Annotated in this window: 50 protein-coding genes (1 of these 50 only partly in view); 41 read left to right on the top strand and 9 right to left on the bottom strand. The window is 67.8% G+C overall.

Going from position 1 to position 56,604, the window contains the following annotated elements:
• The 9 genes from sbnB to ACW4E8_RS20440 form a co-directional block, all read left to right on the top strand.
• Positions 1–667 carry the 3' portion of a 2,3-diaminopropionate biosynthesis protein SbnB gene (gene sbnB / locus ACW4E8_RS20480; protein WP_456806204.1) on the top strand. 362 nt of this gene lie to the left of the window's left edge, so 667 of the gene's 1,029 nt are visible here — the last part of the coding sequence; its start codon lies beyond the left edge, outside the window; its stop codon occupies positions 665–667.
• Between the two features lie 296 nt (positions 668–963).
• A complete protein-coding gene (locus ACW4E8_RS20475) occupies positions 964–2,451 on the top strand; it encodes an IucA/IucC family protein (protein WP_456806306.1) in 1,488 nt (495 codons plus the stop codon).
• Positions 2,448–3,650, top strand: a complete 1,203-nt coding sequence (locus ACW4E8_RS20470) for an MFS transporter (protein WP_456806203.1) — start codon at positions 2,448–2,450, stop codon at positions 3,648–3,650. The genes ACW4E8_RS20475 and ACW4E8_RS20470 overlap by 4 nt, the downstream gene beginning before the upstream one ends.
• 4 nt (positions 3,651–3,654) lie before the next feature.
• A complete protein-coding gene (locus ACW4E8_RS20465) occupies positions 3,655–5,466 on the top strand; it encodes an IucA/IucC family protein (RefSeq protein ID WP_456806202.1) in 1,812 nt (603 codons plus the stop codon).
• A 7-nt stretch (positions 5,467–5,473) separates the two neighbouring features.
• The gene (locus ACW4E8_RS20460; protein ID WP_456806201.1) at positions 5,474–7,243 is read left to right on the top strand and encodes an IucA/IucC family protein; all 1,770 of its coding nucleotides are present in this window, start codon (positions 5,474–5,476) and stop codon (positions 7,241–7,243) included.
• Positions 7,240–8,022: an HpcH/HpaI aldolase family protein gene (locus ACW4E8_RS20455; RefSeq protein WP_456806200.1), complete on the top strand. Its 783-nt coding sequence runs from the start codon at positions 7,240–7,242 to the stop codon at positions 8,020–8,022. The genes ACW4E8_RS20460 and ACW4E8_RS20455 overlap by 4 nt, the downstream gene beginning before the upstream one ends.
• Positions 8,023–8,043: 21 nt before the next feature.
• Positions 8,044–9,234 (top strand): type III PLP-dependent enzyme, encoded by a 1,191-nt coding sequence (locus ACW4E8_RS20450; RefSeq protein WP_456806199.1) that lies wholly within the window; start codon positions 8,044–8,046, stop codon positions 9,232–9,234.
• 289 nt (positions 9,235–9,523) lie between these two features.
• The gene (locus tag ACW4E8_RS20445) at positions 9,524–10,855 is read left to right on the top strand and encodes a nucleobase:cation symporter-2 family protein (protein WP_456806198.1); all 1,332 of its coding nucleotides are present in this window, start codon (positions 9,524–9,526) and stop codon (positions 10,853–10,855) included.
• Positions 10,856–10,983: 128 nt separating this feature from the next.
• Positions 10,984–11,280 (top strand): TFIIB-type zinc ribbon-containing protein, encoded by a 297-nt coding sequence (locus ACW4E8_RS20440; RefSeq protein WP_456806197.1) that lies wholly within the window; start codon positions 10,984–10,986, stop codon positions 11,278–11,280.
• Positions 11,281–11,394: 114 nt separating this feature from the next.
• On the opposite strand, the gene ACW4E8_RS20435 is transcribed toward ACW4E8_RS20440, so the two are convergent.
• A complete protein-coding gene (locus ACW4E8_RS20435; RefSeq protein WP_456806196.1) occupies positions 11,395–13,035 on the bottom strand; it encodes a hypothetical protein in 1,641 nt (546 codons plus the stop codon).
• A 151-nt stretch (positions 13,036–13,186) separates the two neighbouring features.
• On the opposite strand from ACW4E8_RS20435, the gene blaOXA reads away from it, so the two are divergent.
• From blaOXA to ACW4E8_RS20390, 9 genes are all read left to right on the top strand, one after another.
• Positions 13,187–14,026 carry an OXA-1206 family carbapenem-hydrolyzing class D beta-lactamase gene (blaOXA, locus tag ACW4E8_RS20430; RefSeq protein WP_456806195.1) on the top strand — a complete coding sequence of 280 codons (840 nt, stop codon included), beginning with the start codon at positions 13,187–13,189 and terminating at the stop codon, positions 14,024–14,026.
• 245 nt (positions 14,027–14,271) lie between these two features.
• Complete coding sequence (locus ACW4E8_RS20425; protein ID WP_456806194.1) at positions 14,272–15,183, top strand: hypothetical protein; 912 nt, start codon at positions 14,272–14,274, stop codon at positions 15,181–15,183.
• 202 nt (positions 15,184–15,385) lie between these two features.
• On the top strand, positions 15,386–16,654 hold the full coding sequence (locus tag ACW4E8_RS20420; protein WP_456806193.1) for an ROK family protein: 1,269 nt from the start codon (positions 15,386–15,388) through the stop codon (positions 16,652–16,654).
• The gene (locus ACW4E8_RS20415) at positions 16,641–18,236 is read left to right on the top strand and encodes a sugar ABC transporter ATP-binding protein (protein WP_456806192.1); all 1,596 of its coding nucleotides are present in this window, start codon (positions 16,641–16,643) and stop codon (positions 18,234–18,236) included. The genes ACW4E8_RS20420 and ACW4E8_RS20415 overlap by 14 nt, the downstream gene beginning before the upstream one ends.
• Positions 18,237–18,315: 79 nt before the next feature.
• Positions 18,316–19,347, top strand: coding sequence for an ABC transporter permease subunit (locus ACW4E8_RS20410; RefSeq protein WP_456806191.1), 1,032 nt, complete (start codon positions 18,316–18,318; stop codon positions 19,345–19,347).
• Between the two features lie 91 nt (positions 19,348–19,438).
• A complete protein-coding gene (locus ACW4E8_RS20405) occupies positions 19,439–20,359 on the top strand; it encodes an ABC transporter substrate-binding protein (RefSeq protein WP_456806305.1) in 921 nt (306 codons plus the stop codon).
• Between the two features lie 44 nt (positions 20,360–20,403).
• Positions 20,404–21,900: a glucose-6-phosphate dehydrogenase gene (gene zwf, locus ACW4E8_RS20400; RefSeq protein ID WP_456806190.1), complete on the top strand. Its 1,497-nt coding sequence runs from the start codon at positions 20,404–20,406 to the stop codon at positions 21,898–21,900.
• 24 nt (positions 21,901–21,924) lie between these two features.
• Positions 21,925–23,571, top strand: a complete 1,647-nt coding sequence (gene pgi, locus ACW4E8_RS20395; protein WP_456806189.1) for a glucose-6-phosphate isomerase — start codon at positions 21,925–21,927, stop codon at positions 23,569–23,571.
• Between the two features lie 38 nt (positions 23,572–23,609).
• Positions 23,610–24,557, top strand: a complete 948-nt coding sequence (locus ACW4E8_RS20390) for a carbohydrate kinase family protein (protein WP_456806188.1) — start codon at positions 23,610–23,612, stop codon at positions 24,555–24,557.
• Here the strand turns inward: ACW4E8_RS20390 and ACW4E8_RS20385 are convergent.
• Positions 24,514–24,834 (bottom strand): hypothetical protein, encoded by a 321-nt coding sequence (locus ACW4E8_RS20385; RefSeq protein ID WP_456806187.1) that lies wholly within the window; start codon positions 24,832–24,834, stop codon positions 24,514–24,516. The genes ACW4E8_RS20390 and ACW4E8_RS20385 overlap by 44 nt on opposite strands.
• Before the next feature lie 30 nt (positions 24,835–24,864).
• Positions 24,865–25,227: a hypothetical protein gene (locus ACW4E8_RS20380; RefSeq protein ID WP_456806186.1), complete on the bottom strand. Its 363-nt coding sequence runs from the start codon at positions 25,225–25,227 to the stop codon at positions 24,865–24,867.
• 446 nt (positions 25,228–25,673) lie between these two features.
• On the opposite strand from ACW4E8_RS20380, the gene ACW4E8_RS20375 reads away from it, so the two are divergent.
• From ACW4E8_RS20375 to ACW4E8_RS20365, 3 genes are all read left to right on the top strand, one after another.
• Positions 25,674–26,999 carry an MFS transporter gene (locus ACW4E8_RS20375; protein ID WP_456806185.1) on the top strand — a complete coding sequence of 442 codons (1,326 nt, stop codon included), beginning with the start codon at positions 25,674–25,676 and terminating at the stop codon, positions 26,997–26,999.
• Position 27,000: 1 nt separating this feature from the next.
• The gene (locus ACW4E8_RS20370) at positions 27,001–28,239 is read left to right on the top strand and encodes an amidohydrolase family protein (protein ID WP_456806184.1); all 1,239 of its coding nucleotides are present in this window, start codon (positions 27,001–27,003) and stop codon (positions 28,237–28,239) included.
• Between the two features lie 83 nt (positions 28,240–28,322).
• Positions 28,323–29,228, top strand: a complete 906-nt coding sequence (locus tag ACW4E8_RS20365; protein WP_456806183.1) for a LysR substrate-binding domain-containing protein — start codon at positions 28,323–28,325, stop codon at positions 29,226–29,228.
• 4 nt (positions 29,229–29,232) lie between these two features.
• On the opposite strand, the gene ACW4E8_RS20360 is transcribed toward ACW4E8_RS20365, so the two are convergent.
• From ACW4E8_RS20360 to ACW4E8_RS20350, 3 genes are all read right to left on the bottom strand, one after another.
• Positions 29,233–30,204, bottom strand: coding sequence for a Bug family tripartite tricarboxylate transporter substrate binding protein (locus ACW4E8_RS20360; RefSeq protein ID WP_456806182.1), 972 nt, complete (start codon positions 30,202–30,204; stop codon positions 29,233–29,235).
• A gap of 207 nt (positions 30,205–30,411) precedes the next feature.
• A complete protein-coding gene (locus ACW4E8_RS20355; protein WP_456806181.1) occupies positions 30,412–30,858 on the bottom strand; it encodes a group I truncated hemoglobin in 447 nt (148 codons plus the stop codon).
• Positions 30,859–31,189: 331 nt separating this feature from the next.
• Positions 31,190–31,900: an SDR family oxidoreductase gene (locus ACW4E8_RS20350; protein ID WP_456806180.1), complete on the bottom strand. Its 711-nt coding sequence runs from the start codon at positions 31,898–31,900 to the stop codon at positions 31,190–31,192.
• Between the two features lie 158 nt (positions 31,901–32,058).
• Between ACW4E8_RS20350 and ACW4E8_RS20345 the strand changes: the two genes are divergently transcribed.
• The 10 genes from ACW4E8_RS20345 (at position 32,059) to ACW4E8_RS20300 (ending at position 42,846) form a co-directional block, all read left to right on the top strand.
• Positions 32,059–32,529, top strand: coding sequence for an SUF system Fe-S cluster assembly regulator (locus tag ACW4E8_RS20345; RefSeq protein ID WP_456806304.1), 471 nt, complete (start codon positions 32,059–32,061; stop codon positions 32,527–32,529).
• Positions 32,530–32,560: 31 nt separating this feature from the next.
• Complete coding sequence (gene sufB / locus ACW4E8_RS20340; RefSeq protein WP_456806179.1) at positions 32,561–34,009, top strand: Fe-S cluster assembly protein SufB; 1,449 nt, start codon at positions 32,561–32,563, stop codon at positions 34,007–34,009.
• Between the two features lie 40 nt (positions 34,010–34,049).
• Positions 34,050–34,796: a Fe-S cluster assembly ATPase SufC gene (sufC, locus tag ACW4E8_RS20335; RefSeq protein ID WP_456806178.1), complete on the top strand. Its 747-nt coding sequence runs from the start codon at positions 34,050–34,052 to the stop codon at positions 34,794–34,796.
• Positions 34,793–36,136, top strand: a complete 1,344-nt coding sequence (sufD, locus tag ACW4E8_RS20330; RefSeq protein WP_456806177.1) for a Fe-S cluster assembly protein SufD — start codon at positions 34,793–34,795, stop codon at positions 36,134–36,136. The genes sufC and sufD overlap by 4 nt, the downstream gene beginning before the upstream one ends.
• Entirely contained in the window at positions 36,133–37,401 is a 1,269-nt protein-coding gene (locus ACW4E8_RS20325; RefSeq protein ID WP_456806176.1) for a SufS family cysteine desulfurase, read from the top strand. The genes sufD and ACW4E8_RS20325 overlap by 4 nt, the downstream gene beginning before the upstream one ends.
• Positions 37,401–37,847, top strand: a complete 447-nt coding sequence (sufU, locus tag ACW4E8_RS20320; protein ID WP_456806175.1) for a Fe-S cluster assembly sulfur transfer protein SufU — start codon at positions 37,401–37,403, stop codon at positions 37,845–37,847. The genes ACW4E8_RS20325 and sufU overlap by 1 nt, the downstream gene beginning before the upstream one ends.
• Positions 37,848–37,851: 4 nt before the next feature.
• On the top strand, positions 37,852–38,220 hold the full coding sequence (locus ACW4E8_RS20315; RefSeq protein ID WP_456806174.1) for an SUF system Fe-S cluster assembly protein: 369 nt from the start codon (positions 37,852–37,854) through the stop codon (positions 38,218–38,220).
• Between the two features lies 1 nt (position 38,221).
• Entirely contained in the window at positions 38,222–38,542 is a 321-nt protein-coding gene (locus ACW4E8_RS20310; RefSeq protein ID WP_456806173.1) for a non-heme iron oxygenase ferredoxin subunit, read from the top strand.
• A 189-nt stretch (positions 38,543–38,731) separates the two neighbouring features.
• On the top strand, positions 38,732–42,205 hold the full coding sequence (locus ACW4E8_RS20305; protein ID WP_456806172.1) for an adenylate/guanylate cyclase domain-containing protein: 3,474 nt from the start codon (positions 38,732–38,734) through the stop codon (positions 42,203–42,205).
• Positions 42,202–42,846, top strand: a complete 645-nt coding sequence (locus tag ACW4E8_RS20300; protein ID WP_456806171.1) for an HD domain-containing protein — start codon at positions 42,202–42,204, stop codon at positions 42,844–42,846. Before ACW4E8_RS20305 ends, ACW4E8_RS20300 begins: the two co-directional genes overlap by 4 nt.
• Here the strand turns inward: ACW4E8_RS20300 and ACW4E8_RS20295 are convergent.
• A complete protein-coding gene (locus ACW4E8_RS20295; RefSeq protein ID WP_456806170.1) occupies positions 42,827–43,858 on the bottom strand; it encodes a patatin-like phospholipase family protein in 1,032 nt (343 codons plus the stop codon). The two genes, ACW4E8_RS20300 and ACW4E8_RS20295, sit on opposite strands and share 20 nt — an antisense overlap.
• Before the next feature lie 141 nt (positions 43,859–43,999).
• Here ACW4E8_RS20295 and ACW4E8_RS20290 point away from each other — a divergent pair, with 141 nt between their 5' ends.
• A complete protein-coding gene (locus tag ACW4E8_RS20290) occupies positions 44,000–45,619 on the top strand; it encodes a diguanylate cyclase (RefSeq protein WP_456806303.1) in 1,620 nt (539 codons plus the stop codon).
• A gap of 33 nt (positions 45,620–45,652) precedes the next feature.
• On the opposite strand, the gene ACW4E8_RS20285 is transcribed toward ACW4E8_RS20290, so the two are convergent.
• A complete protein-coding gene (locus tag ACW4E8_RS20285; RefSeq protein WP_456806169.1) occupies positions 45,653–46,195 on the bottom strand; it encodes a MarR family winged helix-turn-helix transcriptional regulator in 543 nt (180 codons plus the stop codon).
• Between the two features lie 95 nt (positions 46,196–46,290).
• Between ACW4E8_RS20285 and ACW4E8_RS20280 the strand changes: the two genes are divergently transcribed.
• From ACW4E8_RS20280 to ACW4E8_RS20270, 3 genes are all read left to right on the top strand, one after another.
• Positions 46,291–47,268, top strand: a complete 978-nt coding sequence (locus ACW4E8_RS20280) for a Bug family tripartite tricarboxylate transporter substrate binding protein (protein WP_456806168.1) — start codon at positions 46,291–46,293, stop codon at positions 47,266–47,268.
• Between the two features lie 17 nt (positions 47,269–47,285).
• On the top strand, positions 47,286–48,854 hold the full coding sequence (locus ACW4E8_RS20275) for a sulfatase-like hydrolase/transferase (protein WP_456806167.1): 1,569 nt from the start codon (positions 47,286–47,288) through the stop codon (positions 48,852–48,854).
• A 73-nt stretch (positions 48,855–48,927) separates the two neighbouring features.
• Entirely contained in the window at positions 48,928–49,449 is a 522-nt protein-coding gene (locus ACW4E8_RS20270) for a host attachment protein (RefSeq protein ID WP_456806166.1), read from the top strand.
• Between the two features lie 46 nt (positions 49,450–49,495).
• On the opposite strand, the gene ACW4E8_RS20265 is transcribed toward ACW4E8_RS20270, so the two are convergent.
• Entirely contained in the window at positions 49,496–50,206 is a 711-nt protein-coding gene (locus tag ACW4E8_RS20265; protein WP_456806165.1) for a GntR family transcriptional regulator, read from the bottom strand.
• A 175-nt stretch (positions 50,207–50,381) separates the two neighbouring features.
• Between ACW4E8_RS20265 and ACW4E8_RS20260 the strand changes: the two genes are divergently transcribed.
• The 6 genes from ACW4E8_RS20260 (at position 50,382) to ACW4E8_RS20235 (ending at position 56,518) form a co-directional block, all read left to right on the top strand.
• Positions 50,382–52,055, top strand: a complete 1,674-nt coding sequence (locus ACW4E8_RS20260) for a GMC family oxidoreductase (protein WP_456806164.1) — start codon at positions 50,382–50,384, stop codon at positions 52,053–52,055.
• 47 nt (positions 52,056–52,102) lie between these two features.
• Positions 52,103–53,014: a TauD/TfdA dioxygenase family protein gene (locus tag ACW4E8_RS20255; protein WP_456806163.1), complete on the top strand. Its 912-nt coding sequence runs from the start codon at positions 52,103–52,105 to the stop codon at positions 53,012–53,014.
• A gap of 34 nt (positions 53,015–53,048) precedes the next feature.
• A complete protein-coding gene (locus tag ACW4E8_RS20250; RefSeq protein ID WP_456806162.1) occupies positions 53,049–54,470 on the top strand; it encodes an aldehyde dehydrogenase family protein in 1,422 nt (473 codons plus the stop codon).
• Positions 54,471–54,664: 194 nt separating this feature from the next.
• Positions 54,665–55,885 carry an AI-2E family transporter gene (locus tag ACW4E8_RS20245; protein WP_456806161.1) on the top strand — a complete coding sequence of 407 codons (1,221 nt, stop codon included), beginning with the start codon at positions 54,665–54,667 and terminating at the stop codon, positions 55,883–55,885.
• 109 nt (positions 55,886–55,994) lie between these two features.
• Complete coding sequence (locus tag ACW4E8_RS20240; protein WP_114130904.1) at positions 55,995–56,210, top strand: hypothetical protein; 216 nt, start codon at positions 55,995–55,997, stop codon at positions 56,208–56,210.
• 92 nt (positions 56,211–56,302) lie between these two features.
• Entirely contained in the window at positions 56,303–56,518 is a 216-nt protein-coding gene (locus ACW4E8_RS20235) for a DUF3079 domain-containing protein (RefSeq protein ID WP_456806160.1), read from the top strand.
• Positions 56,519–56,604: the final 86 nt, after the last annotated feature.

The following is a 56,604-nucleotide window of genomic DNA, read 5'->3' as shown; positions in this document are numbered from 1 at the left end:
CGGGCTGATCAGCGGCATGCGCACCGCGGCCATCACCGCGGTGGCGACGCGCCACCTGGCGCGCGCGGGCTTTACCGACGTGGCCTGCATCGGCTGCGGCCCGATCGCGCGCATGCAGCTGCAGACGCTGCTGGAGCAGTTCCCCGGCATCCGCTGCATCCACCTGTTCGACCTGTCGCGCGATGCCATGCAGGCAATGCGCAGCCAGCTGGGCGCGCGCTTCCCGGCGGTTGGCTGGGAGCTGTCGGCCAGCGCCGAGGCGGCGGTGCGTGCCGCCGACGTGACCGTGACCTGCACGGTTGCGGATGCGCCGTACCTGGAGCATGCCTGGCTCAAGCCCGGCGCCTTTGTCGCCAACGTCTCCATCATGGACGTGCACAAGGACGTCTACGAGAAGGTCGACAAGGTCGTGGTGGACGACTGGGACCAGTCGAACCGCGAGAAGAAGATCATCAACCAGCTGGTGCTGGAAGGCCGCTTCAGCCGCGAGCAGCTGCATGCCGAGCTGGGCGAGATCGTGATCGGCGCGAAGCCGGGACGCGAGCGCGACGACGAGATCATCCTGCTCAACCCGATGGGGATGGCGCTGGACGATATGGTGTGCGCGCGCCATTTCCACCAGCTTGCGCTGCAGCGCGGCGTCGGCGTGCGCCTGCCCCTGCTATGACGGTGCTGCCTCACGACCCCGTACGGGAGCGGATGCTGGCGCAGGACCTGCTGGACGCATTGTGGCAGGAAGACCTGTACGGCATGCGCGCTCACTGCCGCCCGGTGGCCGCCGACGACGCGCCCCTGGCCGCGCTCGCCGTCGACCTGGGCGCGGCCGGCATGCTGCTTTGGCTTGGCCGCCGCCTCGACGGCCCCAGGCCGTTGCAGCTTGGCGCCGGCGACGACAGGCCGCCGATCGTCCTGCAACGCGACGGCAGCGCCATGGCGCTCGGCGCCGCCGCGGCGCTTGATGCCTTGCAGTCGGCGGACTGGTGGCCGGGCCGCAGCGAACGCCTGCAGGCGCTGTTCGCGCTGGCCGAGGCGCAGGCCGCGCATACGCTCGCGCACGAGCCGGCCATCCTGGACCGGCTCGCGGCGGCGCCGCGCGCGCTGCTGTCGTGGGAGGCGGTCTGCTGCCTGCGCGACCGCCCCTTCCATCCGCTTGCCCGCGCCAAGGCCTGGGGCGACGCGGCCGGGCCGCGCGCCGGCTTTGACGCGGAATCCGGGCAACCGGTATGGCTGCACTGGATCGCCGTGCCGACGCACCGGATCCGGACCGGCTCCACGATGGAAACGTCCGCGCAACCGCTGGCCCGCTCGCTGCTGCAGCCCGATGAGCTGGGCCGCCTGGCGGCACGCGCCGAAGCCGCCGGCGTGCCGCGCGGCTACCTGTGGATGCCGGTGCATCCGTGGCAATGGCAGCAGCAGGCCCACGCCGCCGCCGCCAGCGGGCAAGCGCCATGCATCGACCTCGGCAGCGGCATCGGCGCGGCCTACCCGACCGCCTCACTGCGCTCGCTCGTCATCCATGGGCGGCCCGAGCTCCACGTCAAGCTGTCGCTGGGCGTGCAGGCACTGGGGGCCAGGCGCACCCTGCCCGCGCGCTACCTGCATAACGGCGCGCTCGCGCAGCAATGCCTGACCCAGCTGCAGGCGCGCGATCCGTGGCTCGGCCAGCACCTGCTGCTTTGCGACGAGCGCGACTGGTGGGCACTGCGCCAGCACGACTCGCTGATCGCTGAGCCGGGCGACCTTGCCTGCGTGCTCAGGCGCTACCCCGGCGACCTGGCGGCTGGCACGTGGCTGTTGCCCATGGCGGCGTGCGCGGCGCTGACTGCCAGCAACGACCTGCCGGCGCTGCGCCGGCTGTCCTGCACCGATGCCGACGAGGCCTGGGCGGCGTTCCGGTGCATCGCGGCCCTGCTGCTCGAAACCGGCCTGCGTTGCTTTGCCAACGGCGTCATGCCCGAGCTGCATGGGCAGAACGTCGTGCTGGTGGTCGGCGAGGCAGGCCCGCGGGCGCTGCTGCTGCGCGATCACGACACCCTGCGCATCTGCCCGTCCCTGCTCGCGGAGGCCGGCGTGGACGTGCCGGCGTACGCAGTGGACACCTCCACGCCGAATACGCTGATGCTCGATGCGCCGGAGCAACTGCTCGCGTACTTCCAGACGCTGGCGATCGAGGTCAACCTGTACGCCATCGCCGCCGCGATCGCCGTGGCTTTCGACAGCCACGAGCGCACGGGCTGGCAGATCTTGCGCGAGGAGATCGCACGGCTGCTGCCCGCCGGTACCGGCAACCGGCCCGCAGAGATCGCGCGGGCCGCACTGCTGGAAGCGCCGGAATGGCCGTTCAAGCAGTTGCTGACGCCGCTGCTGGCGCGCGAGACCGCCGGCACCGGCATGCCCAGCGCGCTCGGCAGCCTGTGCAACCCGCTGCGTGAGAGCGGAGTCCCGTCATGACGCCGGCGCCGCAAGCCGGCCCGTCGCGCGACATCGCCCTGCTGCTGGCCGGCCAGGCGGTGGTGACGACGGGCCTGATGACGCTGGTGCCGATCATGCCGCTCTACCTGCGCGACCTCGCCGGCCCCGATGCCGCGCACTGGAGCAGCCTGGCGCTTGCCGCGCCCGGCGTCGGCGCGCTGCTGCTGGCGCCGTTCGCCGGCAGCTGGTGCGAACGATGGGGCTACCGCCGGCCCTTGCTGCTGTCGTTGTCCGCCTTCACCGCCAGCCTGCTGCTGATGGGCCTGTCCACGCACGTGGCCGGCTTCATGGCCGGCCGCCTGCTGCAGGGCGCGAGCGCCGTCGGCGTCTTGCTGACCATCTGCATCGGCCGCGTCAGCACGCCTGGCATGCGCGGCCGCGCCTTCGGCATGCAGGAATCGGCCGTGGCCACCGGCGCCTTGCTGGGGCCGGTGCTCGGCGGCGTGCTGCAGGACTGGTGGACGGTGCGGCCGATGCTGCTTGCGGTCGCCGCGGCCAATGCCGTGCTGACGCTGCTGCTCGCATGGCGGCTGCGCGAGCCGGCGCCACAGGCGTCGCCAGGCGCCGGCTCGCCGCGCGGATTCGCCGCGATGCTGGCGGACGCGTCGCTGCGCCGCTGGCTGCTGGCCGGCTGCCTGACGCAGGCGGGCGCGTTCGCGCTGGTGAACGTGTTCGCGCTCTACCTGCAGCAGCGTTACCCGCACGATGCCCTGCTTGGCAGCAAGACTGGCTTCCTGCACGCGCTGGGCTGGCTGGCCGCGATGCTCGCCAGCCCGCTGTGGGGCGCGCTCAGCGACCGCGGCACGACTGCGCGCGCGTTCATGCTGGCCGCCGGCGGCTGCGCAATCGCGCTGGCGTTGCTGCCGCTTGCCGATGCGCTCTGGCAGATCGGCGCGCTCCGGGTCGTGCAGGGCGCGCTGTTCGCCGCGCTCGCGCAATCCATGCTGTCCTATTGCTGCGCCCGACTGCCCGCGAACTTGCACGGCAGCGCCACCGGCATCGCCAAAAGCGCCATGACCGCCGGGCAACTGGTGGGGCCGCTGGCGGTGATGGCATGGCTGCCACGCTCCGACCCGGCGGGTACGTTATGGCTGATCGCCGCCATGTTCGCGCTGGCCGCCGCACTCGTCGTCCCTGATCGCTCATCGTTGTTTGCCACCGTCCCTGATGCGAGGTAACTGCATGCTTTCCACTCTCCTGCCCCCGACCGCCGTGGCACCGCAAGGGCGCCTGCGCGCCCATCGCCCGGACCAGGATACCGCTGCGCCCGACGCCGTCGAGCGCCGCCTGATCGAGCAATTCTTCAACACCTATTGCCGCGAGACCGGCATCGTCGATCCGCGCCTTGCCACGCACCTTCCCGCCCCGGTGCCTGCCGTACTGCAAAGTACCCTGGGCCGCTGGCGTTCCGAAGGGCTGGAACCGGCGGTGCTGGCATTGGCAGACCGTAATGGCGGCCACCGCTGGCTGGCCGCGGCACTCACCTACGTCTCACCGATCGGCTACCACCGGCTCGCGGATGCGCTGCTGTCCGAAGGCAGCGCCTTCCACCCGCTGCGCCGCGTCGAGAAGCTGGCCGAAGCCATCACCGAGGCGCTCGCGCATGCCTACCCGCAGAGCGCCGCCACCGACTGGCCGGAGCGCTTTGCCACGCTGATGAAGAACGGCATCCAGAAGGTGCGCCTGTACCACCGCGAAGCGCCCGCACGGCAAGCGCCCTCGCGCTTTATCGCTGCCGAGCAAGGGCTGCGCTTCGGGCATATCTTCCACGCCACGTCAAAGGCGTCCGAAGGGTTCAGCCACGATGCGCTGCAACGCTATGCGCCGGAGCTCGGAGCCACCTTCCAGCTGCACTACTTCGCAGTCGCCAGCGACCTGCTGGAGAGCAGCGCCATCGACGGCCAGCCGCTGCCGATCGACCCGGCGGCGATGGAGGCCGCGGCGGACCTGCTCAAGGAAGGCGACTACCGCCTGCTGCCCTGCCATCCCTGGCAAGCCGCGCAACTGCTTGCGCGCAGCGAGATCCAGCCGCTACTGGCCAGCCGCGCGATGATTTCCCTCGGGCCGCTGGGAGAGCTGGCCTGGCCGACCTCGTCGGTGCGTACGGTGTGGTTGCCGCAGCAGCAACGCTTCCTCAAGCTGGCGCTCGATATCCGCATCACCAACTTTGTCCGCAACAATCCGCCCGAGCACGTGCGGCGCGCGCTGGATGCCAGCCGCGCCATCGCCATGCTGCCCGAGGCGGCGCGTTCGTCCGCACACTTCACGGTGCTGGCCGAAACCGGCTACGCCGTGCTTGCGCTGCCCGACAACGCGCTGCGCGCCAGCACCGCGGTGATCTTCCGGCAAGGCATGACCGGCCCGCATGGCGACGCCGCGCAAGTGCTCGCCACGGTGCTGGAGGAGCCCGCGCATGGCGCCGGCATCCTGGACGGCCTGCTGCGCGAAGCGCTGGGCCATCAACCTGGCGCGCCGGATATCCGCCGCTGGTGGGCGCGCTATCTCGACGTCACGCTGCTGCCGCTGGCGCGCCTGTTCGCCGAGCACGGCGTCAGCCTGGAGGCGCACCTGCAGAACAGCATGGTCGCGTTCGCGGGCGGCTGGCCGGTGCACGGCTATGTCCGCGACATGGAAGGCGCCAGCATCAGCCGCGCCCGCTTTGCCTGGGCGGCGCAGTTCGATGCCGACAGTCCCGCCCTGTACACGGAGGAAGCCGCGCTGCATCGCTTTGCCTATTACGTGCTGGTCAACCATATCGGCCACTTCATCGCCTGCCTGGCGCGCACGGGCGGCTGCGACGAAGCCACGCTGTGGCAGGACACCGCAGTCGCGCTCGACGCAGGCGGCCCATCGCTGCGCCAGCTGCTGGCGTCGTTGCAGGCCCTACCCACCCTTCCCGCCAAGGCCAACATGCTGAGCTGCTTCGGCCGCCATGGCGAAACGCCTGCGTGGGCAGGCGTCCCGAACTTCCTCGTATCCGCACCGCAAGCCTGAGCCCCCGATGAACACGACCGATTACCAACGACTGATCCAGAGCCCGCAATACCGGCAAGCCGCCCGCCGCGTGCTGCGCCAGCTGCTGGAAGCCCTGTTGTTCGAAGACTGCCTGCGCGACGTGCTTGTCACCGACGCTGGCGTCGAACTGCCCGGCGTGACGGCTGACGGCCAGCCCGTCAGCTATCGCTGCGCCGCGCAGCGCACCGCCAGCTTCGGCCGCATCCGCATCCGTGGGCCCGTGCTCCGTTGCGAAGGCGAGAGCCAGGCTGAAGCCGACGACGTCGCGCAACTGCTGTCCGAGCTTGCCGGCCAGCTCGATGCCGACCCGGTGCGCCTGCAGCAGTTCGGGCTGGAGCTGCTGTCCACGCAGGTCAAGGACGCGCAGTCCCACCATGCCAACGGGCACGCCGGACAACCGTTGCGCGATGCCGGCTACGATGCCATCGAAGCGCGGCTGACGGGTGCCCATCCCTACCACCCGGGCTATAAATCGCGCATGGGTTTCACGCTGGCGGACAACGGACGCTACGCGCCGGAATGCGCCGCGCCGCTGCAGCCCGTGCTGCTGGCAGCGCGCCGCTCGCATTGCCGCTGGAATCTCGGCAACGCCGAGGCATCGCCCGAGAGCCTGCTGCCACCGCCGGCGCGCGCCGCGTTCGAGGCCGCGTTGCGCGAGCATGGCGCCAATCCTGCCGACTACCTGCCGCTGCCCGTCCACCCGTGGCAATGGGACGAGGTCATCGCGCCGGGCTACCACGGCGCGTTCGCGCGCGGCGAGCTGATCGCCGTCGGCGAGATGCCGGGCCGCTACCTGCCCCAGCAGTCGATCCGCACCCTCTCCAATGTCGATCAGGCCGATGCGTTGTCGCTGAAGCTGGCCATGAATCTCGTCAACACCTCCACTTCGCGCGTGCTGGCGCCGCACACGGTATGCAATGCCGCCGTGTTGAGTGACTGGCTGGCGAGCCTGGTGGCGCGCACAGAATGGACCGAGCCGATGGCAGCGCCGGTGTTGCTGCGCGAAGTCGCCGGCGTCAGCCATGTGCCCGCCGCGCCGGTGCAGGGCCAGTACGGCGCGCTTTCCTGCATCTGGCGCGAAAGCATCCACCGCTATCTGGCACCCGGCGAGGCCGCCATCCCCATGACCGCGCTTACCCATATCGATGTCGACGGCCAGCCGCTGATCGAGCCGTGGATCCGCCGTCATGGCGTGCGCGTCTGGCTGCAGCGGCTGGTGGAGCGCGCCTGGCTGCCGGTGCTGCATCTGCTCTGGCAGCACGGCACCGCGCTCGAGTCGCACGCGCAGAACATGCTGCTGCTGCATGTCAACGGCTTGCCGCAGCGCGTGGCGCTCAAGGACTTTCACGATGGCGTGCGCTTCTCGCGCCAGTGGCTGTCCGGCACGGCGCCGCAGCTCACGTCGCCGCCAGCCGAGCATGCGCGCGTCAACCCGAACTCGTTTATCGAAACGGATGATGCCGATGAACTGCGGGACTTCACCTGCGACGCGCTGTTCTTCGTCAACCTGGCTGAACTGGCCCCGCTGCTTGCCGGGCATTACCAGCTTGAGGAAACAGAGTTCTGGACCATCGTGGCAGGCGTGATCCGCAGCTACCAGCGCGCACACCCGCGCCTGGCTGAAAGCTTCCGGCGCTTCGACTGCTTCGCGCCCACCATGTCGATCGAACTGCTGGCCAGCCGCCGCTTCATGCCCGAAATCCGGCTGCGCACGCGGCAGGCGCCGAATCCGCTGGCGCTGGCGGAGGCGGCATGAGATCGCTGAAGGCGCGATTGTCGGATCCGGGCGGCGGCCCGGTGCACGGCCTGTTCTGTTCGACGCCTGCGGCGCTGACCGTCGAACTGATCGCTGCTGCCGGCTATGACTTCGTGGTGATCGACCTGGAACACACGCTGATCGATGGCGCGCAACTCGGCACCATGCTGCTGGCGGCGCGCGCCAGTGACATCGCGGCACTGGTGCGCGTGGCGGCACCGCACCAGGTCGCGCCGGCGCTGGACGCCGGTGCCCAGGGCATCGTCTTCCCGCGCATCAGTGCTGTAGCGCAGGCAAGGCAGGCAGCCCGGCTCTGCCACTACGCACAGCATTTGCCGATGCCCGGCGAGCGGGGGCTGAACGCCACCTGGCATAGCGCGTTCGGCCGCGACGATCTTGCCGCGGCCACTGCCGCAGCCGGCGCCGATACGCTGGTCGTGGCGATGATCGAAGACGGCACCGCGCTCGATGCGCTCGACGACATCGCCGCTATACCCGGGATCGATGTGCTGCTCGAAGGCGCCGCGGATCTCTCGCAGTCGCTGGGCGTGCCATGGCAGACGCGTCATTCGCTGGTGCGCGACGCCGTGGCGCGCATCGCCGATGCCGCGCGCGGGCACGGCAAGCATTTCTGCGCGCTGCCCCGCACCCCGGAAGACGCCGCGCTCTGGCGCCGGCAAGGCACGCGCATGCTGCTGCTCGGCGACGACCGCGGCATCGCGCGCCGGGCCATGGCCGCGCACCTGCAATCCCATTCCCATTCCCAGTCATCAACATAGAGCCGCCCCTCTCGCCACAACATGAACCCGCAAATCATCACCCGTTACCTGGATGGACTCGATCCTCGCAAGGGGCCTGCATGCGCCTATCTCTATGACCTGGACCACCTGCGCACGCGCGCCGCTGGCCTCGTTGCCGCCTTGCCCGAGGACTGCGATCTCTACTACGCAATCAAGGCCAACAGCGATGCGCCGGTGCTGCGCGCGCTGCTGGGCGCAACGGCAGGCTTCGAAGTCGCATCGCTGGGTGAAATCGAACGCGTACGCGCCGTCGACGCCGACGTGCCGGTCGTGTTCGGCGGCCCCGGCAAGACCGATGCCGAGCTTGAGGGCGCGCTGCGCCTCGGCGTCAGGCTGATCCACGTGGAAAGCGCGCTGCAACTGCGCCGGCTGGACCGCATCGCCCAACGCATGGGCCGGTGCGCCGACGTGCTGCTGCGCGTGAATCCGGCCTACGGCCTGCCCGGCGCCACGCTGCAGATGGGCGGGCGCCCGACGCAGTTCGGCATCGACCAGGCGGAACTCCCCGCCGTGATCGCGCTGGCATGCGACCTGCCCGGCGTGCGCCTGGTCGGGCTGCACCTGCACGCGGGCTCCAACAGCCTGGACGCCGACAAGCATCTCGAACTGATTGCACGCCATATCGCGCTGGCGCAGCAATGCCGTGACGAACACGGACTGGCGCTGGAATGGCTGAATGTCGGCGGCGGCATCGGCATCGACTACGCCGATCCCGATCACACCTTTGACTGGCCGCGCTTCTGCGCCGGGCTGGCGCAACTGCTGCAGGAGCGCCGGCCCGGCTGCCGCATCGTGCTGGAATGCGGCCGTTTCATCAGCGCCGACTGCGGCTGCTACGTGGCTGAAGCCATCGACCTCAAGCATAGTCACGGCAAGCACTTCGCCATCGTGCGCGGCGGTACGCACCATTTCCGGCTGCCGGTGTCATGGCAGCACAATCATCCGTTCTTCGTCGTGCCAAACGACGCGTGGCCTTACCCGTTTGCGCGCCCGGAGCTGACTGACGCAAGGCTCACGATCTGCGGCGAGCTTTGCACGCCGAAGGACGTGTTCGCGCAGGAGGTGACGGTGCCGCGCGTGCGCGTGGGCGACCGCATCGTCTTTATGCTGGCCGGGGCCTACGGCTGGCATATCTCGCACCACGACTTCCTCAGCCATCCGCATCCGGACAGGGTGTTTTTCGGCGAGTAGCCGGCCCCGGATCTATTCCGCGCCGGCGCGCGGCGCGCCTCCCCGGTCCTTATCCTCCCGCGCAAGGGAGTTGATACAAATTGTATGCAATTTTTGTATCACGGAATGCTTATCCCTGCTATTCTTGCTCCCCGGTTGCGGCCTGGAACTTGATCCCGGCCACGCTCGCGGCAGGCGGTCTCCGCCTGTCCGGCAGCGCGCAATGACAGGGCCGGGGGCAGCCCCTCCCCCGGCGCCAGAAGAACAAGACAGTCCGGAAACATATCCGGCCAGACAACAGGAGACATGAATGGCGCCCTTGCTGTTCAAGGTGGAAGACCGCCCCCCGCGGCTGACGACGTTTTTGCTTGCGCTCCAGCATCTGCTGGCCGCCCTGGGCGGCATCATTGCGGTGCCGCTGGTCATTGGCGGTGCCCTGAAGCTGCCGCCGGACCAGGTCATTGCGCTGGTGAATGCCGCCCTGCTTGGCTCGGGCATCGTCACCATCATCCAGTGCAAGGGCATTGGGCCGGTGGGCATCCGCATGCCATGCGTGATGGGCACCAGCTTCGCCTTTGTCGGCGCGGCCATCAGCGTGGGCGTCGAACACGGCGTGGCCGGCATCCTGGGCTCGGCGCTGGCGGGCTCGCTGGTGATGATCCTGGGCAGTTTCTTCATGCCGGCGATCCGCAAGCTGTTTCCGCATACCGTCACCAGCGTGGTTGTCACCATGATCGGCCTGTCGCTGATTCCGGTGGCCATCGACTGGGCCGCAGGCGGCCAGGGCAGCAGCCGCTATGGCGCGCCCGGCAATCTGGCGATTGCTGTCGCGGTGCTGGCGCTGGTGGTCGCGGTGGTGCAGTGGGGCAAGGGCATGCTGTCGGCCTCGGCCATTGTCGTCGGCATTGCCGGTGGCTACCTGCTGTGCCTGGCGCTGGGCCTGGTCGACTTCACGCAGTTTCACCGGGCGCCGGTGTTCGCGGTGCCGCAGCCGCTGTACTTCGGCATGTCGTTCCCGATCTCGGGCATCGTCGCCATGTCGATCGCCTTCCTGGTGACCATTGTCGAGTCGACGGGCACGTTCATGGCGCTGGGCGCGGCCACGCAGCGGCCGATCTCCGGCAAGTGCCTGTCGCGCGGCATCCTGTGCGATGGCATTGGCTCCGCCTTTGCGGCGCTGGTTTGCAGCCCGCCGCTGTCGACCTTTGCGCAGAATGTCGGCGTGGTCTCGCTGACCGGCGTGGCCAGCCGCCATGTGGTGGCACTGACCGGCGTGATGCTGCTGTTGGCCGGGCTGTTCCCGGTGCTGGGCGCACTGGTGGTGACGATTCCGCAGCCGGTGCTGGGTGGCGCGGGCCTGATGATGTTCGCGATGATCGTGTCGGGCGGGATCCAGATGCTCAGCACCGTCAAGTTCACGCAGCGCAATACCCTGATCGTGGCCGTGTCGATCGGCTGCGGCCTGGCGGTGACCTTCCGTCCGGAATTGCTGTCGAAGCTGCCTGCCTTCGTGCACGAAGTGTTTGGCTCCGGCATCACGGTAGGCTCGCTGTCGGCGGTGATCCTCAACCTGCTGCTGCCCGGCGGCAAGGACGAGCCGGCTGAAGAAGCCGGCCACGGCACCGTCGGCGAGGCTGCCTGAGCGGCGTGCCAGGGCCTGCGCACCACATCAAACGCCCCCGGCACCACTTCTGCAAGCTTCTCCCGGTCGAACCATATGCGCTGGCGCCGGTCATACCCTGACTGTTTTCACTGCAATGAGGAGAAGCAATGGATTGTCCGGTGTGCCCGCAAACGCAACTCGTGATGTCCGAACGCCAGGGCATCGAGATCGATTACTGCCCGAAATGCCGCGGTGTCTGGCTGGACCGGGGCGAACTCGACAAGATCCTTGAGCGCTCCGTGGCAGCCGCCCCGGTGCAGCAGGCGCCGATGCAGCAAATGCCGCAGCAAACCCCGCCCCCGCGACAGGAATACCAGCGCGGCCATGGCGACCGCGACCGGCACTATGAGCGCGAGCAGAAGCACTATAAGAAGAAGAGCATCTGGCACGAGCTGTTCGACTAGCGCTGGCTTGCCAGTGAGCAAGGGCGACGCAAGGTCGCCCTTTTTTGTTGCCGGCCGCAATCGCGCTGTCCCGCGCAAACCGGATCGGCACATCCAGTGCGTAGCACGCTGCCCTCACGCCACCTTGCGCCTGCGCCGTGAAGCTTCCGCGGCAGCATCGCGCAACTCTGGCGGCAAGGCGCGCAGTTCCGCGGTGAAGAACGCACGCTCGGCCGGCCGCAGCGCGGGCAGCTGGGCGGCCAGCCGCTCCACCGCGGCGCACGCTATTGCGGTAGCGCCTTGCTCATGGGTGAGGTACCAGGCCGATTCGAGCAGCAGGTTGGCCAGTTGCAACGGCCCCAGCCTGACGTGGCCGGCGTCATGGTCTTCCAGGGCGAACGCCGCCACGGCGGACCAGCGCACGAAGCCCTTGGCCGGCGCGAACGGTGCGTGGAACGGCCGCAGCGCGTCGACAGCGTCGGCAACGGACAGCGGGCGCTGGCGGCGGAACGCGGCCATGCTGTCGTTGGCCCTGGCTGGCCGGTCGGACGGCGGGGTATCGGGCCCGCAGCTGCCGCGCGCGATGCGCAACAGGAAGATCGCATTCCACGCCGTGCCGCCGCCTACGCCGAACCGGTCGCAGATCCACTCCGACAAGCCCAGCCAGCGCATCGCCTGCCGCTGCACCGCGCTGGCAGACAAGGTGCGCGCGGCATCGACCAGGCCGTGCTGCCAGAACAGCCACAGGCACAGGCCGATATTGGCCGCGGCATGCTGCACGGCATCGACGGAATCCGCCTCGTAGGCTGCCTGCAGCGCGCCGGCGAAGGTATCCAGCGCCAGCTGCGCGGCCTGCGCCGTGCCGGCATGCCCGGTGCGCATGGCATCGGCCTTGTGCAGCAGCGCTTCCAGGTTCAGCACTTCAAAGCGCACGCGCGGGTTGTAGCGCACCACCAGGCGCAGCTCCGGATCGGAGTGCAGCCCTTCCAGGCCGGCACGCGCGCCGTCGCTGTCGCCGCGGGTATAGCGTTCCCAGGCCCGCACGATATGCGCCATGGCGCAGAACGCGGGCGTCGCCGCGCCGGCCTCGGCCGCCTGCACCAGTCGGTCGACACGCCTGAGTGCCGCCCGGCTCTGATCGAGGCGGCCGCAGCGGCGCCAGGCCAGGCTTTCCTTGAGCAGCGACAGCGCTTGCTGGAAACCGTCGCCGGCACTGCGGCCTGCCGCGCGGAAGGATTCGGCCACGGCTGAGCCGTGCATGCCCGCGTGGCCGTCCTGCGCGCCGCGCATGGCCTGGGTCAGCTCGCTCCAGAAGGCCATGTCGCGCATCACGTAGCCAACACCGTCCGGCTGGCCCGCCGGCGCCGCTTGCGGCCCCGTGGGAAAGCCAAGGCGACGGGCCAGCGCGGCCGGGCCCAGCGTGCGCCCGTCGGCCACAAAGCGCAGGCGCCGCGCGCTCGCCGCCGTGATCCAGAATGGCCCGCGGCTGCGCTGCGCCGGATTGGCCGCGGCTGGGTCGCGCTGGCGGTCGGCTCCCCATCCGACCGCCACCTGCCAGCGCGCAAAGTCCGCAAACGCACGCGACGCCAGCATGCGCAGGTTGGCCGCCGTCGGGAAGGCGCTGCGCACCACTGCCGCGGTGACACCGCCCTCCCCGGTGCGATGCGCATGCCAGATGCGCGCCAGCAGCCAGACCGACTGGTAGCGCGCGGGTTGGCCGTCGACCCGGTACGGGGCCGACACGTCGATACGGATCGGGGCAGGCGTGGCTGGCATCAGGCAGTCAGGGATCGAGTGAAAACGCTGGCGGCGCCCGTCATGTTACGCACGTTACAGCCAGCGCGGTTGGCGTTACCTGGGCACTCTCCTATGCTGCGCACCACGGTCCGGGCCCGGATTGCCATCCCCTCAACTCCTCTGCACAGCCATGAACAAACATCTTGCTCGTTTGCTGACACCGATGGCGATCGGCTTCGGCCTGCTTGCCACCAACCTGCCCGCCCTGGCGGCACCGAAAGAAGTCCCGCTGGATGCCGCGGCGCTGTTCCACCAGGCCGATACCACCGGCACCATGGTGATCTACGACCTGCGGCGCGACCGCATGCTGACCTACAACAAGCCGCGTGCGGCCACGCAGTACTCGCCGGCGTCGACCTTCAAGATCTTGAACTCGATGATCGGCCTGGAGAGCGGCGCCGTCGCCGACGTCGACCATGACAAGCTGCCGTGGGACGGCAAGGTCTGGCTGGTCGGCGGCAAGGCCATCCTGCCCGACGCCTGCAACGCAGACGTGCCGCTGCGCGTGGCCTTCCCCAACTCCTGCGTGCCGGCCTACCAGGCGCTGGCGCGGCGGGTTGGCAGCGCGGCCTACCAGCGCTACCTGACTGCGTCGCACTATGGCAATGCCAACAGTTCCGGCCAGGTCGACCGCTTCTGGCTGAACGGCACGCTGCAGATCTCCGCCTACCAGCAGATCGACTTCCTGAAGGGCGTGGTGCAGCGCACGCTGCCGTTCTCGCCTGCCACCTTCAAGGCCGTGGACGACATTACGGTGATGGAGCGCACCGCCGCCTACACCCTGCACGCCAAGACCGGCTGGGCCGATTCGGCCAGGCCGGCAGTGGGCTGGCTGGTGGGCTGGGTCGAGCGTGGCGACGACGACTACCTGTTTGCGCTCAATCTCGACATGGTGCGGCCCGAACACGCCAAGGCGCGCATGGAGATTGCGCGCGCGGCGCTGCGGCAGGCGGGGGCGTTGCCGGATTGACGCTGCCGAAGGCGGCCGCAGGATGTGCGGCCGCCTGCAGTCACCGCCCTCAGACACTTCACCCAGGCAATTTCTCCCCCGTATTTCAGATCCGTCTGATTTACCTGCCGACCCCGGATCGATAGTTTTGGCCGGTCGGCATTTCCCACCGCGTCGCCCGACGCAACCAATCCATAGTGGGATCTGCCGGCGCCCGTATGCAACGGGACAGCAAGACCTTTCCCACAATCCGGAGGTGAAATCCAATGAGAAAAATAGCAATGCCGGCAGCCCTGCTGTCGGCTATCGCGCTGCTGGCCGCCTGTGGCGGCGGCGGGGACGACGCAACGACCACACCGGCGGCACAAACGCCACCGTCTGAAAATAATCCGGCACCTGCGCCTGCACCAAAGCCTGAGCCCTCGCCCGAAGCAGCACCGCAACCTGCACCCACTGGCGAGCTGCGGCCGAGCCTGAGCGCACCGCAACCGGGCTCGACGGCAGCGGTCGGCAATGGCAGCGAAGGTCTCTGGGTCGGCCTCATGAACGCCACGCTGGTCGACAACAGCGGGAAGTTCGTGCACGCGAGACTGACGGGCGTGCTGGGAGGCGCGTTCCAGTTTTCTGGTTCGGCCTGGACGCTGGGCCCCGGCACGCTGTACGAAACCGGCTTTGCCTACCCGGCCACCGGGGCCGGCACCATTACCCCGGGGCAGCGCTTTGACGGCAATTTCGTCGCCACGCCAGGCAACCCTACCAATGTGCTATCCGGTACCTACGATCCGTCCAACGCGCTAGCCGTGGACCAGGCTGCCATCGCCGGCAACTGGAAGCAAGACGGCTTTGCCATGCAGATCGACGACGCCGGCAACGTCACCGGTACCTATACCAGCGGCACCCGCATTTGCGACCTGCAGGGCACGGCAACGCTTGCCACCCCGGGATCGGCCAAGAACCTGTATGCGGTCAGGATCGTTGCCGAAAACTCCACGCAGCCGGGCAGCACCGGCTGCGCGCTGTCGACTCGCGTGCCGCACAACGGCTTTGCCGCGATCCGCCTGATGCCGGCCGACGGCAGCATCATCGTGAACAGCAGCACGCGCTATGCGCGCACGCTGGTGATGGCCGGCAGCACCGGGACCGGCGGGTATTTCACCATGCAGATGTCAAAACAATAAGCCCGATCCCGGGCAACGCCCCCTGGGCGGTCCCCCTGTGGGCGGACCGCCGCAATCTTCCCCCTTCCTAGCCACGGCAGTGGCTTCCTCATCACCTGACACCCAGGCGGCGCATCCGCCCTCCGGGTTTCCCCGCGGTTGAGTTCTGCGCTCCCATATCATTTAATTCAACGTGAATTAATTAATAGCGGACGGAGACAAGATGACCGCATCCAAAGCGGGCCGTGGCGTGAATTCCGCCAGCCTGCGCCTGTACAACGAACGCGCGCTGCTGCTGGCGCTGCGCCGTGCCGGCGAGGCCTCCAAGGCTGACCTGGCGCGCATGGCGCAACTGACCAATACCGCGGTGGGCAGCATCGTGCAGACCCTGTCCGAGGAAGGCCTGGTCGAGCAGTCCGGGCGCCGCACGGAAGGCCAGCGCGGCCAGCCCGCCAGCCTGATCCGGCTGCAGCCCAAGGGCGCCTTCGGCATTGGCGTACGGCTGGACCGCGGCAGCATCGAGGTGGTGATGGTGGACTTTGCCGGCCATATCCTGGCCAGCCGCGCCCACCAGCTGGTCCTGCCCCACCCCGACCAGGCGCTGGAAACGGTGCGGCACGACATTGCCGAGCTGCGCGCCCTGCTCACCCCCGCCGAACAGAAGCGGCTGCTGGGCATCGGCGTGGCGCAGCCCTATAACCTGGGTGCCTGGCTGCGCGAGCTGGACGTACAGGGCGAAGCCTTCCAGGCAAGCTTCCGTGCCTGGGACCAGGCTGACTTCCCGGCGATGCTCAACGCCGCCACCGGCTTGCCGGTCTTCGGCGAGAACGACGGCACCGCCGCCGCGGTGGCCGAGCTGTTCTACGGGCGCCACCATGCCCAGCATTTCCTCTATGTCTTCCTTGGCCCCGCCATCGGCGGCGGCGTGGTGCTCAATGGCGACTGCGTGCGCGGTGTCTCCGGCAATGCCGGCGATATCGCGATGATGCCGGTGCCGCCCAGCGCGCTGTCCTCCGCGCCGGGCGCTGCGGGCACCGGCAAGCGGCGCGACATCCTGATCTCGCGCGCGTCCCTCAACGCGTTGACCCGCCACCTGCGCCACCACGGCGTCGTGGTCAACGGCCACGCCGACCTGCAGCGCCAGGTCGAACTGGGCCACCCCGCGGTCGAGGAATGGATTGCCGACTGCGTCGATGCGCTGGCACCTGCGCTGCAGTCCGCCCTCGCCGTGCTCGACGTGCCGCTGGTGATCTTCGATGCCGATATCGACGGTGGCCTGGTCGCCACGCTGATCGCGCGCCTGCAGCAGGCGCTGGATGAAGGCGCCCCCGAAGCCCGCGCGCCCGCCACCGTGGTGCGCGGCTGCTTTGGCGCCAACGCCGGCGCGGTGGGTGCCGCGTCGCTGCCGATGTTCATGAACTTCTCCCCACGCGCCGAGCTGCTACGGGGTGCGTCTGCCATCGTTCCGGAGGCCAGCCATGCCATTGTCTGAAGCACCGCGTACCTCGCCCACGCCGCCGCCCTTGCATGGCGGCCATGCGGGCCCCGCCCCGCTGCTTGAACTGCGCAATATCTCCAAGACCTTCCCCGGCGTGAAAGCCCTCAGCAACATGGAGCTGACCGTCTACGCCGGCGAAGTCCATGCCCTGATGGGCGAAAACGGCGCGGGCAAATCCACGCTGATGAAGATCCTGTCCGGCGCCTACATCGCCGATCCGGGCGGCGAGTGCCGCATCGCGGGCGAGCCGGTGGCCATCGACGGCCCGGCCACGGCGCGTGCCCACGGGGTGGCCGTGATCTACCAGGAGCTGAGCCTGGCGCCCAACCTGAGCGTGGCCGAGAACATCTACCTGGGCCGCCACCTGCACCACCGCGGCATGGTCGACCGCGCCGCCATGGCGCGCGCCTGCGAGGCCACGCTGGCCCGGCTGGGTGCGAACTTCACGCCGCAGACGCCGGTGCATGCGCTGTCGATCGCGCAGCGCCAGCTGGTGGAGATTGCCCGCGCGGTGCATTTCGAGACCCGCATCCTGGTGATGGACGAGCCCACCACGCCGCTGTCCACCCGCGAGACCGACCGCCTGTTCGCGCTGATCCGCCAGTTGCGCGCCGAAGGCATGGCCATCATCTACATCAGCCACCGCATGGCGGAAATCGATGAGCTGGCCGACCGCGTCACCGTGCTGCGCGACGGCTGCTTTGTCGGCACGCTCACGCGTGAGGTTCTGACGCGGGCGGCGCTGGTCAAGATGATGGTCGGGCGCGACCTGTCCGGCTTCTACACCAAGACCCATGGCGCGACCGCGCCGGGCGAGATCATGCTGTCGGTACGCAATATGTCCGATGGCCGGCGCGTGCGCGGCTGCAGCTTCGACCTGCGCGCCGGCGAGGTGCTGGGCCTGGCCGGGCTGGTGGGCGCCGGGCGCACCGAGCTGGCGCGGCTGGTCTTCGGCGCCGATGTCCGCACCGATGGCGCCGTGTTCGTGGCCGGCACGCCGCTGGCCGTCACCGGCCCGCGCCAGGCGATCGACGCCGGCATTGCCTACCTGACCGAAGACCGCAAGCTGCAGGGCCTGTTCCTGGACCAGAGCGTGCACGAGAACATCAACCTGATCGTGGCCGCGCGCGATGCGCTGCGCGGCGGGCGTCTGAACCGCGCCAGCGCGCGCCAGCGCACGGCCGCGGCGATCCGCTCGCTCGGCATCCGCGTGGCGCACCCGCAGGTCAACGTGGGATCGCTGTCCGGCGGCAACCAGCAGAAGGTGATGCTGTCGCGGCTGCTGGAAACCCGGCCGCGCGTGCTGATCCTGGACGAGCCCACGCGTGGCGTGGATATCGGCGCCAAGGCCGAGATCTACCGGCTCATCAATGAGCTGGCGCGCTCCGGCGTGGCGGTGCTGATGATTTCCAGCGAACTGCCCGAGGTGGTCGGCCTGTGCGACCGCGTGCTGGTGATGCGCGCAGGCGAGCTGGCCGGCGAAGTGCCGGGCTGCGCCGATGCCGCCGCCATGCAGGAACAGATCATTGCGCTGGCGACCGGCGCCGGCGAACAACAGCCCCCGGTCCTGCATTGAACCGCTGAATTCCCGTACAGGCCGGCAAAGAACGGCCGCGCCGGGGCGGCATGCCGCCTCGCAGCATCAGGAGACACTTATGCGCAATCCCCTCTCATCCACGGCCCATGCGGCCCATGGAGTCACCGCCCAGGCTTCCGCGCCGCTGGCACGCGCCACCGGCCGTGCCACCACGCAGGAACGCCTGCGCGCACTCGGCATGCTGCCGGTGCTGGTGCTGCTCTGCCTGGGCTTCACGCTGCTGACCGAGAACTTCGCCAGCCTGCAGAACCTGTCGATCATCGCCCAGCAGGCGTCGATCAACCTGGTGCTGGCCGCGGGCATGACCTTCGTGATCCTGACCGGCGGCATCGACCTGTCGGTGGGATCGATCCTGTCGGTGTCGGCCGTGGTGGCGATGCTGGTCTCGCTGATGCCGCAACTGGCGGCGCTGAGCGTGCCGGCAGCGCTGCTGTGCGGGCTGCTGTTCGGACTGGTCAACGGTGCGCTGATCGCCTTCATGAAGCTGCCGCCGTTCATCGTGACGCTGGGCAGCCTGACCGCGGTGCGCGGGCTGGCGCGGCTGGTCGGCAACGACAGCACGGTCTACAACCCGGATATCTCGTTCGCCTTTATCGGCAACGGCGACCTGCTGGGTATCCCCTGGCTGGTGGTGATTGCCTTTGCGGTGGTCGCGGTGTCGTGGCTGGTGCTGCGCCGCACGGTGCTGGGGCTGCAGATCTACGCGGTCGGCGGCAATGCCGAGGCGGCGCGCCTGTCGGGCATCAAAGTGTGGGTGGTGCTGCTGTTCGTCTATGCGGTGTCGGGCCTGCTGTCGGGGCTGGGCGGCGTGATGTCGGCGTCGCGGCTGTATGCGGCCAACGGGCTGCAGCTGGGGCAGTCCTATGAGCTGGATGCGATCGCCGCGGTGATCCTGGGCGGCACCAGCTTTGTCGGCGGGGTCGGATCGATTGCCGGCACGCTGGTGGGCGCGCTGATCATTGCGGTGCTGTCCAACGGGCTGATCCTGCTGGGCGTGTCGGATATCTGGCAATACATCATCAAGGGCCTGGTGATCATCGGCGCGGTCGCGCTCGACCGCTATCGCCAGAAGGGCTCTGCCCGTACCTGACACGCGGCCGGACAGGAGAAACACTGTGATCCAACCCATCCTCAAAGCCCTGGCCGCCTGCGTGCTAGCCGCGCTGTGCGCGGCACCAGCCATGGCACAGGCGCCCGCGCAGAACGCGCAGGCTTCAGATGCCCAGGCCGCGCAACGTCCGCTCAAGAAGGTAGGCGTGACGCTGGGCTCGCTGGGCAATCCATATTTCGTCGCACTGGCCCGCGGTGCCGAGGCCGCGGCCCGGCAGGTCAACCCGAAGGTAAAGGTCACCGTGCTGTCGGCGGACTACGACCTGAACAAGCAGTTCATGCATATCGACAGCTTTATCGTCGCCGGCGTCGACCTGATCCTGATCAACGCCGCCGACGCTCGCGCCATCGAGCCGGCGGTACGCAAGGCGCGCAAGGCCGGCATCGTGGTGGTGGCGGTCGATGTGGCCGCGGCCGGCGCCGATGCCACCGTGCAGACCGACAACACCCAGGCCGGCGAACTCGCCTGCGGCTTTATCGCTGACCGGCTCAAGGGCCGCGGCAACGTCATCATCCAGAACGGCCCCCCGGTGTCGGCGGTGCTGGACCGGGTCAAGGGCTGCAAGACCGTGCTGGCGCGCCACCCCGATATCCGCATCCTGTCCGACGACCAGGATGCCAAGGGCTCCCGCGAAGGCGGGCTGAACGTGATGCAGCTGTACCTGACGCGCTTTCCCAAGGTGGATGCGGTCTTCACCATCAACGACCCGCAGGCCGTGGGCGCGGACCTGGCGGCGCGCCAGCTCAACCGGCGCGGCATCGTGATTGCCTCGGTCGATGGCGCGCCTGACATCGAAGCGGCACTCAAGGCCGACACGCTGGTGCAGGCCTCAGCCAGCCAGGACCCGTGGGCCATTGCACGCACCGCGGTGCAGCTGGGCGTGGGCATGATGAATGGCCAGCGCCCGCCCAACCCGACCGTGCTGCTGCCGTCCACGCTGGTGACGCGCGCCAATGTCGGCCAGTACAAAGGCTGGGCCGCGCCGCGGTAAGCGGCATGGCCGGTCCCTCCACCCCTTCCACTATTTTCTGATCCATGATGGCTAGCCACCCTGCCGGCGCTCCGGTGCCTGAACCTGCCCCGGAGTTCGATTTTGTACTGTTCGGCGCCACCGGCGACCTGGCGCGGCGCAAGCTGCTGCCGGCGCTGTTCGATGCCCACGCCGCTGGCTCGCTGCATCCGCGCGGGCGCATCCTGGCACTCGGCAGCCAGCCGCTGTCGCATGACGCCTACCTGGCGATGCTCGACGACGAAGTGCTGCCAGCGCTGGCGGGCAACGCAGCGGCCGCAGCCTGGCAGGGTTTTCTCGACCGCATCGTGTACCTGCAGGTGGATGCCAACGCCGATGCCGGCTTCGATGCGCTGGCCGAGCTGGTCAATGCGCGCGCGGCGCCGGTGGTGGTCTTCTACCTGGCCACGGCCCCGCACCTGTTCGTCACCATCTGCGAGCAACTGGCGCGCGTGGGCCTGACCGGCCAGCGCAGCCGCATCGTGCTGGAAAAGCCGCTCGGGCACGACCTGGCCTCGTCCGAGGCCATCAACGCCGAAGTGGCGCGGCACTTTGCCGAGGACCAGATCTACCGGATCGACCACTACCTGGGCAAGGAGTCGGTGCAGAACCTGATGGCGGTGCGCTTTGGCAACGTACTGTTCGAGCCGCTGTGGCGGCGCGAATGGGTGCGCCAGGTGCAGATCACCATCGCCGAAGAGCTGGGCGTGGAGCGCCGCGGCAACTTCTACGACGGCATCGGCGCGCTGCGCGACATGGTGCAGAACCACCTGCTGCAGCTGCTGTGCATGGTCGCGATGGAGCCACCTACCAGCCTGTCGGAAGACGCCATCCGCGATGAGAAGCTGAAGATCCTGAAGGCGCTGCGGCCAATCCGGCCGGAAGACGTTGCCGAGAAGGTAGTGCGCGGGCAGTACGCCCGTGGCGCAGCGGGCGGCGACCCCGTGCCCGGCTATGCCAATGAGCCCGGCATCGCGCCCGACAGCCGCACCGAGACCTTCGTCGCCATCCGCGCCGAGATCGCCAACTGGCGCTGGGCCGGGGTGCCGTTCTACCTGCGCACCGGCAAGCGCATGCAGTCGCGCGTGGCGGAGATCGTGATCCATTTCCACGACGTGCCCTATCCGCTGTTCCCGCATCCGCTGGGGGTCATGTCCGGCAACCGGCTGGTGATCACGCTGCAGCCCGAGGAAAGCATCCGGCTGTACTTCCTGACCAAGCAACCGGGCGACACGCAGGCACTGATTCCCGCGTCCCTCGACCTTCAGCTGAACACTGCCGCCCCACGTGTACGGCGCGTGGGCGCGTACGAGCGCCTGCTGCTCGACGTGATCCGCGGCCGGCTGGGCCTGTTCGTGCGGCGCGACGAGCAGGTGCAGGCGTGGCGCTGGGTCGCGCCCATCCTGAAGACGTGGGAGAACTCCCCCACGCCGCCAAAGCCTTACACCGCCGGCACCTGGGGCCCGGCGGCCTCCAGCGCCCTGCTGTCGCGAGACGGCATGGCCTGGCATGAAGAGATGTAGCCCACGTACTGCGGAATATCTGAGATGACCACTTCCCTACCCGCCTGGCAAGCCCTGCGCGCGCACGCCGACACCCTGCGCGGCACCCATATGCGCGACTGGTTCGACGGCCCGCGCGGCCCGCTGCGCGCCGAGCGCTTCACCGCCGAAGCCTGCGGCCTGACGCTGGACTACGCCAAGAACCGCATCACCGACGAAACGCTGGCGTTGCTGTTCACCCTGGCGGGCCAGGCACGCGTGGCCGAGCGGCGCGACGCCATGTTCGGCGGCGAACCGGTCAACACCACCGAGCACCGCGCCGCACTGCACATCGCGCTGCGCGCCTATCCAGAGGACGGCTATCGCGCGCTCGGCGTGCCCGTTGGCGCAGACGTCGCCGCGGTGCTGGCGCAGATGGAGCGCTTTGCCGGCGCGGTGCGCAGTGGCGCCTGGACCGGGTCCGATGGCCGCACGATCACCGACATCGTCAATATCGGCATCGGCGGCTCGGACCTGGGCCCGCGCATGGTCTGCCGCGCCCTGGCAGATGCGCAGGCCGACGCGCAGACCACCGGCCCGCGCATGCACTTTGTCGCCAATGTCGACGGCAGCGATCTGGCACGCACGCTGTCCGGGCTGGATGCCGCCACCACGCTGGTGATCGTCTGCTCCAAGACCTTCACCACGCTGGAAACCATGGCCAACGCCTGCACCGCGCGCGACTGGTTCCTGCAGCAGGGCGTCACCCGTGCCGGGCTGGCGCGGCATTTCGTGGCGGTGTCGACCAACCGCGATGCGGTGGCCGACTTCGGTATCGACCCGGCCAATATGTTCCCGTTCTGGGACTGGGTGGGCGGACGCTTCTCGCTGTGGTCCGCGGTGGGGTTGTCGATCGCCGCGGCCATCGGCTTCGAGCGCTTCCGGCAATTGCTGGACGGCGCGCGCGCGATGGACCTGCATTTCGCCAGCGCACCGCCCGAGCGCAACCTGCCGATGATCCTGGGCCTGCTCGACGTCTGGTACCGCAGCTTCCTCGGTGCCGGCAGCCGCTGCGTGGCGCCCTACTGCGAGCCGCTGGAACTGCTGCCGGCCTTCCTGCAGCAACTGGAAATGGAAAGCAACGGGAAGTCCGTGCGGCTTGACGGCGGCGCGCTCGATGCGGGCTCGGCCGCGGTGGTGTGGGGCACCACCGGCACCAACGGCCAGCACGCCTACTTCCAGATGATGCACCAGGGCTCGCAGCTGGTTCCGGCAGACTTCATCGCCACGCTGGAACCAGTGAGCGACTTGCCCGGCCACCATACCAAGCTGCTGGCCAACTGCTTTGCACAGGGCGAAGCGCTGCTGCGCGGGCGCACCGCCGACGAAGTGCGCGCCGAAGGCGTGCGCGACGAAGCGCTGGTGCCGCACCTGGTATTCGAGGGCAACCGGCCCAGCAATACGCTGCTGCTGCAGCGGCTGGACCCGTACCACCTGGGCGCGCTGCTGGCGCTGTCGGAACACCGCACCTTCGTGCAGGGTGCGCTGTGGCAGATCAATTCCTTTGACCAGTGGGGCGTGGAACTCGGCAAGAAGCTGGCCGCGCCGATCCAGCGCGAACTGGAAGGCACGGCCGGCGCCGCCGCGCATGATGCCTCGACCGCCGCACTGATCCGCCGCGCCCAGGCAGTGCGGGCAACGGCCGCGGGCTGACCCGCAGCAGACAACACACGACAACACAGGAGACTCCGATGTCCACGCCCCTTCCCCGCTATGTCGTGTTCGGCGAAGCCCTGACCGACATGGTCCGCCAGGCCGACGGCAGCTGGCTGGGCCTGCCCGGCGGCTCATGCTGGAACGTGGCGCGCGTGGGCGCCCGGCTGGGCATTGCGACCGCCTTTGCGGGAGCCGTCAGCCAGGACCTGTTCGGCGATGACCTGGCCCAGGCCAGCGCTGACGCCGGCCTGGACAGCCGCTTCCTGCAGCGGGTGGCGCGCTCGCCGTTCCTGGCCTTTGTGGCCTCGCGCCATCCGCCGCAGTACTTCTTTGTCGGCGACGACAGCGCTGACCTGCATTTCGATCCGGCGCGCCTGCCGGCGGGTTGGCGGCAGGCCGCGCAGGTGGTCCATTTCGGCTCGATCAGCCTGGTGCGCCAGCCGCTGGCGGCACGGCTGTGCGAGGAGGCCACGCAGGCCGCGCGCGACGGCAAACGGATCGCCTTCGACCCCAACTACCGCGACCTGATGCGCACGCCCGGCTACCAGGAGGTGCTGGCCCATATGCTGGGACTGGCCACCTACCTCAAGATTTCCGATGAAGACCTGGCCGGGCTGTTCCCGGCGCTCGACACCAGCGCGGCGCTGGCGCGGGTACTGGCGATGGCGCCGGATGCCACCGTGATGCTGACGCGCGGCGCGCACGGCATGACTCTGCTCAAGGGCGGTGCCGCCTTCGAGCAGCCGGCGATGCGGGTGGATGTGGTCGATACCGTCGGCTGCGGCGACGCAGCGATGGGGGGCTGGATGGCCGGCGTGCTCGGCAATGCTCCCGATCTTGCCGCGCAGGCGCGCCTTGCCTCGGCTGCGGCAGCTGTCGCCGCGACCCGTGCCGGCGCGTATCCCCCGCTGCGGCAGGAAGTGGATGCGCTGCTGGCGGCTACGGCAGGAACGCCGGCGACAGCAGCCGCAGCCCGATCGTAAAGAAGCGCGCGCCGGTACCGCCGCCGAACACATTGCCGTAGGTGGTATCGACCTGCACGCGGTCCTGCACCACCCAGAAACGGAATCCCGCCTGGAATGACGGCTTGCCGCGGTTCTCGCCGAAGGTCTCGGCGATCAGGAACACGCGCGGGTGCAGTGCCGTCTCCGTGCCTACACCCCATGTCATGCGCGTCTGGTTGTTCTCTGTGTCGCGGTTGGCGCCCACGTTCAGATGCGCGACGAAGCGGTCGTCGGCAAACGAGACCGACACCGGCACGTTGAGATACAGGTTGCCGAACAGCTTGCGTTACTCGGCATTGGGATGATGGATAAGGCCGCCGGACAGCGCAATGCCATAACCGTTGGTCTCCAGCGCCTTCAGCAGCGTCTTGGCCTGGAACTGCACATTGGTGGCATCCAGCCCGCCATCGATCCGCTGCAGCGACCCGCCCAGCGTCAGCTCCAGGTTGCCGGTGGGATTGCACCCCGGCAGCGCCCAGAGCTCATTGCCGCCGGACTGGAACTGCATCCACGATTCCAGCTGGCAGGACTTGGGATCGACAATGCGGGCATCGTCGGTGATCAGCGGCCGGGCCGCAAGCGACGGCCGGCAGGCCGCGGCCACGAAGGCCACTGCGGCCAGACGCACGAAAAACTGGTGCCACACCATGGCAACCCTCCTGAGCAAACACCGCCACATGGCCGCCAACGATACGCGCAGGCCATGACAAGACATTGAAGGACAGGAAGGGAGGATCGGCACCGGCGGGCGCAGGCTTGCACCTGGCCGCGGGGGGCACTGCAGGACGCGACGACGGCACTGCAGCGAAAGACTGCAGTGGCTCAGCGCACCCCGGCGGCCCGGGAAACTTCCCTTCCGCGAGAATGACTGGGACAACTGTCCACGGATAACTCCGCTGGTAAGAACGGGGCGCAGTGTAACGGCAGGCCGGCGGCGCGGTCAACCCGAGCCATGCGCCACGCGCATGCATTCATGCGGAGATATCGCTACCGTCTGCGCCCCGCCTTCTCCTAACATCGGCTGCACCATCTGCCAGGCCGGCTTGAGACGACACCGGCCCTTGCCCCCGGCAGCTGCCACTGAGGAGGAACACAATGCAAAACAGCGCTGCGCCCACGAGCGCACCCTACACACCGGCAGCGCCTGCGGCGCCCGCCATCCAGCCCAGCCAGCGCCGCCGCGCCATCATCGCCACGGTGATCGGCAATGGCCTGGAGTGGTTCGATTTCACCGTTTACAGCTTCTTCGCGGTCATCATCGCGAAGCTGTTCTTCCCCACCGGCGACGACCTCAGTTCGCTGCTGCTGGCCGTGGCCACCTTCGGCGTGGGCTTCTTCATGCGCCCGGTGGGCGGCATCGTGCTGGGCGTCTACGCCGACCGCGTGGGCCGCAAGGCGGCGCTGTCGCTGACCATCCTGCTGATGGCGCTGGGCACTACGCTGATCGGCATTGCGCCGACCTATGACCAGATCGGCATCTTTGCCCCGCTGCTGATCGTGGTCGCGCGCCTGATGCAGGGCTTCTCCGCCGGCGGCGAGATGGGCGGCGCCACCGCCTTCCTGACTGAGTACGCCCCGGCGCGCCAGCGCGCCTACTACTCCAGCTGGATCCAGGCCAGCATCGGCATGGCCGTGCTGCTGGGCGCCGCGGTGGGCACCTTCGTCACCAGTTCGCTGAGCACCGAGGCGCTCAACAGCTGGGGCTGGCGCCTGCCGTTCCTGCTGGGCATCGTGATCGGCCCGGTGGGCTACTACATCCGCCACCACCTGGATGAAACCCCGACCTTCCGCGACAACGCCGAACGCGCCGATTCACCGCTGAAGGAAATCGTGCAAACCTACCCGCGCGAGACCCTGGCCAGCTTCTCGATGGTGATCCTGTGGACGGTGTGCACCTATGTGCTGCTGTTCTACATGCCGACCTACGCCGTCAAGGTGCTGAAGGTGCCGCAGGCCGACGGCTTTATCGCCGGCATGGCGGGCGGCTGCGCCATCATGGTGTTCGCGCCGCTGGTGGGCCTGCTGGCCGACCGCATCGGGCGGCGCGTGCTGCTGAGCGGCTCGGCGCTGCTGATCCTCGCGCTGGCCTGGCCGATGTTCGCCTTCATCAACCGTGTGCCCGGGCTGTCGTCGCTGCTGGTGTTCCAGCTCGTGTTCGGCGTGCTGATCGCCACCTACACCGGCCCGATCCTGGCGGCGTTCTCCGAACTGTTCCCGGCGCGCGTGCTGTCGACCGGCCTCTCGGTGGCCTACAACTTCGCGGTGACGATCTTCGGCGGCTTTGCCTCGTTCATCATCACCTGGCTGATCGCCACCACCGGCAGCAGCATGGCCCCGGCCATCTATGTGATGATCGCCGCCGCCATCAGCCTGGTCGGCACCCGCTTCGTGCGCGAACCTTCTTACCTGCAACAACGCTGACATGTCCCAGAACCCCCAGATCCTTTTCCACGGCGGCGATGTGCTCGAACCCGGCACGGGCGAGCTGCTGCGCGGCCACGACGTCCTGGTTGAAGGCGACCGGATTGCCGCGGTCGGCCCGGCCATCGATGCCCCCAACGCACAGCGCATCGACGCGCGCGGCAAGACCGTGATGCCCGGCCTGATCGACTGCCACGTGCATGTGCTGGCCTCGCTGGCCAACCTCGGCCTGAACGCGGTGCAGCCCAACGTGCTGGTGGCGATCCGCGCGCTGCCGATCATGCAGCGCATGCTGGAGCGCGGCTTCACCACCGTGCGCGATGCCGGCGGCGCCGACTTGGGCCTGTCGCAGGCGGTTGCCACCGGGCTGGTGCCGGGCCCGCGCATCTTTGCGTCGGGCAAGGCGCTGTCGCAGACCGGCGGCCATGGTGATTTCCGTCCGCGCTCGGATGTGCTGGAACCCTGTTCGTGCGCCTTCCGCGCCGGTGCCATCGCGCGCGTGGTGGATGGCGTCGATGCCGTGCGCCTGGCCGTGCGTGAAGAAATCCAGAAGGGCGCCAGCCAGATCAAGATCATGGCCTCGGGCGGCGTGGCCTCGCCCACCGACCCGATCGGCAACACCCAGTACAGCGAAGACGAGATCCGCGCGATCGTGGCCGAAGCCGAAGCCGCACAGACCTATGTGATGGCCCACGCCTACACCGGCCGCGCCATCACGCGCGCGGTGCGCTGCGGCGTGCGCACCATCGAGCACGGCAACCTGGTCGACCGCGCTGCCGCCGACGAGATGCGCAAGCACGGCGCCTTCGTGGTGCCGACGCTGGTCACCTACGACGCGCTCGCGCGCGACGGCGCCCGCCTGGGCCTGCCGGCCGACTCCGTGGCCAAGATCGAGACCGTGCGCCAGGCCGGCCGCGACTCGCTGCGCATCTATGCCGATGCCGGCGTGCCGATGGGCTATGGCTCGGACCTGCTGGGCGAGATGCACGACCACCAGTCCGAAGAGTTCCGCATCCGCGCCGAGCTGCTCGGCAACCTGGAAGCGATCCGCTCGGCCACCTCGATCGCGGCCGCCATCCTGCAGCGCGAAGGCGAGCTTGGCACCGTGCGCGCCGGCGCGCTGGCCGACCTGCTGCTGGTCGACGGCAACCCGCTGGCCGATATCGGCCTGATCGCCGGCCAGGGCGAGCGCCTGGGCGTGGTGATGCAGGCCGGCCGCATCCACCGCCGCGCCGGCTGATCCGGGCGGCGCGCCCCACCCGCTGGCCTCCATCTGGATTCACCGGCGGTCTATCATGGCGCCTTCTCTGACCGGAAGCCCCCATGCGCATTTCCCCGCTCCCGCCCCTGCCCAACCTGGTCGCGTTTGAAGCCGCGATGCGCCACGGCAGCTTCACCCGCGCCGCGGCCGAGCTGCACCTGACCCAAAGCGCGATCAGCCGCCAGGTGGCCCAGCTGGAACGCTTTCTCGGGCGCAAGCTCTTTATCCGCGAACCGCGCGCGCTGCGCCTGACCGTCAGCGGCCAGCGCTATGCCGAGGTGGTGCAGCGCCTGCTGGTGGGTTGTGCCGAAGCGACCGAAGACGTGATGAAGGTGCGCAGCCACACCGCCTTGACGGTGGCCTGCTCCAGCGGCGTGGCGGTGCTGTGGCTGACGCCGCGGCTGGCCTCGTTCCGCGAGGCGCACCCCGAGATCCAGCTGCGCCTGACCGTCAACGACAGCCTGGCGTCACTGTCGCCGGCGGAGTTCGATATCGGCATGTACTACCTGCGCGAGGGCCCGCCGCCCGGACTGGCGGCACGACGGCTGTATGGCGAGGAAGTGTTCCCGGTGTGCGCGCCGGGCTATCTGAACGGCCGCACGCTGGGCCCGGCCGCGCTGGCCAGTGAAACGCTGCTGATGCTCGACGACGGCCAGCGCCAGTGGATGTCCTGGCAGACCTGGCTGGCCAACCAGGGCCTGCCCGATGCCACGCTGCGCAACGTGCTGACCTCCAACCAGTACCCAATCCTGCTGCAGCTGGCCATGGAAGGCCAGGGCATCGTGCTGGGCTGGCGCCATATGATCGACGCCTGCCTGCGCGAAGGCCTGCTGGTGCGCGCCAGCGACGCCAGCGCCAGCCTGGGCGGCGGCTACTACGCGGTGTGGCCGCGCGACCGGATGGAACCGGCCGCGGCGCGCGCGTTCCGCAGCTGGCTGGTGCGGCAGGCGACGCCTGCACCAGCCTGATCCATCAGGAACCCGCCTTGTAGTTCGTATCCTTGACAATCTTGGCCCACCTTGCCGCATCCTCGGCAATGGTCGCGGCGAACTGTTCAGGGGTGCCACCCACCACCTCATAGTCGATCGCGGCCAGGCGCTGCTTGATTTCCGGCTGCGCCAGGATGCGGTTCACTTCCTGGTTCAGCCGCGTGACGATCTCCTTGGGCGTGCCGGCCGGTGCCAGCAGGCCTGCCCAGGAATTGAAGACCATGCCGTCATAGCCGGCCTCATGCATGGTCGGCACGTCCGGCAGCGCGGGCGAGCGCTTGGACGCGAACACCGCCAGCGGGCGCAGCTTGCCGGCCTTGATCATCGCCATGCCGTTGAACGGGTCGATGGTCATGTCGACCTCGCCCGCCACCACTGCCTGCATCTGCGGCCCGGTGCCGCGGTATGACACGCTGACAACGTCCGGCGTGCCCGCCGCGGACTTGAAGGTGGCGCCGATCAGCTCGATCATGCTGCTGCCGGCCGACAGGCTCAGCGGCTTGGTCTTGGACTTGGCCAGCGCCACGAACTCCTGCACGGTCTTGGCCGGCACCGACGGATGGACCACCATCACGAAGCCGATATTGCTGATCTGCGAGATCGGCGCAAAGCTCTTCAGCGGCTCATAGCCCGCCTTGTACAGCACCGGGCTGAGGGTCTGCGCGCCGGCGCTGTTCAGCAGCAGCGTGTAGCCGTCCGGCGCCGCGCGCGCCACGATGTCCGTGCCGATGATGCCGTTGGCGCCGGGGCGGTTTTCCACCACCACCGACTGCTTGAGCGCTTCGCCGAGCTTCTGCGAAATCAGCCGCGCCACCACGTCGGTGGCCCCGCCTGGCGCAAACGGCACCACCATGCGGATCGGCTTGCTGGGATAGGTGTCACTCCAGGCCAGCGCGGGCATCGCGCCCAGCACGGCGGCGCACAGCATCAGTCGGCGGCGCGAAAACGGCTTCATTCGGGTGTCTCCTGGACGGCGGTGGTCGAAATCCGGCGCCGGCACGGCGCTCCGCGCGTGCCGATATTCATATTTATGAATTGAATTTTACGCACATAAATTTCGACGTCAACCGAGGGTATGTGCGGACAGCCCTGCGGGGCGCATGCCTGAGGGCGTCGCAGCCCGGTCGTCATTGGGCCGACGCGAGGCTGAGGGAAAGCAGGGTTATCGAGAGACGATATCCTTCCTCATTGGCCCTAGCATGCCGAGCAACTCTTTCTGTTCCTGAGGCGGCACCTTGAATTTGGTGAGCGACTTCACCAGGTCTTCCACCAGCGCATCAAACTCGCCATTGGTGATTCCCATGCCGGCATGGGCGGTCTTCATGTCACGCCCGGAGTAAGTGCATGGCCCCCCTGCGCCAGCACAAATCTGTTCAACCAGTCTCGTCTTCAGACGCGGAATATTGGCCGTGGCGAACTTTGCATTGATGCGCGCGTCGGCAGCAACATTTCCAACAAAATCGTCGACGACCCCTGTAATTGCCTGGATGCCACCAAGCCGTTCGTATAACGAAGGCATGGTTGGCTTCGGCTTATCCGGCATGGCGCAACCGCCGAGTCCAATCAATGCGGCCAGCAGAACGCCGTACAGAGAAGGCGAAATGCGCATGGTTGTCTCCTCTTGTACGATTCGGATTCCGGACAGACTTGAAAAAAACTGGTGGCGCAATCTGCAATGATGAACTGCCGATGCCTGCTGACATGGGCGATTCCGCTGGTTCAGCATAGCAGAATGCCGGGCTTTTTCAGGGGCCTTCCGAGCAGCGAAATCCGCCGCTATCCGGTTGCTCGAAGGCGCGTCACAGCATTGATCGCTGGTCGGGATGGTTGGACGATTGCGTACCAATGTCCCACCCGATGCCCGATCCACGCCCAGATAGACGTCCGCGCGCGACTTGATGTACGACGCCTTCGACGCGGCTGCCGCGAACCCGCCGGGGCTACCATGGAATCGGCTGGCGATCGCGGAAGAAGCCCCCGGTGGGGCCATCGTCGGGCAGCGTTGCCAGCCAGATCACAGTGTCGATGCCCTGCTCCGGCGAGCGCGGCGCATCGGGGCCGCCCAGGTCGGTGCGACACCAGCCGGGGCACACCGAGTTGACCTTGACGCCGCTATCGGCCATTTCGGCGGCCAGGATGCGCGTGACGGCATTCAGCGCCGTTTTCGAGATTCGGTAGGCCGGCACGCCGCTGCCCATCTCCGCCAGCTGTCCCATGCCCGAAGCCAGGTTGACCACCCGGCCCGCGCGGCTGGCACGCAGCAGCGGCGCCAACGCCTGGGTGGTCCTCAGCACGCCGAACAGATTGGTTTCCAGGGTGCAGCGGAGCGTCTCGAGCGGTAGTTCGAGCAAGCTGGTGCTGTAGTGGTCGAGCGAAACACCAGCGTTGTTGACCAGCACGTCCACGCGACCGAAGCGTTCGGTCAGCCAGTTGGCCAGCGCGGCCGCCGAGCCTTCCACCGTGACGTCAAGGGGGCGGCATAAGATCGGATGACCCGCAAGCCGGAGCTCTGACTCCAGCCCCGCGAGGTCCGTCGGCTTGCGCGCCGTGGCGACGACCAGATGGCCTTCAACTGTGGCCAGACGGCGCGTGGCCGCGCGGCCCAAGCCGCGGCTCGCGCCAGTGATGACGGTAATGGGTTGGTTGACCATGCCTGAGTGTCCTCGCCGCTGGCGCAGATAATTATCTATACACCGTCGACTGCGACCTTGTGCCAGCGGATCCCCCGGATCCCGGTCTGACTTGGAACCGGGATGCCGGAACAAATGAGGACCAAATTGGTTCTAATTAGCAAATACTGGTGGCGACGATGCTCAGACTAAGCAAGCTGACTGACTATGGCACGGTGATCATGACGCACTTGGCGCGAAACCCGGGCCGAATCTACAGTGCGGCCGAGGTCGCCGCCGCGATCGGCGTGGCGGTACCGACGGCAAGCAAGATTCTGAAGACGCTGGCAAGGCACAACTTGCTGCAATCGTTGCGCGGCGCCAATGGCGGCTACCTGCTGGCGCGGTCGCCGGAACAGATCTCGATCGCACAGGTGATTGACGCCATGGAAGGCCCGGCTGGCATGACCGAGTGCAGTGTCGCTGCCGGCCTGTGTGCGCAGGAAGGCCTGTGCGCCATCCGCGCCAACTGGCAATCGATCAATCGAGTCATCTTTAGCGCACTGAATGGCGTGACGCTGGCAGATATGGCGCAACCGGTACTGCACCCGGTGGACATCGGCGCCTTGCACGCCCGACGCACAAACGGGCCGCAAGCAGACATTTTGTGATGCAGTTGACAGTGGCAAGCGAAGGCAGAACATGGCAACCCCGGCACGCAAGCTCGATGAACTGATCAGCCAAGGCTATAAGCATGGCTTCTACACGCCCGTGGAGACGGACACGGTGCCGTGCGGGCTGAATGAGGACGTGATCCGCATGATCTCGGCCATCAAGGGCGAGCCGGAATTCATGCGGGAGTGGCGTCTCAAGGCCTTCCGCCACTGGCTGACGATGTCCGAGCCGCACTGGGCGACGGTCAAGCACCCGCCCATCGACTACCAGGCGATCGCCTACTATTCAGCGCCGCACTCCCAGAAGGCGGGACCGACGACGCTGGACGAGGTCGATCCGGAGTTGCTGCGCACCTACGAAAAGCTGGGCGTGCCATTGCACGAGCGTGAACTGCTGGCAGGCGTGGCGGTGGACGCGGTATTCGACAGTGTCTCGGTGGCCACCACCTTCAAGCAGAAACTGGGCGAACTCGGCATCATCTTCTGCTCGTTTTCCGAGGCGGTGCGGGAGCATCCGGCGCTGGTGCAGCAGTATCTCGGCTCGGTCGTGCCCTATACCGACAACTTCTTCGCCACGCTTAACTCCGCCGTGTTCAGCGACGGCTCGTTCTGCTATATCCCGCCCGGGGTACGCTGCCCGATGGAGCTGTCGACCTACTTCCGCATCAATGCCCGCAACACCGGCCAGTTCGAGCGCACCCTGATCATCGCCGACCAGGGCGCTTACGTCAGCTATCTGGAGGGTTGCACCGCGCCAATGCGCGACGAGAACCAGCTGCATGCCGCGGTGGTGGAGCTGATCGCGCTGGAAGACGCACAGATCAAGTACGCGACCGTGCAGAACTGGTATCCGGGCGATAAGGACGGCAAGGGCGGCATCTACAACTTCGTCACCAAGCGCGGTGACTGCCGCGGCGCGCGCTCGAAGATTTCGTGGACCCAGGTGGAGACGGGCTCCGCCATCACCTGGAAGTATCCGAGCGTGATCCTGCAGGGCGACGACTCGGTCGGCGAGTTCCATTCAGTCGCGCTGACCAACCACTACCAGCAGGCCGACACGGGAACCAAGATGACCCACCTCGGCAGGAACACCAGGAGCACCATCCTTTCCAAGGGCATCTCGGCCGGCCACGGCCAGAACGCCTATCGCGGGCTGGTGAAGATAGCCAGGAGCGCGGTCGGCGCTCGCAACTACTCGCAGTGCGATTCGCTGCTGCTGGGCGACAAATGCGCCGCCCATACCTTCCCTTATATCGAGGTAAAGAACGCCACCGGCCAGGTCGAGCACGAGGCCTCCACCTCGCGCATCGGCGAGGACCAGTTGTTCTATTGCCAGAGCCGCGGGGTCAGCGCAGAGGATGCAGTCTCGATGATCGTGAACGGCTTCTGCAAGGAAGTATTCAAGGAGCTGCCGATGGAATTCGCGGTGGAAGCCCAGAAGCTGCTGGGCGTGAGCCTGGAAGGCAGTATCGGGTAAGGGTGGCGCCGCAGGGCGCATTGGATGAAAGAAGCCAGCCATGCTTGAGATTCGCAAGCTGCATGTCAGCGTAGACGACAAGCCCATCCTGCACGGCATCGACCTCGGCGTGAAGGCCGGCGAGGTGCACGCCATCATGGGCCCGAACGGTTCGGGCAAGAGCACCCTGGCCCACGTACTGGCCGGGCGCGACCGCTTTACCGTGACAGAGGGCGAAGTCCTCTACGATGGCACCAACCTGCTTGGCATGCCGCCGGAAGAGCGCGCCCGCGCGGGCATCTTCCTCGCCTTCCAGTATCCGGTGGAAATCCCCGGCGTCTCCAATATCTACCTGCTCAAGGCGGGGCTCAACGCGATCCGCAAGCACCGCGGCCAGCCAGAGCTGGACGCCATGGATTTTCTCGCCCTGGTCAAGGACAAGCTCCAGCTCATGGAAATGGACCAGGACCTGCTTTACCGATCGGTGAACGAGGGCTTCTCCGGCGGCGAGAAGAAGCGCAACGAGATCCTGCAGATGGCGGTGCTGGAGCCGCGGCTCGCCATTCTCGACGAGACTGACTCGGGCCTCGACATCGACGCGCTCAAGATCGTCGCCAGGGGCATCGAGGCCATGCGCAGCCCGCAACGCGCCATTGTGCTGGTCACGCACTACCAGCGCCTGCTCGACTACATCGTGCCGGATCAGGTTCACGTGCTTGCGCAAGGCCGCATCGCCAGGTCCGGCGGGCCCGAACTGGCGCGCGAGCTGGAGCGGCACGGCTATGCCGGGATGGAGGCTTCAACATGAGCGCAAGCGGACTGGAGCACTATCTCGCCGAGTTCGCCCGCGTCGAGGCCGCACTGCCGGGCCGCCGCCTGGGCTGGCTTGCGCACGCACGCCGGCAGGCGCTGGATCATTTCGCCCAGGCCGGGTTCCCCACGCTGCGCCAGGAGGACTGGAAATACACCAGCGTGGCCGCACTCGAGCGAAGCCGCTTTGCCGTGGCACTGCCGCAGGCCGGCGACGGCCTGGACGCTGCGGTGGCAGCACGGATTGAGGCGCTCGCCCTGGCCGGCGCGCACCTGCTGGTATTCGTCAATGGCGCACACCAGCCGCAATGGTCGCGCATCGGCGCCCTGCCTGCGGGGATGGAGCTGGCCAGCCTCGCCGCGACGCTGGAGCGCGCGCCGGACTGCCTGGAAGCGCTGCTCCTGCGTCGCGCAAGCGACTACCCGTCCGGCTTTGCGTCCGGTTTCGCCGCCTTGAACATGGCGTTCATGACCGACGGTGCCTATATCCGCGTGCCGGCAGGCACCGTCCCCGAACAGCCGATCCACTTGCTGTTCCTCGCCACGGCTGGCGAGCTGGCAACCCATGCGCGCAACCTCGTGGTGGCGCAAGCCGGCAGCCAGGTCTGCATCGTGGAGCACCACGCGGGCCTGGATGGCCTGGGCTATTGCACCAATACCATCACTGACATCGTTGCCGAGCGCGATGCGCAGGTCGAACATCACAAGCTGCAGCAGGAGAGCCTCAAGGCCTTCCATATCGCCGGCGTGAACCTGGACCAGCAGCAGGGTAGCCGCTGCGCCTCCAGTTCCTTCGCCCTGGGCGGCGCCCTGGCGCGGGTCGACATCGAAGTCGGGCTGAATGCCGAGCATACCGAGTGCTCGCTGGACGGGCTGTATATGACCGCCGGGCGGCAGCATATCGACCACCACACCCGCATCGACCACGCCAGCCCGCACAGCAAGAGTCGCGAGTTCTATAAGGGCGTGCTGGCGGGCGCCTCGCGCGCCGTCTTCAATGGCAAGGTGGTGGTGCATGCCGATGCCCAGCACAGCGATGCCCACCAGTCCAACCGCAACCTGCTGCTGTCCGACAACGCCGAGGTCGACACCAAGCCGCAACTGGAGATCTATGCCGACGACGTCAAATGCAGCCACGGCGCCACCGTAGGCCAGCTCGATCCCGAGCAGATCTACTACCTGCGCTCGCGCGGGATGGACGATGCCGCGGCGCGTGCCCTGCTGACCTTTGCCTTCGCCGAGGAGATCGTCAGACGGCTCGGCCCTGCCCCATTGCGCACGCGGCTGGAAGCGCTCCTGCGCGGCCGGCTGCCGGAGCCCGTGAAGGAGCTGCCATGAACACGGCTGCGCATGAACTGATGGCCGTAGAGCGCGCGTTGCCGGTCGCCAGCCTGGAGGTAGAGCGGCTGCGGCAGGATTTCCCCATCCTGCGCCAGACCGTCAACGGTAAGCCGCTGGTCTATCTGGACAACGCCGCCACCACCCAGAAGCCGCAAAGCGTGATCAATTCCGAAGCACGTTACTACAGCGCGCTCAACGCCAATATCCACCGCGGCGTGCACACCCTGAGCCAGCGCGCCACGGATGCCTACGAGGCCGCGCGCGACGCGGTGCGAGACTTGATCAACGCGGCCAGGCGCGAGGAAATCGTATTCGTGCGCGGTACCACCGAGGCGATCAACCTGGTGGCGGCAACTTTCGGCCAGCGCCTGCGCCCGGGCGACGAGATCCTGATCAGCGCGATGGAGCACCACTCCAATATCGTGCCGTGGCAACTGGCGTGCCAGCGCACCGGCGCCTTGCTGCAGGTGGCGCCGATCAACGATGCCGGCGAGCTGATGCTGGAGCAGTTCGCGCGATTGCTCGGCCCCCGCACCAGGCTGGTCGCGCTGACGCACCTCTCCAACGCGCTTGGCACCGTCAACCCGGTGCGACACATCATCGAGCTGGCGCATGCCCATGGCATCCCGGTGCTGATCGACGGCGCCCAGGCCGTGCCGCACCTCAAGGTCGACGTACAGGCCCTCGATTGCGATTTCTACGCGTTCTCCGGGCACAAGCTTTACGGCCCCACCGGCGTCGGCGTGCTCTACGGCAAGGCCGCGCTGCTCGATGCCATGCCGCCTTACCAGGGCGGCGGGGACATGATTCGCGAGGTCACGTTCAGCAAGACCACATACAACGAGCTTCCCTACAAGTTCGAGGCCGGCACCCCCAATATCGCCGGCGTCATTGCCCTTGGCGCCGCCATCGGGTATGTGCGCGCGGTCGGCCTGGAAGCCATCGCCGCCCACGAGCACGCGCTGCTCGCCTACGCCAGTGCGCAGGCAGCGAAGATCGCCGGCCTGCGCATGATCGGCACGGCTGCCGACAGGGCGAGCATCCTCTCGTTCACCCTGGACGGCATCCATCCCCACGATGTCGGCACCATCCTCGATCAGCACGGCGTGGCGGTCCGTGCCGGCCACCATTGCGCCATGCCGGTGATGGAGCGCTTCGGCGTGCCTGCCACGGTGCGCGCTTCTTTCGCGCTGTACAACACGCGTGAAGAAGTGGATGCACTGTTTGCTGCCGTGCGCGCGGCACAGGAGGTATTCGCCTGATGTCTGACCTGCGCAACCTCTACCAGGAAGTGGTCGTCGACCACAGCCGCTCGCCGCGCAATTTCGGGCGGCTGGCGGCAGCGAACCGCAGCGCCGACGGCTTCAACCCGCTGTGCGGCGACCGGCTGACGCTGTACCTGAGAATCCGCGACGGGGTGATCGAGGACGCCAGCTTCGAGGGCTCGGGCTGCGCCATCTCCACCGCCTCAGCCTCGCTGATGACAGAAGCGCTCAAGGGCAAGACCGAGGCACAGGCGCGGGCCTTGTTCTCCGGCTTCCACGCGCTGGTGACCGGAGCGCCGGGGCAGTCCGAGGTGCCGATGGGAAAGCTGGAGGTCCTGGCCGGCGTGCGCGAGTTCCCGGCACGCGTGAAGTGCGCCACCCTGGCCTGGCATACCATGCAAGCCGCTTTGGAGAACAGCGCCAGGCCGGTCTCAACGGAGTAAAACCATGAGCATGATCGATTGGCTGCACAAGGCCAAGGAACACGAAGACAGGTTCGAGGCTGAGCCGGACAGCCTCGAGGGGCGGGTGATAGCGGCCTTGCGCACCGTGTACGACCCCGAGATCCCGGTCAACATCTACGACCTTGGCCTGATCTACCAGTTATCGGTGGACGAAGCCAGCGGCAAGGTGGGCATCCGCATGACGCTGACCGCGCCGGGCTGCCCGGTGGCGCAGACCTTCCCCGGCGTGGTGGAGGGCGCCGTGATGGAAGCCAGCGGGGTGGAAGAAGTCGAGGTTGAACTGGTGTGGGACCCGCCCTGGTCGAGAGAGAGAATGAGCGAGGCGGCGCGCTTGGAACTGGGGCTGCTCTGATATGAGTGAGTGGATCGATGTCGCCCAAACCGACGAGTTCGCCCCCGGCACTTGCCGCAGCGTCGATGTCGATGGCGTCCAGGTCGCGGTATTCAATGTGGGGGGCAATTACTACGCCATCGAGGACCTCTGCTCGCACGAGGCCGAGCCACTCTGCGGCGGCGACGTGGAAGGCCAGGAAGTCGTCTGCCCGCGCCACGGCTCGCGCTTTTCCCTGCTGACGGGCGAGGCGCTGTCCCCGCCCGCCTACGAGCCGGTGGCAACGTTTCCGGTCCGGGTGGAGGACGGCATGGTGCAGGTCAGGGACGAGCGCGGGGAATAGGCGGCCGCGCTGTGAGCATTCCCCCCGCGCAGCACATCCATACACCCGGGGTCGGTGCAAGATCAGTCACTTAGTCTGGAGCAGTCTGGACGCACTGTCACCAGGCAGCAGCGCCTTGCCATCCCCGTCGATCCCACCTCTAATACTCTTGAGTACCGTCCAAGGGACCAACGACGGCCAGGAGGCGAAATGCGCTGCACCAGTTGCGGTTTCGCGAACCTTGCGGGAGCCAACTTCTGTGAGGCGTGCGGGGCAAGGCTTGGCCGGGCCTGCCCTCAGTGTGGCGAAGAAGCCACTGCAGCCGCGAAGTTCTGCCGCGCTTGCGGCTTTGCGCTGTCCGACACCCCAGCCAGCACCGTTTCCACGCCAGTGCCGCCCCCGCCTGCGGCTACGGCCCCGGTCCTCTACACGCCGCCCCACCTTGCCGGGCGCATCCTGGCCGAGCAGGCGGCGATGGAGGCCAGGGGCGAGACTGCCGGCGAACGCAAGACCATCACCGCGCTGTTTGCCGACATGGCGGGCTCGACCGCGCTGACGCAGGACCTGGACCCCGAAGACACGCGCCGGCTGATCGACCCCGTGGTGACGCTGATGATGGAAGCCGTCCACCACTATGAGGGCTATGTGGCCAAGTTCCTCGGCGACGGCATCCTGGCGCTGTTCGGCGCCCCGATTGCCCACGAGGACCATGCCTTGCGCGCGCTGTACGCGGCGCTGCGCATGCAGGATGCGATGCATCGCCACAGCGACCGGGTGCGGCTGGAGCAAGGCATTCCGCTGCAGATCCGGATCGGCATCCATACCGGCGAAGTCGTGGTGCGCTCGATCCGCAAGGATGACCTGCACACCGACTACGATCCGGTCGGGCACACCATCCATATCGCCTCGCGCATGGAGGGGATTGCCACGCCGGCGTCGATCCTGGTCAGCGAATCGACCCACAAGCTCACCGAAGGCTATTTCGAGTTCACGGCGCTGGGAACCACCCATGTCAAGGGCGTGCGCGACCCGCTCGCGGTTTATGAGGTGGTTGGCCTGGGGGCCTTGCGCACGCGCCTGCAGGTGGCGGCGCACCGTGGCCTGGCCAGGTTTGTCGGGCGCCAGGATGAGCTGGCGCACTTGCACGCGGCGCTGGGGCAGGCCAAGGCGGGGCACGGGCGCATTGTTGCAGTGGTCGGCGAAGCGGGGGTCGGCAAGTCCCGGCTGTTCCATGAATTCAAGGTCAGGTCGCAGCAGGGCTGCCTGGCGCTGGAGACCTTTTCGGTCTCGCACGGCAAGGCTTTTGCCTACCTGCCGCTGATCGAGATGCTGAAGAGCTATTTCCAGATCACGGCGCAGGACGGCGACCGCAGCTGCCGCGAAAAGGTGACCGGCAGGCTGCTGACGCTGGACCGTTCGCTGGAAGAGCACCTGCCCTACCTGCTCTACCTGCTCGGCACAATTGAGCCCGACTCGCCGTTGCCGACCATGGACCCGACCATCCGGCGCCAGCGTACCTTCGACGCCATTGCGCGGCTGCTGGTCCGGGAAAGCCTCAACCAGCCACTGGAAGTCATTTTCGAAGACCTGCAATGGCTGGACGGTGAGACCGAGGCGTTCCTCAATATGCTGATCGACCATGTACCCGGCGCGCCGATCCTGCTGCTGGTGAACTACCGGCCGGAGTACAGCCATCACTGGAATGCGGGCGGGCATTATTCGCAGCTGCAGCTGCAGCCGCTGGGGCAGGCGGAGGCGCAGGAACTGCTGACCGCGCTGCTCGGGGACGACCGCAGCCTGGTGCCGCTGAAGCGGCTGATCCTCGACAAGACCGAAGGCAACCCCTTCTTCATGGAGGAAGTGGTCCAGACCCTGGCCGAGGAAGGCGCGCTGCTCGGCCAGCCCGGCCGCTACCGCATCGAGACCGCGCCGGCCCTGCTCCATATCCCCACCACCGTGCAAGGCGTGCTGGCCGCCCGTATCGATCGGCTGCCGCTGGCCCAGAAGGAGCTGTTGCAGACGCTGGCCGTGATCGGCAAGGAGTTCCCGCTGAGCCTGGTCCTGCGCGTGACCGGCTTGCCGGAAGACCACTTGCATCCGCTGCTGGCCGACCTGCAGGCTGCGGATTTCGTCTACGAACGTCCGGCATTCCCTGAGGTCGAGTACGCCTTCAAGCACGCGCTGACCCAGGAAGTGGCCGGCAGCTCGCTGCTCACCGAGCGGCGCAGCGCGTTGCATGAAAGCTCCGCCCAGGCCATCGAGGCGCTCTTCCATGGCCGGCTCAGGGACTACTGCAGCGAACTGGCGCACCACTACAGCAACAGCGGCAACATCCCGAAGGCGGTCGAGTACCTGCACTGCGCCGGCCAGCAGGCACTGCTGCGCTCGGCGCAGGCCGAAGCGATCCGGCACCTGAGCACCGCCATCGACCTGCTCAAGCGGCAACCCGACAGTGCCGAACGCGCGCGCCAGGAGCTGACGCTGCTGCTTGCGCTCGGGCCCGCGCTGATTGCGGCCCGGGGACAGGCATCGCCCGACGTGGAGGGCAATTACCGGCGGGCGCTGGCCTTGTGCGAGCAAGGCCAGCAGACGCCCTACGTGTTCTCGGCACAACTGGGGCTGTGGGCGTTCTATCAGCTGCGTGCGCAATACCAGGTCTCGCTGCCTTTGGCGAAGCGGCTGCTTGCGCTGGCCATGAAGTCGCAGAAACCCAAGCAGCTGGCGGAGGGCCATCGCGCGATTGGCGCCACGCTGTTCCGCCTTGGCATGCTGGACGCCTCGCGCAAGCATGTGGAGGCGGTGCTCGCCGTGCCGCACCCTGAACAGCCCGCGTACGACTTCCTGACGGGCTACGGGCGCGACCCGGCCGTCCACGCCACCAGTACGCTGGGCTGGATCTTGTGGTACCAGGGGTTGGCGGACCAGGCACTGGCGCGCTGCCAGGAGGCACTGGCCATGGCCCGTGCCCGCCCGGATGCGTACAACCTTGCGCTGTGCCTGGTGTTTGCCGCGGAACAGCATCGATGCCGGCACGAGGCCAGGCTGACACAGGAGTACGCCGAAGCCGCCATCGCCATCTCGGGCGAACAGGGCTTTCCGATCTACCTGGCGTGGGGTACCGTCCTGCAGGGCTGGGCGATGGCGGAGTTGGGCAGTCACCAGGAAGGCGTTGCGCTGACGCGCCAGGGCGTAGCCGCCTATGAGGCCACCGGCGGCAGACTGGGCATGCCGAACCTGCTGGCCCTGGTTGCCGAGGCCTGCGGCAAGGCAGGCCAGACCACTGCCGCGCTGGACGTGCTCACGCAGGCACAAGCGCTGGTGGAAGAGACCGGAGAACGGCTCGATGAGGCAACCGTGTACCGGCTACGCGCCGAGATGCTGCTGCAGCTGTCGGCAGAGCGCCCTGCGCCGCCGGCCGCGCAGGAGGAAGCCGAAGCCTGCTTCCACCGGGCCATCACGGTCGCCCACGAACAACGTGCAAAGCCGTTGGAACTGCAGGCCACCCTGAGCCTGGCCCGGCTGTGGCGGCAACAAGGCAAGGGCGACGCGGCGCGTGAAGCACTGGCCCGGATCCATGGCAGCTTCAGCGAGGGCACCGATACCGCGGACTGGCAGGAGGCCAAGGCGCTGCTCGCAGTGCTGGCCGCCGACCACACCAATACCCCGGAGCGCCCGCACGCATGAGCCCGATATCAGGCCTCCCCCTGCAAGACCGCTTTGTCGCCCTGTGGACACGTGCGGGCGGCACGCGCGCGGCCGACGCCTATACCGATCTCGCCCGTTGCTACGGTGAACCGATGCGGCACTACCACACCCTCGACCATGTCCGCCGCTGCCTGCACGACCTGGACTGGGCGCGCAGCGCGATACCGGATACCGACGAGGTGGAACTGGCGCTCTGGTGCCACGACGTCATCTACGTGCCCGGCGCCACGGACAACGAGCAACGCAGCGCCGAATGGTTGCGCCATTGGTCAGGCGGCACCATCGCCGCCGCCGCGCGCGTGGCCGCCCTTATCCTGCAAACCACGCACGCCGAAGTGCCGGCAAGCCTGGCCGGCCGCTTCACCGCCGATATCGACCTGGCGGCGCTGGGCTCCAGCCGCGCGCGCTTCCAGGAAAATGGCGCGAACCTGCGGGCCGAACGCACCGACCTGGACGACGCCGCCTATGACGCCGCCGAGCGCACCTTCCTGGGTGCGCTGCTGGCCAGCCCACGCATCTACACCACCGACCTGTTCCAGGCGCGCTACGAGGCGCAGGCACGCGCCAACCTGACGTGGCGGCTGGCGCAGCCGGGCCCGCCTACAGGAACTCCCCGCTGATATCGATGCTGGAGCGCCGGCCCACGCTGTCGTAGTGCTGTTCCAGCCACCGGCTCGCTTCTTCCCGGCCCTTGTCGCGCAGCGAGCACAGGAAATCCCAGTCGGCGTTGTACTTGGTGGAGACCCCCAGCGCGGCCATGGTCTGGTCCGAGCGGATCGAGTGGATCCACATCTCCTTCATCTCTGCGCCGTCGACCTTGCCCTGCTGGATCAGCGACGTGACGAAGGCAATGGCACGCATCTCGCGCATCAGCGACGAGTTGAAGCTGACCTCATTGACGCGGTTCAGGATATCCGCGGCCGTGGTCGGCACGCCGTGGCGCACGATCGGGTTGATATGGACGATCACGACATCGTGCGTCTGGCAGTGATAGATCAGCGGAAAGATCGCCGGGTTGCCGACATAGCCGCCATCCCAGTAGTGCTGGCCGTCGATGCTGACCGCCTGGAACAGCGTGGGCACGCAGGCCGAGGCCAGCACGGCGTCGATACTGAGCTCCTCGGGCGGGAAGATGCGTATCCGGCTGGTCTCGATATTGGTCGCACACAGGTACAGCCGGATCGGGCAATGCTCACGCAGTGCCGCAAAGTCGACCTGGCTGCCGAGCACGTCGCGCAGCGGATTGAGGTTGTTGGGATTGAACTGGTACGGCGACAGCAGGCGCAGCGCGATGTCGGCCATCGCATACATCGGGGAATGGTGCAGGCCCAGCGTATGGCTGCTCTTGAACCAGGGCAGCCACCGGAACGGGTTGTAGCGCTGCGCGGAATGCGCGATCGCCTCCCAGAAATCATGCAAGGCCAGGCGTGCGCCGTCACTGCCGCCCTGCAGCAGCCCGTAGGCCAGCACGGTGCCGTTCATGGCCCCGGCGCTGGTGGCGCTGACGCCTTCGATCGCCAGCCTGCCGTCCTCCAGCAGCCGGTCGAGCACGCCCCAGGTAAAGGCGCCATGCATGCCGCCGCCCTGCAGCGCGAGCGCCACGGGCTTGGGTTGTGCGGGCACAGGCTGCATGCGGTCTTCCCTTCAGCGGCGGTGATCCGCCATGCTCAAGTGTAGGGAAGAACTGTGCGTGCAGCGTAGTGCCGGACGCGCGGAGTGGCACACACCACGCATGCCCTGGCCAGGCAGGACCAGGCCGCAAGCTCCGGGACGATGCGCTGGTGCACAAGGCAACTGAGCCAGGCTGCGGCCAGGTACTACAATGGCCGCATAAAAGCAGACCGGCTCTCCTTCGTGCGCCAAATACCTCACTTTCCGGCTCGAAAAGCCATTTCCCGCCCGGCCTCCCTCATCGTGGCCGCCAGCCTTATCCTGGTCTGCATGATCGCGGCGCTTGGCGCGCTCGCCCTGGTGCAAATGCGCAGGGATGCACTGGACAATGCCGGCGAGGCCTCGGCCAACCTGGCGCTGACGCTGGAACGCAGCATCACGCGCAACCTGCAGATCCATGAGCTGGCGATCGGGGGCGTGGTGGAAGCCATGCACGATCCCGCACTGCTGGCGCAACCGCCGGCGCTGCGCCAGCGGCTGCTGTTCGACCGCTCGATCAATGCCGAAGACATGGGTTCGCTGCTGGTCACCGACGCCAACGGCACCCTGGTGTTCGACTCGCACCAGTGGCCGCCGCGCCCGGTCAACGTCTCTGACCGCGACTACTTCCAGGCGCACCGCAGCGGCGATCACAGCGGTTTGTTCCTGAGCCGGCCGTTCCAGCCGCGCCTGACGCCGGAGAACACGTCCATCGGCATCAGCCGGCGGCTTTCCGCGCCGGACGGCAGCTTTGCCGGCATCGTGGTCGGCACCTTGCGCCTGAACTACTTCCGCAAGCTGTTCGATGGCGTAAGCCTTGGCGCGGGCGGCACCCTGACGCTGCTGCGCACGGACGGCACCATCATCATGCGGCGGCCCTATGAAGCGGAATCGATCGGGCGCGACATCTCCGGCAGCCCGTCATTTGCGCCGCTGCTGCAAGGCACGCAAGGTACGTTTATCGGCGTCGCGGCAGTCGACGGGGTCCAGCGGCTCTACAGCTTCAGGCGCATTCCGGGCTTTCCGCTGCTGGTCGTGGTGGGACGCGCCACCCACGACGTGCTGGCACCCTGGTACAAGCGCGCCTGGGTGTTCGGGGCGCTGATCATCGCGCTGGACGCCGCGATCATCGCGCTCTCGGTATTGCTGTCGCGCCAATGGCGGCGCCGCGCCGAGATGGAAGAGCACCTGCGCTGGATGGTCAACACCGATGGCCTGACCGGGCTGGGCAGCCGGCGCGCGCTGGACGATGCCGCCGATGTGGAATGGCGGCGCGCGCGGCGGCACAGCCAGCCGTTGTCGCTGCTGATGCTCGACGTCGACCATTTCAAGGAGTTCAATGACCGCTACGGCCACCAGGCCGGTGACGATGCGCTGGCCGCGGTGGGCGCCTGCATCCAGCGCCATGTGCGGCGGCCGGGCGACTATGCGGGGCGCTATGGCGGCGAAGAATTTGCCATCCTGTTGCCCCACACCAACGCAGCCGGCGCGGCCACCATGGCCGAGACCGTCCGCGCAGCCGTCCAGGCCTTGCAGATTCCGAATGCGGCGGGAGCCGACGGGCAACTGACGGTCAGCGTCGGCGTGGTGACCGACTCCAACAGCGCCGGCAGCCACGAGACCTTCACCGAGTTGCGCGCCTTTCTCCGCGCCGGCGATGAAGCGCTGTATCTGGCCAAGCGCTCCGGGCGCAATTGCGTGGCAACCTTTGGCACGACGACGGCAGTGGCAATGGCGCCTTGAACGCGTGCCGCTGCATCCTCGCTACGGCAGTGCTTACGCCCGCCAGACCTGCAGCAGATCCCACGCCGGCTCCACCCCTTCCGGCTGTGGCAACGCCTGCGCCTCTGTCAGCATCGCGCCGGCCTGCGCCTGCAGCTTGTCCAGGCAGCGCGACAGCACGCGCGCCTCTTCGGCCGTCAGGCAGCCAGCCAGCCGTGTATTGAAGTCCCGGGCCTGCGCGAACGCTGCACGGTAGACGGCTTCGCCTTGCTCGGTCAGCGTGAAGGCTGCGGCGCGCCGGTCCTGGGTACGCGTTTCGCGGCGGACCAGGCCGCGTTCCACCAGGGCGTGGACGGCGCGGCTGGCCAGCACCTTGTCCAGGCCGGCGCTTTCGGCCAGTTCGGTCAGCCGGGTGCCGGGCTGCTCGCCAAGAAAGGAAATCATGCGCCATTCGCGCCGCGTGACGCCCGCCCTGGCGCGCAGGTGCAGCGCCGCGGCGCCCAGCGCGACGCGGTTCAGGTGGTAGACCCGGTAATTGATGAAATCAGCCAGCCGCTGCGGCCGCTGCAGGCGGTTGCCGCTGTTGTCGTGTGCCATGCCACACCTGCCAATTAGTTGACTTTGTCAATTATATCGACGGATGTTAGCTTGCATCGACGCCGCTTGCCGGCGGACAACAAACTGGAGACATCGTGAGCCCTCGCACCTTCCTTCCCCGATTCGCCGCGTGCCTGCTGGCCGTTGCCGCTGCATGGTCCGCGCCCGCCAGCGCGCAGCCGGACCGTCCGCTGCGCATCCTGGTGGGCTACCCGGCCGGCGGCACCGCCGACCTCGCCGCACGCCTGGTCGGCGACAAGCTGCGCGAGACCCTGAACCAGACCGTGGTCATCGAGAACAAGCCCGGCGCCGGCGGCCGGCTGGTGATGGACTACGCGCGCACGCAGCCGGCCGACGGCAATACCCTGGTGGTGGCCAACTCGGCGGTCATGACCATTGCGCCGCTGGTCTACCGCAAGCTCAACTACGATATCCAGCGCGATTTCACGCCGGTGGCGCAGGCCGCCAACTTCCAGCTGGCGCTCGCCACCGGGCCGGCCAGCCCGGCACGCACGCTGAAGGACTATGTGACATGGCTCAAGGCCGGTCCGCAGAACAACTCCTACGCCTCGCCGGCGCTGGGCAGCATCCCGCATTTCTTCGGGCTGATGATCGGCAAGCAGGTTGGCATCGACATGCTGCACGTCCCCTTCAACGGCTCGGCGCCGCTGATGAGCGCACTGGTCGGCGGGCAGGTGCCGGCTTCGGTCGATACCCTGGCTGACCTGACCGAAATGCACCGCGCCGGCAAGATCCGCGTGCTGGCGACTTCAGGCACCCACCGCTCGGTGGCGCTGCCGGATGTGCCGACCTTCACCGAACTTGGCTACAAGGACATCGAAGGTGAAGGCCGTTACGGCCTGCTGGCACCCGCGGGTACGCCGCGCCCGGTGCTCGACAAGCTCAACGCCGCCATCGTCAAGGCCGTGCAGTCGCCGGACGTGCGCGAGAAGTTCCTCAAGCTGGGCCTGGAACCCGCAACCGGCCCGGCCGACGCCTTTGCCGGCGTGCTCAAGGCTGACGCCAGCAAATGGGCACCGGTGGTCAAGGCGTCCGGCTATACCGGCGACTGAAGCGCGACAAAGCGACCATGACGATCCGCAATACCCTCTTCATCATGTGCGACCAGCTGCGGCGCGACCACCTGGGTTGCTACGGGCATCCGGCGCTGCGCACGCGCAATATCGACGCGCTGGCCGCGCGCGGCGTGCGCTTCGACCGTGCCTTCGTCACTTCCGGGGTCTGCGGCCCCAGCCGCATGAGCTTTTATACCGGCCGCTATGTCAGCAGCCACGGCGCCACCTGGAACCGCGTGCCGCTGTCGGTCGGCGAAGTCACGCTGGGCGAATACCTGAAGGACAGCGGCCGCGCGCTGGCGCTGGCGGGCAAGACCCATGTGATGCCCGACAACGCCAACCTGAAGCGGCTGCACCTGGATGGCGGCACTGAGCTGGAAACGCTGCTGCGCAGCGGCCACTTCACCGAGGTCGACCGCCATGACGGTCACCACGCCGAGCCGCACAGCGCCTACGCTGACTGGCTGCGCCGGCAAGGCTACGACAGCGCGGATCCGTGGACCGACTACGTGATCAGCGCCGAGAACGAACGCGGCGAGATCGTCTCCGGCTGGCACATGCGCAACGCCGGCCTGCCCGCGCGCGTGGCCGAGCCGCATTCCGAGACCGCGTACACGGTGGACCAGGCGATCCAGTACATCGCCACGCGCGGCGATGATCCGTGGGTGCTGCACCTGTCGCTGGTCAAGCCGCACTGGCCCTACCTGGCGCCCGCGCCCTACCACGCCGCGTATTCGCTCGACGACTGCCTGCCGCTGCAGCGCCACGACGCTGAGCTGGAAGACCCGCACCCGGTGCTGTCGGCCTACCGCACGCAGGAAGAATGCGCCAACTTCATGCGCCAGGAAGTCTCGGACACGGTGCGCCCCGCCTACCAGGGCCTGATCCAGCAGATCGACGACCGGCTCGGCCAGCTATGGGGACAACTCGAACGCCTGGGCCGCTGGCAGGACACGCTGATCGTCTTCACCGCCGACCACGGCGATTTCCTGGGCGACCACTGGCTGGGCGAGAAGGAGCAGTTCTACGACACCGTGCAGAACATCCCGCTGATCGTCTACGATCCCTCGCCGCAGGCGGATGCCACGCGCGGCACCGCGCAGGCCAGCATGGTCAGCGCGGTCGACGTCGTGCCGACGGTGCTGGACGCACTGGGCCTGCCGCCGGCCAGCCACCGCATCGAGGGCCGCTCGTTGCTGGACCTGACGCGCGCTGGTGAGCGCGCCGACGCCGGTAGCTGGCGCGATTTCGTCGTATCCGAGCTCGACTACGCCTATCGCGGCGCACGCGTGGCGCTGGGCCGCCATCCCGGCGAGTGCCGCGCCTGGATGGTGCGCGACGCGCGCTGGAAATATGTGCACTGGCAAGGGTTCCGGCCACAGCTGTTCGACCTGCAGAACGATCCGCAGGAGTACTTCGACCTGGGCAGCGACCCCGGCCACGAAGCCGTGCGCAGCGCCATGCGCTTGCGGCTGCTGGAGTGGTTCTGCACGCTCAAACCGCGCGTGACGGTGACCAACGAAGAGGTAGCGGCCAAGACCAATGTGTACAAGCAGGCCGGCGTGTTCTTTGGCGTGTGGTGACTACGCCCGGATGGCGTATCCTTTGAAGCGAGGGATGGGGGGGCCGGTGTTCGGACCGGCAACCGGAGCGATCATGAAACACACCTGGATCCTTGTGGCGGACGAATCCCTCGCCCGCATCTTTGCCTCGCACGCTTCAACCGCGCCAATGGCGCTGGTTGAGGAAATCACCGACGCGGCGGCGCATGGCGACCGCGCCGGCCTGCGCCGCGACGCCTACGGCCGGCGCGGCCACGCCGTACAGGGCGACGCCGGGCATCCCGGTGCCCACCAGGCCGGGCCGTCCAGCGTCACATCCTCGGCCGGCGAGGATGAACTGCACCAGGAAGCGCAGCTGTTTGCCCGCCGCGTGGCGGACTATCTTGCCGATGCGCGCAACCAGCAGCGCTTTGACTCTCTGGCGCTGATCGCGGCGCCGCGTTTCCTCGGCCTGCTGCGCAAAGCCCTTCCCGCCCGCGTCACGGACGTCATCACGAAGGAAATTGGCAAGGACTTCACCCACGTGGCCAACAACGACCTGCAACAACGGCTGGCCGACGAAGACATCATTCCCGCGCGCCGCGACGCGCGCGTCATTACCGGCCGGGACCGGTAGTGAAGCCACCCAGCCGCCGGTGCCAGCCACTGGCGGCTGCGTCGCCCTATCGCGTCAGTGTCCACTTGTAGGCATAGCGGTCCGGACGGAACAGCAGTTCGCCGCAGAACAACGGTGTGTCCTCGATGTCATGCGGTGTGCTGCGCAGGCGCAGCAGCGGTTCGCCCACGGCAACACCGAGCCGGCGCGCCACGTCCGCGGGCGCGGCAACGGCGGTGGCTTCCATCGCCACTTCCTTGAACCGGTATCCCAGCCGGCTTTCAAACAGCGACATGGCGTCGTTGGTTTCCAGGTCCTCCTGCACCAGGCGGCGCATCAGCGGCTCAGGACCCATCAGGGTGAAATGCGCGACGGCCGCGTCGTCCCAGTACCGCACGGTGGCCACGCTCAGCACCTTCTCGCCAGGCTGCAGACGCAGCGCCGCCGCCACATGGGCCGGCGCGCGCACCAGGCGTACCGACGCCAGCTTGCCGTAGGCAAGCTGGCCACGGGCGCGTCCGGTTTCATAGAAGCCGGTCAGCGCGCCAAGGCTGGGCGTGTCTGAGGGACGGGTCACGAAACTGCCCTTGCCGTTGACCTTCTCGATCAGACCGGCGTTGTGCAGCCCGGACAGGGCCTGGCGCACGGTGATCCGGCTGACCGCGAATTCCGTCACCAGCTCGGCCTCGGAAGGCAGCTTGGCGCCGGGCGCCCATGTGTTGCTGGCAATCCGCTGGCGAATCTCGTTTTCGATCTCTTTGAATCTGGGCAGCGCCACGTGTGTTCCGCCCGGGGCGGCTCCGAATGCTGGGTGGAACGGATTATACCTATCATGACAGGTCGTGGCATAAACCTATTGACCTGTCATAACAGGTAATGGCAGTATCGCCCATCGGCAGCTGCGTGCGCCCGCGGGAAAGCACCACCATAAAGCCGTTCAGGAGACACAGAGATTGAAACCCAACCCATTGCAAGGCTCCGCCAGCCCGGCGGCTGAATTCGACTACATCGTGATCGGCGCCGGGTCAGCCGGGTGCGCCGTAGTTGGGCGCCTGGCCGAGGACACGGACGCAACGGTGGCGCTGATCGAGGCGGGGCCGCATGACCATCACTTTTCGATCTGGGCGCCGGTGGGCATTGCGGCAGTCGTCCCCAAGGCCGGGCCGCGCAACTACGCCTACTACACCGAACCGCAACCGGGCCTGAACGGCCGCCGCTCCTATCAGCCGCGCGGGCGCGGCCTGGGCGGCAGTTCCTCGATCAACGGCATGGTCTATATCCGCGGCCATCGGCGCGACTACGACGACTGGGCCGCGCTGGGTTGCCGGGGCTGGGGCTTCGACGACGTCCTGCCCTACTTCCGCCGCAGCGAGCGCAATCCCCGCCTGGCCGGCCAGGCGCATCCGCTGCACGGCAACGACGGGCCGCTGCACGTGAGCGACCTGCGCTCGCCCAATCCGTTTGCGCAGCGCTTTGTCCAGGCAGCGATCCAGGCCGGCCTGCCTCAAAACGACGACTTCAATGGCCACAGCCAGGAAGGCGTCGGCCTGTATCAGGTGACGCAGCGCAACGGCGAACGCTGGAACGCGGCGCGGGCCTACCTGCACAGCGGCAATGCGGCGGACACGGCGCTGAATGGCGGCCGTCGCGGCCTGGCGGTGCTGACCGATACGCAAGCGCTGCGGATCGTGTTCGAAGGCAAGCGCGCTGTCGGCGTGGAAGTCGTGCGCGGTGGGGCGGTGCAGGTCCTGCGCGCACGGCGCGAGATCGTGGTCAGCAGCGGCACCTTCAACTCGCCGCAGTTGCTGCTGGCGTCCGGCATCGGCCCGGCCGCGCAACTGCGCAGCTTCGGCATCGATGTGGTCCATGACCTCCCGGGCGTGGGCGAGAACCTGCAGGACCACCTCGACATCATCGTCAACAAACAGCTGCAAACGACCGAGCTGTTCGGCAAGACCGGCCGCGGCATGCTGCGGCTGGCGCGCGAGGTGATGCGCTACCAGCGCACCCGCACCGGCATGGTGTCGTCGAATATCGCCGAGGCCGGTGCCTTCCTGCGCAGCCGCCCCGAGCTGGACATCCCGGATGTGCAGCTGCACTTTGCCGTGGCGCTGCTCGGCAACCGCAACCTGGGCAAGCTTGGCCACGGCTACTCCTGCCACGCCTGCGTGCTGCGCCCGAAGAGCCGTGGCCATGTGCGCCTGCGCAGCGCCGACATGCGCGAGACGCCGGTGATCGACCCGCGCTTCCTGTCGGCCGAGGAAGACATGGCCGGCATGGTCGAAGGCGTGCGGGCAATCCGCCGCATCTTTGCGCAGCCCGCGCTGGCGCAGCACGGCGGGCGCGAAGTCCTGACCGACGCTTTCGGCCCCGACAGCAGCAATGAAGCCGCCATCCGCGACTTCGTGCGCGCGCACGCGGACACGGTCTACCACCCGGTCGGCACCTGCAAGATGGGCGTCGACAACATGGCGGTAGTCGACCCGGAACTGCGCGTGCATGGCGTGGAGGGCCTGCGCGTCGCTGACGCATCAATCATGCCGACGCTGATCGGCGGCAATACCAACGCCCCCGCCATCATGATCGGCGAAAAGGCTGCGGACCTGATCAAGGCCTCGCACCGCTGAGCCGGCTACCCCCCTGCATTGGCAACACAACACCGAGGAGACACCCCATGCAAGCCACTGCCGCAACCACCATCAGCCCGGAAGCCTACCGCGCGCTGGACAATGAAGCCTTTCCCTTTACCGTGCGCCGCTTCACGCCGACGATCGGCGCCGAAGTCGAAGGTATCGATTTCCGCGAGCCGCTGGACGACGACACCTACCTGTCGCTGCGCCGCGCGCTGCTGAAGTACAAGGTGCTGTTCTTCCGCAAGCAGGCGATCACCCCGGCTCAGCATGTGGCCGTGGCGCGCCGTTTTGGTGAACTGGAAGTCCACCCGATGTTCACCAACCATCCGGAGCACCCGGAACTGGTGGTATTCGGCCGCGACGGCAAGACACGCGGTCGAGAGAACCTGTATCACTCCGACGTCTCCTGGCGCGAGATCCCCTCCATGGGCTCGATGTTGCGCTGCGTGGAGTGTCCGGAGTTCGGCGGCGACACCATCTGGGTCAACATGGTTGCGGCCTATGAAAATTTGCCTGACGACGTCAAGGCACGCATCGCCAACCTCAAGGCCGTGCACGACGCGATCCCGACGTTCGGCTCCCAGCTCGATGAAGCCCGCTACGCGGAAATGCGCGCCAAGTATCCCCCGCAGGTGCATCCGGTGGTGCGCACGCACCCCGAGACCGGCGAGAAGATCCTCTTCGTCAATGAGGCCTTCACCATGCATATCGTCAACTTCTACAAGGACCTGCCATTCCGCTTCGGCTCCGACTTCCGCCCCGCCGAGATGGACCTGATGCAGTACCTCTACCGCCAGGCCGCCGCGCCGGAGTACCAGGTGCGCCTGCGCTGGCAGCCGGACACCATCGCGCTCTGGGACAACCGCTCCACGCAACATTACGCGGTGCAGGACTACTTCCCGGCCGTGCGCCACATGAACCGCGCCACCATCATCGGCGACCGTCCGGTCTGACCGTCCCCACCCACAGACATCCGAGGCAACCGGCATGAACATCGTCGACAAGTTCTATATCAACGGCAAGTGGGTGCAGCCCGCAGCGGGCGCGACCCAGGCCGACATCATCGACCCGGCTACCGAAGCGGTCGCGGGCAAGCTCGCGATGGGCACCGCGGCAGACGTGGACCAGGCCGTGGCCGCGGCGCGCGCAGCCTTCCCGGCCTGGTCGGTGTCCACGCGTGAAACGCGTATCGCCCTGCTTGAGCGCATCATCGCCGCCTACCAGGCGCGCATGGGCGACCTGGCGCAGGCGGTGCGCCAGGAGATCGGCGCACCGATCACGCTGGCCACCAACCTGCAGGCCGCGATCGGCCTGGCACAGCTGCAGGCAACGCTGCAGGCGCTGCGCGACTTCGAGTTCGAAACCACGCGCGGCAAGAGCTGCATCCTGCGCGAGGCCATCGGCGTGGCGGCGCTGATCACGCCGTGGAACTGGCCGCTGAACCAGATCGCGGCCAAGGTGGCGCCGGCGCTGGCGGCGGGCTGCACCGTGGTGCTCAAGCCATCCGAGATCGCGCCGCTGGACGCCCGCATCTTCGCCGAGATCATGGATGCCGCGGATACGCCGCCGGGTGTCTTCAACATGATCTATGGCGAGGGCCGCGCGGTGGGCGCCGCGCTGTCGTCGCATCGCGAGGTCGACATGGTGTCCATCACCGGCTCGACCCGCGCCGGCGTGGAAGTGGCCATCAGCGCCGCGCCCACGGTCAAGCGCGTGGCGCAAGAGCTGGGCGGCAAGTCGCCGATGATCATCCTGGAGGATGCCGACCTGCAGGCAGCGGTGACCAGCGGCGTGGCGCAGTGCATGGTCAACACCGGACAGACCTGCATCGCGCCGACGCGCATGCTGGTGCCGCGCTCGCGCTATGAGCAGGCCGTGCAGATCGCCGCCGCCGTCGCCAACGCGGTGAAGGTGGGTGACCCGTCCGACCCCGAAACCAAGATGGGCCCGATCTCCAACCGCGGCCAGTACGACAAGGTGCAGCGCCTGATCGGGGTGGGCATCGAGGAAGGCGCGCGCGTGGCCGCAGGCGGCCCCGGCCGCCCCGACGGGCTGGAACGCGGCTTCTATGCGCGCCCGACCATCTTCGCCGACGTGCGCAATGACATGACCATCGCGCGCGAAGAGATCTTCGGGCCGGTGATGTGCCTGCTGCCGTACGACACCGAAGAAGAGGCCGTGGCCATCGCCAATGACACCGAGTTCGGCCTGGCCGCCTACATCGCCTCGTCCGACCCGGCGCGCACGCGCAAGCTGGCCGCCCGCCTGCGCGCCGGCAGCGTGCGCATCAACGGCGCGATGATGGACATCACCGCACCGTTCGGCGGCTACAAGACGTCCGGCAACGGGCGCGAATACGGCCCCGAAGGCATTGCCGAGTTCCTTGAAACCAAGACGGTGACGGGCTGAGCCTGCGCGCTCCCGCCTGCAGTCACCGGACCGCCCGGTCGTGCAGCGCCATGCTGCCGGCCGGGCGGTGTCACTTGTAAGGCGCCTCGCTGCCGCGCTTGTCTGACATGCGCAGGCGGCGGCGTCCGACAGCCGCCGCCTGCCGGCCAGCTATCTTCATAGCAGCGCCAGGCCTTTTGCCACGGCGCCCGGCTATGTCGACCATCCCCGATTCCGCGGCTCCTTCGCTGCCCCCTGCCCCGCCCGTTCCGTTGCCCGCCAACGGTGGCCCGCATGCTGGCGCCGACGCGCCTGGCACCGTGGCAGAAATGCCTGGCACTGTCGTGCCTGCCGACGCCGTCACCGCCTCGCTGCACCGTGCCAGCATGGCGCTGGTGGTGCTGGCCACGCTCTTTTCCCTGTACGCCGTGCATATCGCACGCGACTTTCTCATTCCGGTGGTGCTCGCGATTGTTCTGGCCTACCTGCTGGATCCGCTGGTCTGCGCGTTGCAGCGGCTGGGCCTGCCGCGCGCGCTGGCAGGCACCGTGGTGCTGCTGGCCGTGCTGAGCGCCCTGCTCAGCGGCGCCTACCTGCTGCAGGGGCAGGTGGAATCGATCGTCAACAGCCTGCCCGAGACGGCCAGCAAGCTGTCGCGCTCGGTGGGCGCGCTGATGAGCGGCGACGATTCCATGTGGCAGAAGGTACGCCGCGCCGCCACCGTCCTCAGCGGCACCGGCCAGCCCCCGCCCGCGCGCGGCACGCAGGTGGTGGTGGAGCAATCGCCCGCCCAGATCCACAACATGCTGCTGGCCGGCTCGGTCAGCATCTTCACCATGGCCGGACAGGCGGTGGTGGTGGTCTTCCTGCTGTACTTCCTGCTGCTGGCCGGCGATACCTTCAAGCGCAAGTTCATCAAGATGGTCGGGACCACAATTTCCGAGAAGAAGATCAGCGTGCACATGCTGGACGAGGTCAACCGCTCCATCCGCCGCTATATGGGCATGCTGCTGGTGACCAATGCGGCCCTGGGCGCCTGTACCTGGCTGCTGCTGAAGTGGCTGGGCGTGCACAACGCGGGCAGCTGGGCGATTGCGGCTGCGGCGCTGCACCTGGTGCCCTACTTCGGCGCCATGGCGATCGCGGTCTGCCTGGGGGTGGTGACCTTCATGCAGTTCGGCACGTTCGGCTTGGCGGCCGCGGCTACAGTCGGATCGCTGCTGATCGCCACGCTGATCGGGTCGGTCATCACCACCTGGATGACCGGCCGCATGGCGCGCATGAACGCGGTGGCCGTATTTGTTGCACTGCTCCTGTTCACCTGGCTCTGGGGCGTATGGGGCATGCTGCTCGCCATCCCGCTGATCACCATCGCCAAGGTGGTTGCCGATCACATTGAAGGACTCGAAGTGGTGGCAGAGTTCCTTGGCGAATAGCCGCTGCGCCACCGCCCAACGGCACTATCGTTCCGCCGCTATACTGGAAAAGCGAATGCTGCACCACAGCATTTTTGCTACGCCGGGGATCGTGCGGAGGAAAACAATGATGTCTTTATGCGACCTGTGCGAGTCGCAGCTGGACCGGCCTGGCCACGTGCCGCCGCATCCCAGGCTGGTGATGTCGGCGACCTTGCGCACCGCCAGCGGCCAGAATGCGTTTGTGTACCGTTGCGGGCACTGCGGCCAGACACTGCTGCTGGCCTCGCCCGATGGCGAGGCGCCCGACCGCTGGACCCGGCTGGATGCCGACGGATGGGACTGAGCGGGATGGCCCGCCGGCTGACTTGCGCTTGCGCAAATCGACGGCTTGCGTGTGTGGGCATAATCCTTCCAGCAGTTTCCCAACCGCAAGCCATGGCCAAGAAATTTCCCCTGCATCCCCGCCACCCCGAGCGCATCTGCTGGGGCTGTGACAAGTACTGCTCCGTAGACGACATGGGCTGCGGCAACGGCTCCAGCCGCACGCAGCACCCCATTGAACTGCTCGGCGACGACTGGCTGGAGTGCGGCGACTGGGGTATCGAGGCACCGTCCGCGGCCTCACCTGCCGCCCCGCCCAAGACCTCCTAGTGTCCTGAGTCAGAAATTCGTAGACAAAATCGCTCGATGCTGGCGAGGATGTCATCGGCTGACTTCGACCATGCGAAGGGCTTGGG

The sequence above is a fragment of the Cupriavidus sp. CP313 genome, from assembly GCF_054072015.1.
Note: the sequence above shows the minus strand (reverse complement) of the source record. Positions and strands in the feature narration are given on the sequence as shown.

What these genes read in the sequence shown, in the direction of transcription:
- ACW4E8_RS20285 (WP_456806169.1), bottom strand. Translation starts at nt 46,195, where the DNA reads ATGGCACACGACAACAGCGGCAACCGCCTGCAGCGGCCGCAGCGGCTG.
- ACW4E8_RS20315 (WP_456806174.1), top strand. Translation starts at nt 37,852, where the DNA reads ATGAGCATGATCGATTGGCTGCACAAGGCCAAGGAACACGAAGACAGG.
- ACW4E8_RS20435 (WP_456806196.1), bottom strand. Translation starts at nt 13,035, where the DNA reads ATGCCAGCCACGCCTGCCCCGATCCGTATCGACGTGTCGGCCCCGTAC.
- ACW4E8_RS20410 (WP_456806191.1), top strand. Translation starts at nt 18,316, where the DNA reads ATGCGCAATCCCCTCTCATCCACGGCCCATGCGGCCCATGGAGTCACC.
- ACW4E8_RS20310 (WP_456806173.1), top strand. Translation starts at nt 38,222, where the DNA reads ATGAGTGAGTGGATCGATGTCGCCCAAACCGACGAGTTCGCCCCCGGC.
- ACW4E8_RS20305 (WP_456806172.1), top strand. Translation starts at nt 38,732, where the DNA reads ATGCGCTGCACCAGTTGCGGTTTCGCGAACCTTGCGGGAGCCAACTTC.
- ACW4E8_RS20270 (WP_456806166.1), top strand. Translation starts at nt 48,928, where the DNA reads ATGAAACACACCTGGATCCTTGTGGCGGACGAATCCCTCGCCCGCATC.
- ACW4E8_RS20380 (WP_456806186.1), bottom strand. Translation starts at nt 25,227, where the DNA reads ATGGTGTGGCACCAGTTTTTCGTGCGTCTGGCCGCAGTGGCCTTCGTG.
- ACW4E8_RS20255 (WP_456806163.1), top strand. Translation starts at nt 52,103, where the DNA reads ATGCAAGCCACTGCCGCAACCACCATCAGCCCGGAAGCCTACCGCGCG.
- ACW4E8_RS20345 (WP_456806304.1), top strand. Translation starts at nt 32,059, where the DNA reads ATGCTCAGACTAAGCAAGCTGACTGACTATGGCACGGTGATCATGACG.
- ACW4E8_RS20325 (WP_456806176.1), top strand. Translation starts at nt 36,133, where the DNA reads ATGAACACGGCTGCGCATGAACTGATGGCCGTAGAGCGCGCGTTGCCG.
- sufB (WP_456806179.1), top strand. Translation starts at nt 32,561, where the DNA reads ATGGCAACCCCGGCACGCAAGCTCGATGAACTGATCAGCCAAGGCTAT.
- ACW4E8_RS20245 (WP_456806161.1), top strand. Translation starts at nt 54,665, where the DNA reads ATGTCGACCATCCCCGATTCCGCGGCTCCTTCGCTGCCCCCTGCCCCG.
- zwf (WP_456806190.1), top strand. Translation starts at nt 20,404, where the DNA reads ATGATGGCTAGCCACCCTGCCGGCGCTCCGGTGCCTGAACCTGCCCCG.
- ACW4E8_RS20360 (WP_456806182.1), bottom strand. Translation starts at nt 30,204, where the DNA reads ATGAAGCCGTTTTCGCGCCGCCGACTGATGCTGTGCGCCGCCGTGCTG.
- ACW4E8_RS20300 (WP_456806171.1), top strand. Translation starts at nt 42,202, where the DNA reads ATGAGCCCGATATCAGGCCTCCCCCTGCAAGACCGCTTTGTCGCCCTG.
- ACW4E8_RS20370 (WP_456806184.1), top strand. Translation starts at nt 27,001, where the DNA reads ATGTCCCAGAACCCCCAGATCCTTTTCCACGGCGGCGATGTGCTCGAA.
- ACW4E8_RS20240 (WP_114130904.1), top strand. Translation starts at nt 55,995, where the DNA reads ATGTCTTTATGCGACCTGTGCGAGTCGCAGCTGGACCGGCCTGGCCAC.
- ACW4E8_RS20425 (WP_456806194.1), top strand. Translation starts at nt 14,272, where the DNA reads ATGAGAAAAATAGCAATGCCGGCAGCCCTGCTGTCGGCTATCGCGCTG.
- pgi (WP_456806189.1), top strand. Translation starts at nt 21,925, where the DNA reads ATGACCACTTCCCTACCCGCCTGGCAAGCCCTGCGCGCGCACGCCGAC.
- ACW4E8_RS20420 (WP_456806193.1), top strand. Translation starts at nt 15,386, where the DNA reads ATGACCGCATCCAAAGCGGGCCGTGGCGTGAATTCCGCCAGCCTGCGC.
- ACW4E8_RS20295 (WP_456806170.1), bottom strand. Translation starts at nt 43,858, where the DNA reads ATGCAGCCTGTGCCCGCACAACCCAAGCCCGTGGCGCTCGCGCTGCAG.
- ACW4E8_RS20445 (WP_456806198.1), top strand. Translation starts at nt 9,524, where the DNA reads ATGGCGCCCTTGCTGTTCAAGGTGGAAGACCGCCCCCCGCGGCTGACG.
- ACW4E8_RS20290 (WP_456806303.1), top strand. Translation starts at nt 44,000, where the DNA reads ATGCGCTGGTGCACAAGGCAACTGAGCCAGGCTGCGGCCAGGTACTAC.
- ACW4E8_RS20405 (WP_456806305.1), top strand. Translation starts at nt 19,439, where the DNA reads ATGGCACAGGCGCCCGCGCAGAACGCGCAGGCTTCAGATGCCCAGGCC.
- blaOXA (WP_456806195.1), top strand. Translation starts at nt 13,187, where the DNA reads ATGAACAAACATCTTGCTCGTTTGCTGACACCGATGGCGATCGGCTTC.
- ACW4E8_RS20235 (WP_456806160.1), top strand. Translation starts at nt 56,303, where the DNA reads ATGGCCAAGAAATTTCCCCTGCATCCCCGCCACCCCGAGCGCATCTGC.
- ACW4E8_RS20390 (WP_456806188.1), top strand. Translation starts at nt 23,610, where the DNA reads ATGTCCACGCCCCTTCCCCGCTATGTCGTGTTCGGCGAAGCCCTGACC.
- ACW4E8_RS20450 (WP_456806199.1), top strand. Translation starts at nt 8,044, where the DNA reads ATGAACCCGCAAATCATCACCCGTTACCTGGATGGACTCGATCCTCGC.
- ACW4E8_RS20440 (WP_456806197.1), top strand. Translation starts at nt 10,984, where the DNA reads ATGGATTGTCCGGTGTGCCCGCAAACGCAACTCGTGATGTCCGAACGC.
- ACW4E8_RS20470 (WP_456806203.1), top strand. Translation starts at nt 2,448, where the DNA reads ATGACGCCGGCGCCGCAAGCCGGCCCGTCGCGCGACATCGCCCTGCTG.
- ACW4E8_RS20275 (WP_456806167.1), top strand. Translation starts at nt 47,286, where the DNA reads ATGACGATCCGCAATACCCTCTTCATCATGTGCGACCAGCTGCGGCGC.
- ACW4E8_RS20365 (WP_456806183.1), top strand. Translation starts at nt 28,323, where the DNA reads ATGCGCATTTCCCCGCTCCCGCCCCTGCCCAACCTGGTCGCGTTTGAA.
- ACW4E8_RS20460 (WP_456806201.1), top strand. Translation starts at nt 5,474, where the DNA reads ATGAACACGACCGATTACCAACGACTGATCCAGAGCCCGCAATACCGG.
- sufU (WP_456806175.1), top strand. Translation starts at nt 37,401, where the DNA reads ATGTCTGACCTGCGCAACCTCTACCAGGAAGTGGTCGTCGACCACAGC.
- ACW4E8_RS20375 (WP_456806185.1), top strand. Translation starts at nt 25,674, where the DNA reads ATGCAAAACAGCGCTGCGCCCACGAGCGCACCCTACACACCGGCAGCG.
- sufD (WP_456806177.1), top strand. Translation starts at nt 34,793, where the DNA reads ATGAGCGCAAGCGGACTGGAGCACTATCTCGCCGAGTTCGCCCGCGTC.
- ACW4E8_RS20350 (WP_456806180.1), bottom strand. Translation starts at nt 31,900, where the DNA reads ATGGTCAACCAACCCATTACCGTCATCACTGGCGCGAGCCGCGGCTTG.
- ACW4E8_RS20455 (WP_456806200.1), top strand. Translation starts at nt 7,240, where the DNA reads ATGAGATCGCTGAAGGCGCGATTGTCGGATCCGGGCGGCGGCCCGGTG.
- ACW4E8_RS20355 (WP_456806181.1), bottom strand. Translation starts at nt 30,858, where the DNA reads ATGCGCATTTCGCCTTCTCTGTACGGCGTTCTGCTGGCCGCATTGATT.
- ACW4E8_RS20415 (WP_456806192.1), top strand. Translation starts at nt 16,641, where the DNA reads ATGCCATTGTCTGAAGCACCGCGTACCTCGCCCACGCCGCCGCCCTTG.
- ACW4E8_RS20250 (WP_456806162.1), top strand. Translation starts at nt 53,049, where the DNA reads ATGAACATCGTCGACAAGTTCTATATCAACGGCAAGTGGGTGCAGCCC.
- ACW4E8_RS20465 (WP_456806202.1), top strand. Translation starts at nt 3,655, where the DNA reads ATGCTTTCCACTCTCCTGCCCCCGACCGCCGTGGCACCGCAAGGGCGC.
- sufC (WP_456806178.1), top strand. Translation starts at nt 34,050, where the DNA reads ATGCTTGAGATTCGCAAGCTGCATGTCAGCGTAGACGACAAGCCCATC.